The sequence below is a fragment of the Planosporangium flavigriseum genome (genome assembly GCF_011947225.1).
GTDB lineage: Bacteria > Actinomycetota > Actinomycetes > Mycobacteriales > Micromonosporaceae > Planosporangium > Planosporangium flavigriseum.
Window position 1 is genome coordinate 55,604 of the sequence record NZ_JAATVW010000019.1, and the last position, 44,600, is coordinate 100,203.

General features: G+C 70.4%; 40 protein-coding genes and 1 pseudogene (1 of these 41 cut by a window edge). 22 read left to right on the forward strand and 19 right to left on the reverse strand.

Features of this window, described 5'->3' with window-relative positions; genetic code table 11:
• The 5 genes from HC028_RS22170 to ettA form a co-directional block, all read right to left on the reverse strand.
• A protein-coding gene (locus tag HC028_RS22170) for a type III secretion system chaperone family protein (RefSeq protein WP_168079314.1) crosses the window boundary here: on the reverse strand, positions 1-64 show its 5' portion. 458 nt of this gene lie to the left of the window's left edge; the window shows 64 of its 522 coding nt (coding positions 1-64); it begins with the start codon at positions 62-64; its stop codon lies off the left edge, out of view.
• 275 nt (positions 65-339) lie between these two features.
• Positions 340-1,089, reverse strand: coding sequence for a DUF8010 domain-containing protein (locus HC028_RS22175; protein ID WP_476742329.1), 750 nt, complete (start codon positions 1,087-1,089; stop codon positions 340-342).
• The gene (locus HC028_RS22180) at positions 996-1,406 is read right to left on the reverse strand and encodes an acyl-CoA thioesterase (RefSeq protein ID WP_168079316.1); all 411 of its coding nucleotides are present in this window, start codon (positions 1,404-1,406) and stop codon (positions 996-998) included. The genes HC028_RS22175 and HC028_RS22180 overlap by 94 nt, the downstream gene beginning before the upstream one ends.
• Before the next feature lie 103 nt (positions 1,407-1,509).
• Positions 1,510-1,956, reverse strand: a complete 447-nt coding sequence (locus HC028_RS22185; RefSeq protein WP_168079317.1) for an acyl-CoA thioesterase — start codon at positions 1,954-1,956, stop codon at positions 1,510-1,512.
• On the reverse strand, positions 1,949-3,625 hold the full coding sequence (ettA, locus tag HC028_RS22190; RefSeq protein WP_168079318.1) for an energy-dependent translational throttle protein EttA: 1,677 nt from the start codon (positions 3,623-3,625) through the stop codon (positions 1,949-1,951). The genes HC028_RS22185 and ettA overlap by 8 nt, the downstream gene beginning before the upstream one ends.
• Before the next feature lie 299 nt (positions 3,626-3,924).
• Between ettA and HC028_RS22195 the strand changes: the two genes are divergently transcribed.
• Both HC028_RS22195 and otsB read left to right on the forward strand, forming a co-directional pair.
• Positions 3,925-5,331: an alpha,alpha-trehalose-phosphate synthase (UDP-forming) gene (locus tag HC028_RS22195; RefSeq protein WP_203981553.1), complete on the forward strand. Its 1,407-nt coding sequence runs from the start codon at positions 3,925-3,927 to the stop codon at positions 5,329-5,331.
• Positions 5,328-7,964: a trehalose-phosphatase gene (gene otsB, locus HC028_RS22200; RefSeq protein WP_168079319.1), complete on the forward strand. Its 2,637-nt coding sequence runs from the start codon at positions 5,328-5,330 to the stop codon at positions 7,962-7,964. The genes HC028_RS22195 and otsB overlap by 4 nt, the downstream gene beginning before the upstream one ends.
• Positions 7,965-7,989: 25 nt before the next feature.
• Here otsB and cobA read toward each other — a convergent pair whose 3' ends face one another.
• The 3 genes from cobA to cobC all read right to left on the reverse strand — a co-directional run bounded on the left by cobA (position 7,990) and on the right by cobC (position 11,417).
• Complete coding sequence (gene cobA, locus HC028_RS22205) at positions 7,990-9,216, reverse strand: uroporphyrinogen-III C-methyltransferase (RefSeq protein WP_168079320.1); 1,227 nt, start codon at positions 9,214-9,216, stop codon at positions 7,990-7,992.
• Between the two features lie 72 nt (positions 9,217-9,288).
• Positions 9,289-10,338, reverse strand: coding sequence for a nicotinate-nucleotide--dimethylbenzimidazole phosphoribosyltransferase (cobT, locus tag HC028_RS22210; protein ID WP_168079321.1), 1,050 nt, complete (start codon positions 10,336-10,338; stop codon positions 9,289-9,291).
• Positions 10,339-10,352: 14 nt separating this feature from the next.
• Complete coding sequence (gene cobC / locus HC028_RS22215; protein ID WP_168079361.1) at positions 10,353-11,417, reverse strand: Rv2231c family histidinol phosphate aminotransferase CobC; 1,065 nt, start codon at positions 11,415-11,417, stop codon at positions 10,353-10,355.
• A 147-nt stretch (positions 11,418-11,564) separates the two neighbouring features.
• Between cobC and HC028_RS22220 the strand changes: the two genes are divergently transcribed.
• Both HC028_RS22220 and HC028_RS22225 read left to right on the forward strand, forming a co-directional pair.
• A complete protein-coding gene (locus tag HC028_RS22220) occupies positions 11,565-13,799 on the forward strand; it encodes a transglycosylase domain-containing protein (protein ID WP_168079322.1) in 2,235 nt (744 codons plus the stop codon).
• 107 nt (positions 13,800-13,906) lie between these two features.
• A complete protein-coding gene (locus HC028_RS22225; RefSeq protein WP_168079323.1) occupies positions 13,907-14,677 on the forward strand; it encodes an SURF1 family cytochrome oxidase biogenesis protein in 771 nt (256 codons plus the stop codon).
• 22 nt (positions 14,678-14,699) lie between these two features.
• Here the strand turns inward: HC028_RS22225 and HC028_RS22230 are convergent.
• Positions 14,700-15,917: pseudogene (locus tag HC028_RS22230) on the reverse strand (ATP-dependent DNA ligase).
• A 37-nt stretch (positions 15,918-15,954) separates the two neighbouring features.
• Positions 15,955-16,215: a DUF7455 domain-containing protein gene (locus HC028_RS22235; protein WP_308442094.1), complete on the reverse strand. Its 261-nt coding sequence runs from the start codon at positions 16,213-16,215 to the stop codon at positions 15,955-15,957.
• A gap of 883 nt (positions 16,216-17,098) precedes the next feature.
• On the opposite strand from HC028_RS22235, the gene HC028_RS22240 reads away from it, so the two are divergent.
• The gene (locus HC028_RS22240) at positions 17,099-19,009 is read left to right on the forward strand and encodes a sensor histidine kinase (RefSeq protein WP_168079324.1); all 1,911 of its coding nucleotides are present in this window, start codon (positions 17,099-17,101) and stop codon (positions 19,007-19,009) included.
• Positions 19,010-19,154: 145 nt separating this feature from the next.
• Here the strand turns inward: HC028_RS22240 and HC028_RS22245 are convergent, their stop codons facing one another.
• From HC028_RS22245 to HC028_RS22260, 4 genes are all read right to left on the reverse strand, one after another.
• Positions 19,155-20,180 (reverse strand): glycosyltransferase, encoded by a 1,026-nt coding sequence (locus tag HC028_RS22245; protein ID WP_168079325.1) that lies wholly within the window; start codon positions 20,178-20,180, stop codon positions 19,155-19,157.
• Between the two features lie 107 nt (positions 20,181-20,287).
• Positions 20,288-21,010 carry a hydrolase gene (locus HC028_RS22250; protein ID WP_168079326.1) on the reverse strand — a complete coding sequence of 241 codons (723 nt, stop codon included), beginning with the start codon at positions 21,008-21,010 and terminating at the stop codon, positions 20,288-20,290.
• Positions 21,011-21,207: 197 nt separating this feature from the next.
• Positions 21,208-21,912: a response regulator transcription factor gene (locus HC028_RS22255; protein WP_168079327.1), complete on the reverse strand. Its 705-nt coding sequence runs from the start codon at positions 21,910-21,912 to the stop codon at positions 21,208-21,210.
• Between the two features lie 2 nt (positions 21,913-21,914).
• Complete coding sequence (locus HC028_RS22260; protein ID WP_168079328.1) at positions 21,915-23,453, reverse strand: PAS domain-containing sensor histidine kinase; 1,539 nt, start codon at positions 23,451-23,453, stop codon at positions 21,915-21,917.
• Positions 23,454-23,599: 146 nt separating this feature from the next.
• Here HC028_RS22260 and HC028_RS22265 point away from each other — a divergent pair, with 146 nt between their 5' ends.
• The 16 genes from HC028_RS22265 to HC028_RS22340 all read left to right on the forward strand — a co-directional run bounded on the left by HC028_RS22265 (position 23,600) and on the right by HC028_RS22340 (position 40,666).
• Positions 23,600-25,492, forward strand: a complete 1,893-nt coding sequence (locus HC028_RS22265; protein WP_168079329.1) for a PAS domain-containing sensor histidine kinase — start codon at positions 23,600-23,602, stop codon at positions 25,490-25,492.
• A 190-nt stretch (positions 25,493-25,682) separates the two neighbouring features.
• Positions 25,683-26,831 carry a peptidoglycan DD-metalloendopeptidase family protein gene (locus HC028_RS22270; protein ID WP_168079330.1) on the forward strand — a complete coding sequence of 383 codons (1,149 nt, stop codon included), beginning with the start codon at positions 25,683-25,685 and terminating at the stop codon, positions 26,829-26,831.
• A 336-nt stretch (positions 26,832-27,167) separates the two neighbouring features.
• Entirely contained in the window at positions 27,168-27,806 is a 639-nt protein-coding gene (locus tag HC028_RS22275; RefSeq protein ID WP_168079331.1) for a LuxR C-terminal-related transcriptional regulator, read from the forward strand.
• A 288-nt stretch (positions 27,807-28,094) separates the two neighbouring features.
• Positions 28,095-29,765 carry a GspE/PulE family protein gene (locus HC028_RS22280; RefSeq protein ID WP_168079332.1) on the forward strand — a complete coding sequence of 557 codons (1,671 nt, stop codon included), beginning with the start codon at positions 28,095-28,097 and terminating at the stop codon, positions 29,763-29,765.
• A gap of 175 nt (positions 29,766-29,940) precedes the next feature.
• A complete protein-coding gene (locus tag HC028_RS22285) occupies positions 29,941-31,062 on the forward strand; it encodes a type IV pilus twitching motility protein PilT (protein ID WP_275408279.1) in 1,122 nt (373 codons plus the stop codon).
• An 11-nt stretch (positions 31,063-31,073) separates the two neighbouring features.
• Positions 31,074-32,303 (forward strand): type II secretion system F family protein, encoded by a 1,230-nt coding sequence (locus tag HC028_RS22290; protein WP_205861620.1) that lies wholly within the window; start codon positions 31,074-31,076, stop codon positions 32,301-32,303.
• A gap of 132 nt (positions 32,304-32,435) precedes the next feature.
• On the forward strand, positions 32,436-32,888 hold the full coding sequence (locus HC028_RS28570) for a type IV pilin protein (RefSeq protein ID WP_168079334.1): 453 nt from the start codon (positions 32,436-32,438) through the stop codon (positions 32,886-32,888).
• 75 nt (positions 32,889-32,963) lie between these two features.
• Positions 32,964-33,752, forward strand: a complete 789-nt coding sequence (locus HC028_RS22300) for a prepilin peptidase (protein WP_168079335.1) — start codon at positions 32,964-32,966, stop codon at positions 33,750-33,752.
• Between the two features lie 29 nt (positions 33,753-33,781).
• Positions 33,782-34,804, forward strand: a complete 1,023-nt coding sequence (gene pilM / locus HC028_RS22305) for a type IV pilus assembly protein PilM (RefSeq protein WP_168079336.1) — start codon at positions 33,782-33,784, stop codon at positions 34,802-34,804.
• Positions 34,804-35,520 (forward strand): PilN domain-containing protein, encoded by a 717-nt coding sequence (locus HC028_RS22310; RefSeq protein WP_168079337.1) that lies wholly within the window; start codon positions 34,804-34,806, stop codon positions 35,518-35,520. Before pilM ends, HC028_RS22310 begins: the two co-directional genes overlap by 1 nt.
• On the forward strand, positions 35,520-36,122 hold the full coding sequence (locus tag HC028_RS22315) for a type IV pilus inner membrane component PilO (RefSeq protein ID WP_168079338.1): 603 nt from the start codon (positions 35,520-35,522) through the stop codon (positions 36,120-36,122). The genes HC028_RS22310 and HC028_RS22315 overlap by 1 nt, the downstream gene beginning before the upstream one ends.
• A complete protein-coding gene (locus HC028_RS22320) occupies positions 36,122-36,712 on the forward strand; it encodes a prepilin-type N-terminal cleavage/methylation domain-containing protein (protein ID WP_168079339.1) in 591 nt (196 codons plus the stop codon). Before HC028_RS22315 ends, HC028_RS22320 begins: the two co-directional genes overlap by 1 nt.
• Complete coding sequence (locus HC028_RS22325) at positions 36,709-37,308, forward strand: type II secretion system protein (RefSeq protein WP_168079340.1); 600 nt, start codon at positions 36,709-36,711, stop codon at positions 37,306-37,308. The genes HC028_RS22320 and HC028_RS22325 overlap by 4 nt, the downstream gene beginning before the upstream one ends.
• A gap of 1 nt (position 37,309) precedes the next feature.
• A complete protein-coding gene (locus HC028_RS22330) occupies positions 37,310-38,347 on the forward strand; it encodes an RICIN domain-containing protein (RefSeq protein ID WP_168079341.1) in 1,038 nt (345 codons plus the stop codon).
• A gap of 130 nt (positions 38,348-38,477) precedes the next feature.
• A complete protein-coding gene (locus tag HC028_RS22335; RefSeq protein ID WP_168079342.1) occupies positions 38,478-39,467 on the forward strand; it encodes a hypothetical protein in 990 nt (329 codons plus the stop codon).
• A gap of 11 nt (positions 39,468-39,478) precedes the next feature.
• The gene (locus tag HC028_RS22340) at positions 39,479-40,666 is read left to right on the forward strand and encodes an alpha/beta hydrolase (RefSeq protein ID WP_168079343.1); all 1,188 of its coding nucleotides are present in this window, start codon (positions 39,479-39,481) and stop codon (positions 40,664-40,666) included.
• Here the strand turns inward: HC028_RS22340 and csrA are convergent.
• Genes csrA through flgN form a run of 5 tightly spaced genes read right to left on the reverse strand, consistent with a single transcriptional unit; the run spans position 40,605 to position 44,150 of the window.
• On the reverse strand, positions 40,605-40,871 hold the full coding sequence (csrA, locus tag HC028_RS22345) for a carbon storage regulator CsrA (protein ID WP_168079344.1): 267 nt from the start codon (positions 40,869-40,871) through the stop codon (positions 40,605-40,607). The two genes, HC028_RS22340 and csrA, sit on opposite strands and share 62 nt — an antisense overlap.
• 51 nt (positions 40,872-40,922) lie before the next feature.
• Positions 40,923-41,351, reverse strand: coding sequence for a flagellar assembly protein FliW (gene fliW, locus HC028_RS22350; RefSeq protein WP_168079345.1), 429 nt, complete (start codon positions 41,349-41,351; stop codon positions 40,923-40,925).
• 18 nt (positions 41,352-41,369) lie between these two features.
• The gene (flgL, locus tag HC028_RS22355) at positions 41,370-42,263 is read right to left on the reverse strand and encodes a flagellar hook-associated protein FlgL (RefSeq protein ID WP_168079346.1); all 894 of its coding nucleotides are present in this window, start codon (positions 42,261-42,263) and stop codon (positions 41,370-41,372) included.
• 10 nt (positions 42,264-42,273) lie between these two features.
• Positions 42,274-43,668: a flagellar hook-associated protein FlgK gene (flgK, locus tag HC028_RS22360; protein WP_168079347.1), complete on the reverse strand. Its 1,395-nt coding sequence runs from the start codon at positions 43,666-43,668 to the stop codon at positions 42,274-42,276.
• Positions 43,668-44,150, reverse strand: coding sequence for a flagellar export chaperone FlgN (flgN, locus tag HC028_RS22365; protein WP_168079348.1), 483 nt, complete (start codon positions 44,148-44,150; stop codon positions 43,668-43,670). Before flgN ends, flgK begins: the two co-directional genes overlap by 1 nt.
• 266 nt (positions 44,151-44,416) lie before the next feature.
• Here flgN and HC028_RS22370 point away from each other — a divergent pair.
• Positions 44,417-44,600: sigma factor (locus HC028_RS22370; RefSeq protein WP_338091293.1), on the forward strand; the 184-nt coding region annotated here is incomplete at its 3' end.

The window sequence follows — 44,600 nt, forward strand, 5'->3', positions numbered from 1 at the left end:
CGGCGTCAGCCGAATCTTCTGTCCGCGTGTCGGTCTGCCCAGCACGCTTCTGCCACCACGGCATAGATCCGTGCTCCCTGCTCCCCGTGCGCCTCGCTCCGCTCCCCTGCGAACCCACCACGGCTTTTGTCAACACCCTCAACAGTGGTGGACCCGAGCCAACAAGTTACCCGTTCGGACGAGTTTCGGCAGCCCCGAACTGCGCCCGCGCCGATGATCGGACAGACAGACCATCATCCCTTTGGATTTACCAATTTGTTCAACGGGCTACAAGACACTCTTCCGCCGTTTGGGTACCCAGCGCTTATTGAAATCCATCGTCACGCCGGCGCGGCGAATTCAGCCCGTGGGGCGTACCGCGAGCCCTCGCGAAGATCGATGCCAACCCGTGCCAAAAGCGCCCGCCAGACCCACCCAGCCACGGGCCAGCCGCACCTCGACCGCTCCCCCGGCCGGCTCTCCGGGGGCCGGCGCCGCGCCGAGGAACCCCATCCGCACCACGCCCTGTACGAGCCGCTGCGGCACGTCCACCCGCGTACCGTCGTCGGTGATCACCACCACCGGTACGTGATCGAGCAGTGCGTCGCGGAGCACCCGCTCCCCGACCGCCCTGCCCCGTACGCCGCCGGTGACGGCCGCCCGCAGCGTGGCCTCGGCCGCCGCACCCACCCGGTGCAGCTCGGCGACCGGCAACCGCTCGACCACGAGCCCTGCCTCCGGCGGCAGCGGCCACCGCCACTCCGCGTCACGGCGGGGCGGCAGGCGGTCGGCGCCGGCGTCGAGCGCGTCGAGTAGATCAGCCGCGCGTACCGTCGCGTCTTCCGCAAGATCGGCGCACACCCGGCGGGTCACCAGCACCTCGAACGGCAGGCGGGCCCACAACTCCAGCGTGCGGCCACCGGCCGGGCGCATCCGGACCAGAGCCGTCGGGTCCAGCCGCACCAGCCGCGCGAGGAAGGCGCCGGCATCCGCGACGCTCGCCGGATCCAGCCAGCTCATGAGGTGGACTCCAGCCACGGGGTGAGAAACTCGCGCTCGGCGTCCGTGAGTCGCCGCGGGCGACCCGCTGCGAGATCGAACGGTACGCACACCGACCGCGCCCGGCTCGCCACGACGCCGTCGTCGAACAGTTCGTAGCCGACCACGAAGCGGCTGGGCCTGATCTCCTCGAGCCACATGTCGATCCGCACCGGATGCCCATAGTCGACCGGGCGTAGATAGTCGATCTCGTGGCGGGCGATGACGACGCCCTCCTCCAGCGAGGTAATCCCCGCGTCGCGGGCGCCGTCGAACATCATCGCCACCCGCGCCTCCTCGTACAGGGTGAGGAAGCGGGCGTTGTTGACGTGGCCGTACGCGTCCATATCAGACCAGCGAAGAGCGCACTGGTAGGTGAAGCGCGACATCTGCCTTGGACTCCTCCCTCGCGCCGACGACCTAGTGTCGCGCGCCCGCCACGGCCGTGTGAGCGGTCCGTAGCGGGCGCGAAGTTGATCACCTGGCGGCAGGTCAGCCGGCGACGGCGAAGCGCTGCCAGTACGCCCGCTCGTCGTCGTCGAGCGGGCGTGGCTTGCTCTCGGCGTACGAGTACGCCACGAGCACGCACTCGCAGCGCGCGACCGGCCTCTCCCCGTCGCACATGCGCTGCGCGAGGGTCCACGACGACGTGCCGATCGCCGCGACCTCGGTCTCCACCCGGAGCACGAGCCCCGGCCGGAACTCGACCGGGGCCGCGTAGTCGACGGCGACCCGGGCGGCGATGCATCCCCGGTCAGCGGGCGAGCCGGGGACGCCCGTGGGCGCCCCGGCCAGCAACTCCATCCGCGCGTCCTCGAAGTACGACAGGTAGCGGGCGTGGTTGACGTGCCCCAACTGGTCGGGGTCCGACCAGCGCACCTGCGCGAGGTACACCGCCGGTGCGCTGGTCGACTCCGACTGCTCCACCTGCTCAGTCACGGGTGAGCTTGCGGTGGGTGACCGAGTGGGGGCGAGCAGCCTCGGCCCCGAGCCGGTCGATCTTGTTCTTCTCGTACGCCTCGAAGTTGCCCTCGAACCAGAACCACTTGGCCGGGTTCTCGTCGTCGCCCTCCCACGCGAGGATGTGGGTGGCGACCCGGTCGAGGAACATCCGGTCGTGGGAGATGACCACGGCGCAGCCGGGGAAGTCCAGCAGCGCGTTCTCCAGCGACGACAGCGTCTCGACGTCGAGGTCGTTGGTGGGCTCGTCGAGCAGCAGCAGGTTGCCGCCCATCTTCAGGGTCAGCGCCAGGTTGAGCCGGTTGCGCTCACCGCCGGACAGCACGCCGGTCGGCTTCTGCTGGTCCGGCCCCTTGAAGCCGAACGCCGCGACGTAGGCGCGCGAGGGCATCTCGACCTTGCCCACCATCAGGTGGTCCAGGCCGTCGGAGACGACCTCCCAGACCGTCTTCTTGGGGTCCAGGCCGGAGCGGTTCTGGTCGACGTACGAGATGTTCACCGTGTCACCGACGCGCACCTCGCCGTCTGTCGGCTGCTCCAGCCCGACCAGCGTCTTGAACAGCGTCGTCTTTCCGACACCGTTCGGGCCGATGATGCCGACGATGCCGTTACGCGGCAGCGAGAACGACAGTCCGTCGATGAGCAGCCGGTCGCCAAAGCCCTTCTTGAGCTTGTCGGACTCGACCACCAGGTTGCCCAGGCGCGGGCCCGGCGGGATCTGGATCTCCTCGAAGTCCAGCTTGCGGGTCTTCTCGGCCTCGGCGGCCATCTCCTCGTACCGGTCGAGCCGGGCCCGGGACTTGGTCTGGCGGGCCTTGGCGTTGGAACGCACCCACTGGAGCTCGTCCTCGAGGCGCTTCTTCATCTTGGCGTCCTTGCGCCCCTCGACGGCCAGTCGGGCGGCCTTCTTCTCCAGGTACGTGGAGTAGTTGCCCTCGTAGCCGTGCACACGGCCCCGGTCGACCTCGGCGATCCAGTCCGCGACGTGGTCGAGGAAGTACCGGTCGTGCGTGACCGCCAGCACCGCACCCGGGTACTTGGACAGGTGCTGCTCCAGCCACAGCACGCTCTCGGCGTCCAGGTGGTTGGTGGGCTCGTCGAGCAGGAGCAGGTCGGGCTGCTCGAGCAGCAGCTTGCAGAGCGCCACGCGGCGGCGCTCACCACCGGAGAGCACGTTGACGCGCTCGTCCGCCGGCGGGCAGCGCAGCGCGTCCATCGCCAGCGCGAGCTTGGAGTCGATGTCCCACGCGTCGGCGTGGTCGAGCTCCTCCTGCAGCCGACCCATCTCGTCCATCAGCTCGTCGGAGTAGTCGGTCGCCATCTGCTCGGCGATCTGGTTGAAACGGTTGAGCTTGGCCTTGGTCTCGGCGACCGCCATCTCGATGTTCTCGAGCACGGTCTTCGATTCGTCCAGCTTGGGTTCCTGCGCCAGCATGCCCACGGTGAAGCCGGGCATGAGCCGCGCCTCGCCGTTGCTCAGCGTGTCCTCGCCGGCCATGATCCGCAGCAGGCTGGACTTACCGGCGCCGTTCGGGCCGACCACGCCGATCTTCGCGCCGGGCAGGAAGTTGAGCGTCACATTGTCGAGCACGACCTTGTCGCCGTGCGCCTTGCGCGCCTTCTCAAGCACGTAGATGAACTGGGCCACGGTGCGCCCTACCTCCGAAAGATCGTGGGTTTAACGCGGACGTACCGCGCAATGATCGCTTCTTGGCCCGGCCGCCGTCGCGCCCAATCTTTCCAGGCGGGTCGCGCGCCGCCCACATCACCCTGGATCAAGGGCACGGAGCGGGGGACTCACCGGGCTCACGTATTACACAACCCTCTTGGCACCCGCCATATTTCGTGCTAATAGTCCCGCCGGTATGCACCTGCCCCCGTCGACGATCTCCCCTTCAGTAGGCTGTTTGGACGAGGTGGGCTCGTCCGTGGGGAGGGGGATCGGCCGTGGGCCGAAGCTCGTTTGTGGTGGTGGCCAACCGGCTACCGGTCGACCAGGTCAACACTCCGGAGGGGCGCCAGTGGCGGCGAAGCCCCGGCGGCCTGGTCACGGCGCTGCAGCCGGTGCTCGCCTCCCGGCGCGGCACCTGGATCGGCTGGACCGGCGCGGCCTCCGCCCCGGGCGAACCACCGATGGAGCCGTTCGAGATCGACAACATGCGCCTGCGGTCGGTGTCGCTTTCGGCCGAGGAGATCGAACGCTACTACGAGGGCTTTAGCAACTCCAGCCTCTGGCCGCTCTACCACGACGCGGTGGAGACGCCGATGTACCGGCGGCGCTGGTGGGACGCGTACCGGCGGGTGAACGAGCGCTTCGCCGACGCCGCCGCCGAGGAGGCCGCCGAGGGCGGCGTGGTGTGGGTACAGGACTACCAGCTGCAGCTCGTACCCGCGATGCTGCGCGCCCGCCGTCCGGACCTGCGCATCGGCTTCTTCCTGCACATCCCGTTCCCGCCGATCGAGCTGTTCGCCCAGCTGCCCCGCCGCACCGAGGTGCTGCGCGGGCTGCTCGGCGCCGACCTGGTCGGCTTCCAGCAGCCCCTCGCCGCCCAGAACTTCCTCCGGCTGACCCGCCACCTGCTCGGCCTGCGTCCCCGGGGCGAGACCGTCGAGGTGGACGGGCGCACGGTGACCGCCGCCGCGTTCCCGATCTCGATCGACGTCGCCGAGATGGAGGATCTGGTCGCCCGGCCGGAAATCCGACAGCGCGCGGCCGAGATTCGCCACGAACTGGGCGACCCGAAGACGATCCTGCTGGGCGTGGACCGCCTCGACTACACGAAGGGCATCGAGCAGCGCCTCACCGCCTTCCAGGAGCTGCTGGCCGAGGGCCAGCTCAGCGTCCCGGACGCGGTGATGGTCCAGGTGGCCACCCCGAGCCGGGAGCGCGTCGAGCATTACCAGGCCCTGCGGGTCAAGGTCGAGCGCGAGGTGGGCCGGATCAACGGCGACTACGGCAGGGTCGGCGTGCCGGCGGTCCATTACCTGCACCAGTCGTACAGTCGCCGGGAGTTGGCCGCGCTCTACTGCGCCGCCGATGTCATGATGGTGACGCCGCTTCGCGACGGGATGAACCTGGTAGCGAAGGAGTACGTAGCTGCAAGAGCGGATCTCGGCGGTGCGTTGGTACTGTCCGAGTTCGCCGGCGCGTCCGCCGAGCTGCGTCAGGCGTTCCTGGTCAACCCACACGACCTCGACGGGCTCAAGGATGCGCTCGTACGCGCCATCAACGTCGATCCAATTGACGCCAACAGGCGGATGCGGGCGATGCGGCGCCACCTGAGGACCCACGATGTACGAGCGTGGGCCCGATCGTTCCTGACATCTCTCGGCGTACTGGACACGGTGACATGAACGTTCAATCCGACGGCGACGGAACCGCGCCCGCCGGTCACCTATCAACCGCACCGGCGGACCTCGCTGGCCCCGCCGAGGCCCTGGAGGCCGGGCTACGCGCCGCAAGCGCGCGGATCGCCCGGGTGCCCAGCCTCCTCGTTGCCTGTGACTACGACGGCACCCTGGCACCGATCGTGGAAGATCCGACCCGCGCCGCTCCGCTGCCGGAGGCCGTGGCGGCGCTGCGCGCGCTCGCCAGCCTGCCCCAGACCACCGTGGCGGTGATCTCCGGACGGGCCCTGCGCGACCTGGCAGCGCTCTCCCGCCTACCCAGCGAGGTTCACCTCGTCGGCAGCCACGGCTCCGAGTTCGACGTCGGCTTCGTCGACGCGCTGGCCCCTGATCTCCAGCAGTTACGGGGCGAGCTGGTCGAGACGCTGTCCGGCCTGGTACGCCGCCGCCCAGGGGTACGGCTGGAGCTCAAACCGGCCAGCGTCGCGGTGCACTTCCGGGCGGCCGAGCCCGAGGTCGCGCACCTGGTGCTGGAGTCGATCCTGACCGGCCCGGCGACCTGGCCGGGCGTGACCGTGACGCAGGGCAAGCAGGTCGTCGAACTGTCGGTGATCACCACCAACAAGGGTCTCGCCATCGACGCGCTGCGCACCCAACTGTCGGCCAGCGCGGTGGTGTTCCTCGGCGACGACGTCACCGACGAGAACGCGTTCGCCCACCTGCACGGCCCCGACCTGGGCGTCAAGATCGGCCCCGGCGACACCCGGGCGCACTTCCGCGTCTCCGGGCCGGTCGACGCGGTACGCCTGCTGGGTCTGCTCCTGCACTACCGGCGGCAGTGGCTGTTCGGGGAGCGGGCGGTGCCGATCGAGCGCCATTCGATGCTGTCCAACGGGCGCACGGTCGCGCTGGTGACCCCGGACGCGCGGGTCAGTTGGCTGTGCCACCCGCGACCGGACTCGTCGGCGCTCTTCGCCGACCTGCTCGGCGGGCCGTCGGCCGGGCACTTCACGGTCAAACCCGAACGCGGCGGGCTGCCCCTGGGCCAGCGTTACCTGCCGGGCACGATGACCGTCGAGACCCGGTGGTCGGGACTGACGATCACGGACTGGCTCGACACCCACCCGACCAACGGGGCGGGGCTCGCACTCTCCGACAACCAGGGCACCGCGCTCATCCGCGTGTTATCCGGCACCGCCCGCGCGAAGATCGTGTTCGCGCCACGGCCGGAGTTCGGCCAGCTGCCGATCCGGCTGCAGCCGCTCGGCGACGGCCTGCTCGTCCTCGGCTCCAACGAGCCGATCGCGCTGTACTCCCCGGGCGTGGACTGGGACATCGTCACCGACAGCGGCAACGAGGTCGGCCGGGCGTTCGTGGACCTCTCCGCGATGGGCGGCTCGGCAGTGCTGGAGCTCCGGCTCGGGACCGCCGACGTGGAGGCGCACCCGGTCGACGCCGACAAGCGCCGAACGCTCGCCGAAGAGCAGTCGCGGGACTGGGCGATGTCGCTGCGGTTACCGGTCCGGGCGCGCGACGCGGTCCTCCGCAGCGCCCTGACGCTGCGCGGGCTGTGCCACGAGCCCACCGGCGCGATCCTCGCCGCGGCGACCGCGTCGCTGCCGGAGGAGATCGGCGGCGTCCGCAACTGGGACTACCGGTACTGCTGGCTGCGCGACGCGGCGATGAGCGCCCGGGTGCTCGTCGACCTCGGCTCGACCGAAGAGGCCGACCGGCTGCTGAACTGGACCATGCGGGTGGTCGAGTCGACCGGCGGCCACCCGGAGCGGCTGCACCCGCTGTACGCGGTGGACGGCAACGAACTGGGTGCCGAGGCGGTCATCGACACGCTGCCCGGGTACGCCGGGTCCCGACCGGTACGCGTCGGCAACGCCGCCAACCGCCAGGTCCAGCTGGACGTGTTCGGGCCGGTGGCCGACCTGATCGCGGCCGTCGCCGACCACCGCGGGTTGCACCCCGAGGACGTGGCGCTCATGGGCGCGATGGTGGAGGCCGTCGAGCGGCGCTGGCACGAACCCGACCACGGCCTGTGGGAGGCCCGGCTGCCACCCCGCCACCACGTGTACTCCAAGGTCATGTGCTGGCTGACCGTCGACCGGGCGATCCAGCTGGGCTCCAAGCACGGCATGCCGATCAAGCCGGAGTGGCGCAAGCTACGCGACACCATCGCCGAGAACGTGCTGGCCCACGGCTGGCACGAGAAGGCCGGCGCGTACACCGTGGCGTACGGCGACCGCGACCTCGACGCCTCCTCGCTGTGGATCGGCCTGTCCGGGCTGCTCGCCGACGACGACCCCCGGTTCCTGTCGACCGTCCTCGCGATCGAGGCCGAGCTGCGCAGCGGCGCGACGGTCTACCGCTACCTGTGGGACGACGGCCTGCCGGGCCACGAGGGCGGCTTCCACATCTGCACGGCGTGGCTCATCGAGGCGTACCTGCGCACCGGGCGCCGCACCGAGGCCGAGGAGCTGTTCGACCAGATGCTCGACACCGCCGGGCCGACCGGCCTGCTGCCCGAGCAGTACGACCCGGAGGCCGAGCGGGGCCTGGGCAACCACCCCCAGGCGTACAGCCACCTGGGTCTGATCCGGTGCGCCATGCTGCTGGACGCCGCGCGCTAGCGCGGATCTTGGACACTTAGGCCGCCTAAAAGCGGTCTAAGTGTCCAAGATCGCCCAGAACACCCACGACGTCGCCGAGCACCACGATCGCCGGTGGCCGTAGCTGCGCCTCGGCGACCTGCTCGGCGATCGTGTCCAGGCGACCCCGGACGACCCGCTGGGCTCCGGTCGTACCCTCCTGCACCACGGCCGCCGGGGTCGACGCGGGCTTTCCGTGCGCCAGCAGGGTCGCCGTGATGGCCGGGAGGTTCTTCAGGCCCATCAGGACACACATGGTGCCGCGCAGGCGGGCCAGCGCCGGCCAGTCGACCAGGGACTGGGGGTGATCCGGCGCCACGTGCCCGGAGACGACGACCAGCTCGTGGGCCACGCCTCGGTGCGTCACCGGGATGCCGGCCGCCGCCGGTACGGCCAGGGCGCTCGTCACGCCGGGCACCACGGTCACCGGGATACCCGCCTCCACGCAGGCGATCAGCTCCTCGCCGCCGCGGCCGAACAGGTACGGGTCGCCGCCCTTGAGCCGGACGACGAACTTCCCCTCCTTGGCACGCTCGACCAGGATCCGGTTGATCTCGGACTGGGTACGCGACGGCCCGTACGGGATCTTCGACGCGTCCACGAGTTCGACCTCCGGGCGCAGCTCGTCGAGGAGCAGGCCCGGTACGAGCCGGTCGGCGACCACGACCTCGGCTGCCGCGAGGAGCCGGCGGCCGCGGACCGTGATCAGCTCGGGGTCGCCGGGGCCACTGCCCACCAGCGCGACTGCGCCGCCGGTGCTCGGCGCCGGCGGCGCGTTCAGGGTGCCGTCTGTCAGACCGGCCCGGATCCCGTCCCGGATCGCCATCGCGCGACGGGGGTCACCGCCGCCGAGTACCGCCACGGTCACCTGACCGTGCCGGGCGACCGCGGGCGTCCACGCCGTCGCGGCATGCCGGTCGTCGGCGCGTACGCAGAACACGCGCCGCTCCCGCGCCGCGTCGCTGACCGCCGCCGCGGCGACCGGGTCGTCGACGGCGACCTGTACGAGCCAGGCGCCGTCCACATCGCCGGGCTCGAACGTGCGGTCCAGCCACCGCACCCGGCCGGCGGCCGCGAGGTCGTGCAGGGCCGGGGTGAGCGACGGTGCCACGAGCACCACGTCGGCACCGGCTGCCAGCAGCGCCGGGACCCGCCGGGTAGCGACGGCCCCGCCGCCCACGACGAGGACGCGCAGCCCTTCCAGGCGCAGCCCGATCGGGTACAGCTCGCTCACTTGCCCCTCTTTCACGTAGATCTTGGACACCTGGACCGGCTGTGGGCGGTCCAGGTGTCCAAGATCGCGGAACTATTTCTCCGAGACCCCGGCCGAGTCGAACGTCGCCACCTCGTGGAGCACCCGGACGGCGCTGGTCACGATCGGCAGCGCCAGCAGCGCACCGGTGCCCTCCCCCAGGCGTAGCCCCAGGTCGACCAGCGGGTTCAGGCCGAGGTGGGCCAGGGCCACCGTAGCGCCCGGCTCCGCCGACCGGTGCCCGGCCACCATGGCGGCGACCGCGTCGGGCGCGAGCGCCGCCGCCACGAGCGCCGCCGACGCGGCGATCACCCCGTCCAACACCACGGGTACGCGACGAGCCGCCGCGCCCAGCAGGTACCCGGCGATGGCGGCGTGCTCCAGCCCGCCTACGGCCGCGAGCGCCCCGATCGGGTCGTCAGGCGACGGCGTATGCCGCTCGAGCCCGGCACGGACCACGCTGACCTTGAGCGAATGGGTGGGATCGTCGACGCCGGTGCCCCGGCCGGTCACCTCCGCCGGGTCGGCGCCGGTGAACACAGCGATCAGCGCGGCGGCCGGCGTGGTGTTGGCGATACCCATGTCCCCGGTCAGCAGGATCTTCGCGCCGTCGTCGACGAGCTTCCCGGCGACCTCGATCCCGACGGTCAGCGCGGCGACCGCCTCCTCGCGGGTCAGCGCCGGCTCCACGGCCAGATCCCGGGTACCGGCCCGGACCTTGCGGATCAGCAGCCCGTCGGCCGGCTCGAGCGCCACCGCGACCCCGACATCCACGACGGTGACGCCCACGCCGGCCTGGCGCGCGAACGCGTTGACCACCGCCCCGCCGGCCAGGAAGTTCGCCACCATCTGCGCGGTGACCTCCTGCGGCCACGGGGTGACGCCCTGGGCGTGCACGCCGTGGTCGCCGGCGAACACGGCGACGGCGCCCGGGGTGGGCAGCGGCGGCGGGCAGGCCCCGGCAAGGCCGGCCAGCCGGATCGACAGCTCCTCCAGCTCACCGAGGGAGCCGGCCGGTTTGGTCAGGCGGGCGTGCAGCTCACGGGCGGCACGCATAGCAGCCGAATCCGCCGGCTGGATCGCCGCGATCGTGCGGTCGAGCAAATCGGGTTCCCTCCTCAAGACAGCACGCCGGCCAGGACGGCGACGAAGGCATCGGTGGTGGCGGTGTCGCGGACGGCCAGTCGCAGCCAGTCCGGACCCAGGCCGGGGAAGGTGTCGCCGCGGCGCACCGCGTACCCGCGCTCGCGCAGCCGGTCGCGTACGGCCAGGCCGTCGGGCACCTCGATGAGAACGAACGAACTGGTGGGCTCGCCGGTGACCCGTACGCCGGGGAGCGCGGCGAGGCGCCGCACCAGGTGGGCCCGGTCGTCGGCGAGCCGGCGCGCGATGGCCTGCTCGGCGGCGACCGCGGCCGGGGAGGCGCACGCCTGCGCGGCCGCGAGAGCGGGGGTGGACACCGGCCACAGCGGCGCGACGGCGGCCAGCCGGTCGACCAACGCGGCGTCGGCCAGCAGGTAGCCGACGCGCAGGCCGGCGAGGCCCCACGTCTTGGTGAAGCTGCGGATCACGACCAGGCCGGGCAGGTCCCGCCGGCTCGACAGCGACTCCGGCTCTCCCGGCACGGTGTCGGCGAACGCCTCGTCGACGACCAGTACCCGCCCGGGGCGGGCGAGCGCGGCGATCGCCGAAGCCGGGTGGAGCACGGACGTCGGGTTGGTCGGGTTGCCGAGGACGACCAGGTCGGCGTCGTCGGGTACGCGGTCAGGGGTGAGGGTGAAGTCCGGGGCCTGCAGGATCACCCGGCCGACGGGGTGGCCGGCGGCCCGCAGCGCGGCCTCCGGCTCGGTGAACTGCGGGTGCACCACCACCGCGCGGGCCGGCCGGAGGGCGTGGGCGAGCAGGCTGAACGCCTGCGCGGCGCCGGCGGTCAGCAGCACCTCGGCGGGCGGGCGGCCGTGCCGGGCGGCGACGGCCGCGCGGGCCGGGCCGGGGTCGGGGTACCGGGCGAGGTCCGTGAGTGCTTCACGGAGAGGCTGCGACAGCCAGTCCGGCATCGGGTCGGTCCGTACGTTCACCGCGAGGTCGACGAGCCCGGCGGCCAGCTCACTGTCGCCGTGAAAACGCAGGTCCGCGTCGGCGGACGCGGGCACGGGCGGACGCGACGTGAGCATGGTGAGCATCTTGCCTGGCCGGCGACGCCGGGGCGAAACCGGGTGAGCGCGGGCCCAGGGATTGAGCGAGCGCGCTCCCCGGAATCGGGCGAGAGCGAACACGCGGCCGGGCGAGCGCGCCAAATCGCCAGGATATTTACGTATTTCATCTATCTTATGGGCGTGAAGGGCGACGGCAGGGATATCGGGCGATTGGTCGGGCGAGTGATTATTCTCGTCCGCACCGGCCTGATCATGGGCGTCGTGGTGGCCGCCCTCGCCCTGCCCCTCGCTGCGGTCGTGGGATACGGCGTCAAGGCCAGCGTCGACCAGATCAACAGCCAGGCGCAGAGCCTTCCCGACGTGCCGCCGGCACAGACCAGCCGGGTGTACGCGGCCGACGGCACCACGCTGATCAGCCAGTTCTACGAAGAGAACCGCACACCCACCCCGCTCGCCCAGGTGTCGCCGTTCGTCGCCCAGGCGATCGTCGCGGCCGAGGACTCCCGCTTCTACGACCACCACGGCGTCGACGTCAAGGGCATCGCCCGCGCCTTCGTCACCAACAGCCGGTCGGGCCAGGTCGCCCAGGGCGCCTCGACCCTGACCATGCAGTACGTCCGCAATGTGCTGCGGCAGGCGGCGCGCACCCCGCAGGAACTGCAGGCCGCCACCGAGCAGACCCCCGCCCGCAAGCTCCGCGAGATGCAGTTGGCCGTCGCCGTCGAGCAGCGGCTGAGCAAAACCGAGATCCTGGAGCGCTACCTCAACATCGTGTACTTCGGCCACCAGGCGTACGGGATCGCCGCCGCGTCCGGAGTGTACTTCTCCAAACGCCCCGCGGAGCTCACCCTGCCCGAGGCCGCCATGCTGGCCGGCCTGGTCCAGGCGCCGTCGGCGTACGACCCGGCCGGCGACCAGCGCGCGGCCACCACGCGGCGCGATTACATCATCGACCGGATGGCCAGCACCGGCCAGCTCACCCGGGCGGTGGCCGACCAGGCCAAGGGGCAGCCGATCGCGCTGCGCCTGTCCGAGCCGCCCAGCGACTGCGGATCCACGGCGGAGAACAGCTGGGGATTCTTCTGCGACCTGGTCAAGTCGTGGTGGATGGAGCAGCCGGCGTTCGGGTCTACCCCGCAGGAGCGGCTGAGCCGGCTGCGCCGGGGTGGCTACCGGATCGTCACGTCCCTCGACGTCAACCTGCAGGGCAGCGCTCAGCGGAACCTGACCGCCAAGGAAGCGACCAACAGCGCCTTCGCCCACGGACTCGTGGCGATCGAGCCCGGCACCGGCCGGGTCCGGGCGATGGCCGTCAACCGCGTCTACGCGGTCGACCAGTCCCACAACGGGCCGAAGGTGGATCAGCAGGGCCGCCCCACCAACACCACCGGCACCTACCCCAACACCGTCAACCCGCTGCTGGGCGGCGGCGATCTGCCGGGCTTCCAGGCCGGGTCCACGTTCAAGCTGTTCACCATGCTCGCCGCGCTGGAGGCGGGCAAGCCGCTCGCGACCTCGATCAACTCCCCGCGCAAGTACCGGTCGAACTACCCCGCCGCCGCCGGCGAACCGGCCTCGTGCGGCAACCGCTGGTGCCCATCCAACGCCAGCGCCGCGATGACCGGGCAGCAGACGATGTGGTCGGGCTTCGGCAAGTCGGTCAACACGTACTTCGTCCAGTTGGAGCAGCAGGTCGGGGCCGACAAGGCGGTCGCCATGGCCGAGCGGCTGGGGCTTCGCTGGCGTACCGCGACCGACAAGCTCCAGGCGTCGGCGGACAACGCCGCCGGCTGGGGCGCGTTCACGCTCGGCGTGGCCGACACCACGCCGCTGGAGATGGCCAACGCGTACGCGACGATCGCCGCCGACGGCTCGTACTGCGAACCGCTGCCGGTACTGAACATCACCGATCCGGACGGCGCACCCGTGATGTCGGGAGAGAAGCCGGTCGACGTCGCCGCGCCCCGCTGCCGCCAGGTCTTCAACCCGGAGGTGGCCCGGGCCGCGGTCGACGCCGCCCGCTGCGTCACCGGGTACGGGGCGGCGACCAGTGGCGTCTGCGGTGGCTGGTCCACCGCGCCGACGGTGTACCCGACGGTGAAGCGCCCGGTCGCGGGCAAGACGGGCACCACCGACAACAACCAGGCGGCGTGGTTCGTCGGGTTCTCCCCCACGCTGTCGGTGGCGAGCTTCATCGCCGACCCGGACAACCCGCTGCACCCCGTCGGCACGGCCAACCTGAACAAGCCGATCCGGTCGGCGGCCGAGACGCTGCGCGACGCGCTCGCCGGCGCTCCGGCCCGGGACTTCGCCGCGCCGGCCGCAACGACGGCGTACGGCCCGGGTGGCAAGAAGCCCGGGCAGGGCCGTTCAGCCTCGCCCAAGCCGACCCCCAGCAAGAGCCGCTAGCGCAAGGTCGGCTCCGGAGCCGCAATTCATCGATCGCGGCGGCCGCCTGCGGACGCTACCCGGTCCGCGCCAGCCGGCAGGCTGGAAACAGCCGGTAGCGTTGTGGCGTGTATCGGTTCCTCGCCACCCCTCGCTGGTTGGGACTGGCCGCGCTGGCGCTGCTCCTCGCCGCGGTGATGGTCGGCCTCGGCAACTGGCAACTGCACCGCTATCAGCAGAAGGCCGCGATCAATACGCGCATCGACGCGGGCGGCAGCGGGCCAGCGGTGCCGATCACGCGGGTGCTGCCCGCGCTGGGCGGCACCGGCGGGCACGTCGGTCCCCCGCCGTCGGCCGCCGTCGAGTGGACGCGGGTGACGGTGACCGGACGGTACGACTCCAGCCACGAGATCCTGGCCCGCGGCCGCACGGTCGACGGCTCCGTGGGGTTCGAGGTGCTCACTCCCCTGCTGCTGAACGACGGTGGGGCGGTGCTGGTCGACCGTGGGTGGCTGGCACCCCCGCCCGGCGGCGCGCTGATCAAGCCCGTGGTGCCGGCGGCCCCCAGCGGCGAGGTCACGGTGATCGGCCCGCTGCGCAAGCCGGAGAGCGGCGCGGACAGGCCGGTGGACCACACCGTCCGCCGCATCTCCCCCGCCTCGTTGAACCTGCCGTACCCCGTCTACGGGGGGTACGTGATGCTCGACGAGCAGACGCCGGCGGCGGACAACAGATTCACGCCCGTGCCGGCCGGCCATGTGAACGCCTGGCAGAGCGGCGGGTACGCGGTGCAGTGGTGGGCCTTCGCGGCGCTGACGATCGTCGGGTACGGGTACCTGGCCCGCCGCGAAGCGCGCGGTGTCCCGACCGGGGACCGCACCGAAGCAGTCCCGGTATGAGCGAGCCGGCCGGGGAGGTCGCCTAGCCGCCCGCTACGCGGCCGGTGTGGATCGCTCGGACGTCGTTGATCGTGTCCGCCTCGGCGGCGGTCTTGTCCTCGCGGTAGCGCAGCACCCGGGCGAACCGCAACGCCACCCCGCCCGGGTAGCGCGGTGAGGTCTGCACCCCGTCGAAGGCGATCTCCACCACCAGTTCCGGGCGTACCGCGACGACCCAGTCGTCTTGTTCGACGGCGAGCGCCCGCAGCCGCTCGGTCTGCCACCGCAGCATCTCGTCGGTGAGCCCCTTGAAGGTCTTGCCGAGCATGACGAACTCGCCGGTCTCCGGGTCGCGGGCGCCCAGGTGGAGATTGGACAGCCAGCCCCGGCGCCGCCCGTGACCCCACTCGGCGGCGAGGACGACCAGGTCAAGGGTGTGCCGCGGCTTGACCTTCACCCAGGCGGCCCCTCTCCGGCCCACGTCGTACGGCGCGTCGAGGGACTTGATCACGAGCCCTTCCTGACCGGCATCGACAGCGGCGGCGAACGCCCGCTCCGCGGCGGCGACGCCGCTGATCTCGGTACGGGTCACCAGCAGGTCGGCCGGGAGCGCCGCGGTGAGCGCTGCCCACCGCTCGCGGGCGGGGGCATCGATCAGATCGGCGCCGTCAAGGTGCAGCAGGTCGAAGAAGAACGGCCGAAGCTCGGCAGGCTGCGCTTCTGATGAGCTCCGTCTCCGCGCCGCCCGGCTCGACGTCTTCTGGAACGCCCACGGCCGGCCGGCTTCGTCGAGCCCCATCGCCTCGCCGTCGAGGACGACGGTGTGGGCGGGCAAGCAGCCCGGCCTGCGCTCCCTGGCGCAGTTCGCCGGTCAGCAGGCCAACGAGTACCCGCTGCTCGTCCGCGGTGGCCGCGGCGAACAGCGCATGGACGAGGCGACGCCGCTCGGCCTGTGAACCGGGCCCGCGACCTCCGACAGCCGCTGCAGCGCGGCATCCACGCGAGCGACGGTGAGGGTCGGGACCGGTGCGGGGGCCGGCAGTTCCCGCAGGCTCGCCCCACCGACCCCGGTCTGGCGTTGGCGCAGCTCGCCGGCGAGATAGGCAGCGCCGGCCGCGATTCGGGCCTCGGCCTCCGGGTCGCTGGCCGAGGCTCCGGCAGCGAGCCGGCGCAGCGCGTCCGCGAGCAGTTCGATCTTCGCCCGGCGGCCGGACGTTTCCGCTACCGCTGCCGAGGTTGCCGCGAGTTCAACAAAGCGCACCTATTCATAGTTCCCATTGAACGCGGAAGTTACGCCATCAAGCAGCCGCGCGGTGGGTTCCGACGTACACCGGCTCGACCGCAGCGCCGATCCAGTCGAATCCCATCTCAAGAAACACACTCTCGGCGGCCGCGAGAATTGTTTCGGCGTAGCTGTTGGCGTGGTGGCCGCAGAAAGCGAGCTGGCCGCCGGTGGGAAGAACGAGGCCGAGCTTGGCGGAGGCGCCACAGCGATCACACAGCTCGGTCGGCCCGGCCATCACGTGCATCGCCGCGGACACCATCAGGGACTGGGCCATCTCTATGACTCCTCGCTCGTATCGCGACAGCGAAAGCGACCGGCATTCGCTAGGTACGAATACGACGGTACGATGTCTGATTTGTAACGGAAGTTCTCAACGGTTGACATTGGGTGGCAGACCGGTTGCCGACTTTCAGGCATTGTCGCTAATCGATATATAGCGTAGTCGCCGTACTCACCATCAATCACTACCCGTAATCAGCCGCCTACCAACCACGTGTCCGGCAACCGATCTGCAACCGACCTAAACCATCCCCGCACCGGACGTGGCGCAGGGTTAGGACAACCCGATCGGGACGCGTTTTCCGGCCGGCGAGAGCCCTGTCCGTCAGCCCTCAGGGGGACCCGCTTCATGCGCCGCTCACAGATGCGATCGGGTGCCTTAGTCGCACCCTCGGTGGTCACGGACCCGGTCACCGACATCACCGGTCGCCTCTCCCGCCGCACGGGAAGCCCAGCGCGCATTCGGACCAACTCAGCGTCGAGCCCTCGGACCGGATCACAGTCGATCCTGCGGACCGGATCGCAGTCGATCCTTCGGGCCGCCTAGACCGCGTCGCCGGGTAGGTGAACCCGAGTCCCTGCCCGGCGGCGCTCTTCAACCAAACGCCCCGCATCCCTAAGCCGGCCGGGGCGTTATCCCCTGCGGCCACCAGCCACAGCCTCCGCGCAACACCACCGACTTCGCATACGGCGAGCCGTCGTGGGTGCGACAAATATGGGGAAAACCGGACTATCTTGTAGCTAAGCCGCAATGGTGGGCACGGACAGGGAGGGCACATGACAGCGATCTCGATCGCAGACAGCGGTCCAGACAGTCGCGATCCGGTCGCCGTCAAGCCTGAGCAGGCCGGTTACGAACTGCGCGCCGTCGACACGTTATGAGTAAAGCAACCTCAGTCGCGCGCCGCCTGTACCGCGCCTTCGCCGTCGTCATCCTGGTCCTGCTGGTCACCGGCGCGGCCGCGTCCGTAGCGGCGTGGCAGCAGTACCGGTCGGTCGACGCCCTGACCCGCCAGGTGCTGCCCGAGCGCCTCGCGAACTCCCGCGTGCACCTTGTGCTCATGGAGTCGCAGCGCGGCATCTGCAACTATCTGCTCAACAACGACCCGAACTTCGAGGACGTGTACCGCGACTCACGGCGCGAGTACGAGTTCGCCGCGAAGGAACTGCGCCGGACGACCGTACCGGCGGACCTGGCCGCGGTGAACCTGCAACTCGACCGGGCCAGCGCCTGGTTCGACATCGCGGGCCGGCAGCGCGAGGTGCAGCCAGGCAGCGACGAGGACGTGTGCTTCGCCCACCAGGGCGGGCCCGTGTTCGACGAGTTCCTGGCGAACAACGCCCACCTGGACCGCACCCTGACGCACCGCGGCGAGACGCTGCAGGACCAAACCCGTACCGTCGAACTTCTCGCGGCCGGCACCCTGATCGCCACGTCCGGGCTGGGTATCCTCGTCGCGATCGTCGTCGCCGTCCGGACCGCCCGTCGCATCAAGCGCATGTTCAAGGACGAGAAGAAGCAGGCCCGGGCCCAGGCTCGCGAGCACGCTCGGGAGCAGGCACGAGCACAGACCCGGATGCGCGAAGCCGGTATGCGGATCCGCGAGAACGTGTCGGTGGACGCGGCGCTCGACGCGGCCGCGCGCGTACTCGGACCGGCGTTCCGCGCCGACCTGGCCGTGGTCCGCCTCGCCGGGGCCGATCACCAGGACCAGCGCACCGCCTGGTGGAGCGCGAAGGAGCAGAACATCGGGGCGCGTCCGCTGAGCGCCCAGCCGGTGGCCTGGCTCGCCGACCGGCACGCCCGCGGCGACGTGTGGCGCAGCGGCGACGTGCGTACCGAACCCAACGGCGCACCCGACCGCGAGCGCGCCGAACTGCTGGCTGCCGGTGCGGTGAGCGCGCTGACCGTACCGTTCGGCACCGGATCCGATCCCGACGGCGCGATCACGCTGGTGCGGTGCGCGGACGACGAGCCGTGGCTCCCTGCCGAGGTCGAGGCCGCCGCGCAGGTCGCCAGCGACGTGGCCCGCTGGGTGCAGCAGAGCCACCTGTACGAGCGCGAGCAGCGCTTGGAGGCCCAGCTGCGGGACCTGGACCGCTCGAAGGACGTCTTCCTGTCGACCGTCTCGCACGAGCTGCGCACCCCGCTCACCAGCATCAGCGGCTTCGTGGAGCTGCTGGCCGACACGGCGTCCGGTCCGCTGACCGACGATCAGCGGCGAATGCTGGAGATCGTCGAGCGGAACACCAACCGGCTGCGCGGCATGATCGAGGACCTACTCACGCTGTCGCGGATCGAGACCGGCACGTTCAAGACGGTACGCGAGCACACCGACGTGACGGACCTGGTCAGCCGGGCCGTACGGGCCGTCGGCTCGCCGGCCAACGTCACCGTGTACGCGCACTGCCCGGCACAGGAGCTGGTCGCGGAGATCGACCCGCACCAGATCGAGCGCGTACTGACCAACCTGCTGTCCAACGCCGTGAAGTTCATGCCGGCCGGCGGCGAGGTCGTGGTGTCTGTCCGCGAGGACGGCGACGACGTGGTGCTGTCGGTCTCCGACACCGGAATGGGTATCCCCCGCGACGAGCAGAGTGACCTGTTCACCCGGTTCTTCCGGGCGTCGAACGCGGTGGAGGCGTCGATTCCGGGTACGGGGCTCGGCCTCACGATCGTGCGCAACATCGTCGCCAACCACGACGGCGAGGTGAAGCTGCAGTCCGAGCCCGGTGAGGGCACCACCGTGACGGTACGCCTGCCGCGGGAGCGTGTGCTGGTCAACTGACCGCCCGATGAGGAAGGGCCCCCGGACCACCGGGGGCCCTTCCTTTTTGCGTTACGTCTTTGAGCACTTCAATGACTCACGGCTGCGGATCTCAACTGGACGGTGACCGCTGGGCGACCACCGGCGTCGACCGCCGCTGGTTGCCTCAGCCGCGGAGCGCGGGCCGAGCCGCCCGCAACTGCCCCACGAGCTTCATCAGCTCGCGCAGGGCGGCCGGGTCGTAGCGCCGGCCAGCCGTGTCGATCACCTCGGACACGCCCTCCAGCAGCCGCCATGCCCGGTCGGCCTCGCCCAACTGAGCCAGCGCCTGCGCGGCCAGCCAGTCACAGTACGACGCCCGGGCACCGGCCTCCCGCAACTGCTCGCTGAGGATCAGGCAGGCCGCATCGAAGCCAGCGGCGAGCACGGTCCGCGCAAGGAAGTCGGTGGCCTCCAGCCACTCCGGCGTCGCGGGAAACAGCCCCCGCAACGTCTCGAAGGTGTCGACGGCGGCCTGGTGCCGGCCCGCTCCGACGAGGCTGCGGCCAAGGTCGAGCAGAGTTCGCGCGATCGCCCGAGGGTCCGCGGCCTCCCCCTGCGCGGCGAGCACGTCGAGCGCCGCCTGCGCCATGTCGGCGTTGCGCATGGACTTGGCCACCCGGACCGTCGCGTCGGAGTACCCCAGATGGTTCAGCGTGACCACCGTACGTGGCGCGCTGACCACCGTGGCCGGCCTCCCCCGGCCGACCGGCTGCTCGTGCACCCGTCCGGACCACACCGTGATCTCCGGCCGGTAGAACCGATTGGCCTGGTGGGTGTACGCGACCTCGTCATGCGCGTTGTCGATCTCCACCTGTAACACATCGGCGTCGGTGCGCGACAGCAACGCCCGCAAGGCGTTCTGATCCACGACCAGCCGCTCGTCCGCATCGATCGCGAGGACCCACTCAGCGGTCCACCCCGCCTGCGCGGCGTTGCGGGCGGCGGCGAAGTCACCGGTCCACGTCCAGCGTTCGACCGTGGCGCCGAGATCGGCCGCGAGCTCCGCCGAGCCGTCCACCGAACCGGTATCGAGAACGTGAATCTCATCGACGATGCCGTTGAGGGACGCGAAGCAGGCGGGCAGATTTTCCGCCTCGTCGCGCACGATAAGGGCGGCGGCGAGAAAAGGCCGAGGCGACGTGCTGGTCACATCAACGGGATCGGCCGGCGGAACCGTTTTGTGAGGCTTACTTGCCCTTCTCCGCAAGCTTTCCCGTGTTCTTCACGTCGCGCTTGCTCGTCACGTCGCCCAGGGATTCAGCTGCCGATCGGGGCCAGATCGCCGCTCACCTGCGCAACGTAGCGCCACTGGCCCACCTCGCTCGCCTGGCGCGCGTCACTCGCGGCGGTCAGGCGTACTCCTTCGGCGGCGAACAAGGCGGCGAGCCGGGCCGACGGCGCTCGGTGCCGCTCACTGACCTCGACCTGGGTGTTGGTGGCGCGGCACATCGTGGCCAGGGCACGGATCGCAGCCTCGTCGAGGTCGGAGTCGGCGAAGCCGGCGCGCTGGAGGAACGCGAGCGGACGGGCCAGGCGCGTCGGCGCATACCGGTTGACGCGCTCGATCGCGCGACCGGTCACGGTTACGAACATCTCGACCACGTCGGCGGGGGCGAGGGCGCCGGATTCGACCAGGGTGCGGACGGCCTCCGGCCCGGCGAGCCCGGCCGGCATGGGCAGCGCGCCCACGGCCACCGACACGACCTCGAGGCCGCCGAGGTCATCCGGGAAGGCCAGCCACCCGTCAGAGCCGATTGCCTCGACCTCGATGCCGGCGCGCAGCACCACGTCCGTGCGCTGCTGGGCACGCTGGATCGAGGCCAGGTACGACGGCAGCCACCTGGTCTCCGGCCCGGCCTCGTCACAGAAGACCATCTCGGTCAGACCGACCCGCTCGGCAGCAGCTACGAGGACGCTGACACTGTCGCGCCCCGCGGCGAACGCGGTGTGTACATGGCTGTCCACGGTGAGGTCGAGCATGTCGCTGCCTTCGGGTCGTTGCCGACGCGAGCCGTGTGGGCCGCGCCAGCGAGCGCGTATCTGATCAAAGCGGACGCGAAGACCCAAAAAGCACCGGACCACGCGCCGTCTCCCCATGGTGCTCCCGGGGAGACGGCGTGGCCGTTACTACTCGGTTGTAATGCCGTTGCGGTGGAGATCAGCCGATTGAGGCTGCGCTACTCGGCAGCGCGGTCCATCGCGGGCCGGCGGTACCGGTACCCGAAGCCGCGTACCGACTCGATCGGGGACGCGTCCGGGTCGGTCCAGCCGAGCTTGCGCCGCAGCCGCAGGACCGCGAACTTCACCCGCTCCGGCCCGATACCCGTGGGGTCGTCCCAGGCCTGGGCCAGCAGCTGGTTGGGCGACAGGACCGCCCCGACGTGCCGGACAAGCACGTTGAGCAGGCGGAACTCGGTCGGCGTCAGCCGTACCTCTTCACCGTCGACATAGGTCCGGCGCGCGGCCGGGTCGATCCGCAGCACCCCGTCGTCGTAGACCTCGTCCGCCCACGACGCCGCGCCGGCGGCGCGCCGCAGCAGCGCCTCCACCCGGGCGACCAGCTCCGCGTTGGTGAACGGCTTGGTCAGGTAGTCGTCGGCGCCGCCACGCAGTCCCCGCACCTTGTCCGACTCCTGACCGTGCGCGGTCAGGAGCAGCACCGGCACGTCACTGACGTCGCGCAGTCGCTCCAGCACCTGCCAACCGTCCATACCGGGCAGCCCGATATCGAGAATGACGAGTTCCGGGCGTTCGGTGTACGCGTCGCGCAGGCCGGCCCTCCCGTCCTTGGCGTGGGCCACCTGGTGTCCGGCCCGGGTCAGCAGCAGGCGCAGCGCCAGTGCGATGTCCGGGTCGTCCTCAACCACGAGAAGACGGCTCACCGTCAACCTCCGTTTGTCATACGAGGACGCGCCGGCAGCGACACTGTCACTGTCGTACCGACGCCTTCCGTGCTGGCGACGTCGATGACGCCGCCGTGTAGTTCCACGATGGCCTGGCTGATCACCAGGCCAAGTCCAGCTCCCGACGTGCCCGCCCAGGCCGCCGCCCCGACGTTCGAGGCGCGGAAGAACGGGGTGAACAGGCGCGCCTGCTCCGCCGCGGGAATCCCGATGCCGGTGTCGCTCACCACCAGCCGCCAGCCGCCCGCGACCGGACGGGCGCCGACGGTGATCTGACCGCCGGACGTGGTGAACGCGAGCGCGTTGGCGAGTAGATTGCCGAGCACCTGCTGCACCCGGGTCTCGTCACACACCAGCTCGGGACCGTCGACGGCGTCGAGCACGAGCGCGATCTCAGCGGCCCCCGCCGCGAGCCGGCGCTCGGCCACCACCGCTTCAAGCAGCGCGGGTACGCGTACCGCGGCCATCTTCAGCGGCAGGGTGCCCGCCTGTAGCCGGGACAGCGTCAGCAACTCCTCGATGAGGCGCAGCAGGCGGTTGGCGTTGCGGTCGATCACGTCGAGGTAGGTGCGCTGCTCCTCGGTGAGGTTGCCGCTACCGGGGTCGCCGAGCAGGTGCGCGAACGCGACCACCGCGGACAGCGGCCCGCGCAGTTCATGTGCGACGGTCGGCACGAACGCCGACCCGGGCGCTGCGCCGGTGTGGGAGGGAGCCTCCGGCGCTCCGCTTGCGCCGGGCGAAACCGTCGGCGCGGCAACCGGCGTGCCCGCCCGCAGCCGGGCCAGCTCCTCCCGCAGTGCCCGCTCGGTCGCGCGCTGGCCGGTGACGTCGACCCCGAGGTATGCCACGGCGCCGACCTGCGGGTCGTCCAGGAGGCTACGGACGGTCATCTCGAACGTGCGCCACTGGCCGGTAGCCGTGCGCAGCCGCAGGTCGAAGGGGCCGCCGAACGGGCGTCCGGCGTACGCGTCGAGGAGCGACGCGACCGCGACTGCCTGGTCGTCGGGGTGCACCAGCTCAAGTGGTGAGATGGGCGGCGGCGACTGCCGGTTGTACCCGAGCACCCGGCCGAACTCGTCGGACAGCGCGACCCAGCCGGCCGGCGGGTCGATCAGCACCACGACGGCCCGGTCGGCGGCGAGCAGTGATCGCCCGAGCGGGTCGGCCGGCATCGCCCGGTCGGCGGGCAGCGCGGGACAGGGCTGCCGCAGGCAGCGCTCGGCCGCCGCCGCAATCGCCTGGGCGGCGGGCAGCGCCTGCCGGTAGGCGAACTCGTCGACGGCGCAGATCCGCAGCGCGAGCCGCCACCGCGCCGGCCCTACCGGGATGCCGGCGGCGTGCGCCCCGGTGGTGGTTTCCAGGACCGCGTCGCGCACTCCGGGCAGCAGCGCGCGCACGTCATTGACCAACTGCTGGACCTCGCCCAGGCTGGTCACGCGCGCCGCCCGGGCAGCCAGGGCACGCACGGCGGGCGGGGTGAGCTCCGCCCCTACCACGCGATCGCCCGTATAGCCACGCACGGTTCTCCTAACCGGTTTGCCGGCCGTCGCAGACGCAAACGGGCCGGCACCTTACTCCGAGTATCGGTATTGTCAACGCATTGTCAACACTTGTACGCTATGTTTGAGATTAGTACGAGATGTCAGAATTTCGGGGGAGGCTGGACTTGGTTGCGCGCGCGTCGGGCAACGACGGCTTCCCGACGGGGGACGCGGACCCCGGGTCCGCCGCTGACAGAGCACCCACGCCGACCACCGACGCATACGTCGTCATCGACGACTCCGGCGTCGTCATCGGGTTCGACGGGACGGCCGAATCGCTCCTGGGGTACCCGCGGAACGAGGCGCTGGGCCGGCCGGTGAGCGAGGTGCTCATCCCCCGGCGACTGCGGGCGGCGCACAACGCCGGCCTGCGCCGCTACCGGGAGACCGGTGCGGGGCCACTGCTGGGCACCTGGTTCGAGCTACCCGCCCTGTGCCGGGACGGCAGCGAGATCATGATCGACCTCCTCGTCACCCGGACCGAGCACGCGGGGCGGCCGACTTTCACCGGGCGCTTCCACCCGCTGCGCCAGCCCAACTCCGTGCCCGGCGAACTGCGCCTGCACGCCGACTTCCACCGCACGCTCGTCGAACAGTCCCCGATCGCGGTCGCAGTCCTGGACGAGAACGGAGTGCCCACCTGGCGCTCGTCCGAGGGTGTCGTGGCGCTCGACGGCGACCGCAGCTTGAAGGACCAACTCGTCGACCTCGTCCACCCGGCCGATCTGGACAAGGCCCGTGCGGCGCTGCGCCAGGCTGCGACCGTCGGCCTGGAGAACCCGGTCGAGTTGCGGCTCAAGGCCGACGACGGCACGCTGCGGGCCGTCTCCTTCCTGGCCCGTAACCTGCTCGCGTACCCGGCCGTACACGGGACCGCGCTGTACGCCACCGACGTCACCCGCGCCCGTGCGGCCGAACGGCAGACGCGGATCGAGACCACCCGGCTGATGACGCTCATCGAGTCACTCAACGTCGGGGTCCTGCTGCAGGACGAGCACCGCCGCGTCGTCCTCGCCAACGCGGCGTTCGTCGAGATGTTCTCCCTCGGCGTCACCCCGGACCGGCTACGCGGCGCCGCCGGTGGTTCACCGCTCGCCCGGCTGTACGCCGACGCCGAGGACGTGGAGCGGCGTACCGAGGAGGCGATCCGCCACGGGCGACCCCTGCGCGGCGAGGAGATCACGCTGATCGACGGGCGCGTCCTGGAGCGCGACTTCGTCCCGATCATGCTGGACGGTTCGGCGCTCGGGTTCCTGTGGGTCTTCCGGGACGTGACCACACAGGCCGAGATCCGCCGCAGCCTGGAGGAGCGCGCCAGGATGCTGGCCGAACTGTCGGCACTGAAGACCGAGTTCATCGGGGTCGTCTCACACGAACTGCGCACGCCGCTGGCATCGATCACCACGTTCGCCGCGCTCATGGAGGACGACGCGGCCCTGTTGAACGAGGACCGGAAAGCCGCGACGGTCGCCATCCGGCGCAACGCGGAGCGGATGGCGAGCCTGGTGGCCGACCTGATCCTGCTGGCCAAGCTGGAGTCGAGGGAACTGCCCATCGACGACGCCCCGGTCGACGTGCCGGCCCTCGTTCGCGACGCCGCGGCGAAGCTCGTGCACCCCGATGACCAGCACGTCACGCTGCGGCTCGAGCTCCGTGACGGCCCCGGGCTGCTCGGTGACGCGGCGCTGTTGTCCCAACTCGTCGACACGGCCGTCGGCGTACTCGTGGTCGGTAGCACCCCCGGCGCCGAGGTCGTCGTCCGCGCCGCGACCAGCGACGGCTGGTGGCGGGTCGTGATCAGCACTTCCGCGGCCGACAGCGCCAGCGCGGAGCGGCTGCTGGCGACCCGGCTTCCCCACCCGGACGCCGTCCACAATGGCCGCACCGCCGCGCTGGCCGTGATGCTCGCCCGGGGCATCGCCACCCGGCACGGGGGTGAGCTGTCGATCGCGGTGGACGAGGCCGGTGCGACGGTAACGATCGACCTGCCCATCCGCCGTCGACCCAGCCGCCGTTGAGCCTGCGGCGCTGACGCTGAGGCGTCCCCCGGCCGAGTCTTGGCCGGCTCGTCCCGAGCCCACCCGACACCGGATTACATCGCAACCGCCCCGCATCCTCGCCGCACCGTGCCGGCTCCCCTCGCCCAACAGCCTCGAAAGGCGTGCGGTCGATCGGGCCGTGCTGCTGCTGCGAAACGGGAGGTAGATCATGGCTCGATCCCTCAGGCGGGGCCTGGCCACTGTGGCACTCGCCGCGTCGGCGGGGGCAGCGGTCCTGTTCTGCGGCAACGCACCGGCGGCCGCCGCGGACGCCAGCGCGGTGGTCGACAGTGGGAACACCGCGCTGAAGGTCCGCTCCGGCGCCAGTACCTCGACGGCAGTGGTCGGCCTGCTGCGCAGCGGCGGCCGGGTGACCCTCGTGTGCCAGGTCGCCGGCGAGACCATCCGCGGCCGGGTACGCACCACGAACCTCTGGGACAAAACCGCGGACGGCCGCTACGTCTCGGACGCCTACATCCGCCGCGGCGCGCTCAGCGCCTGCCCGAGCGCCCCCACTCCGCCCCCGGCCGCGCCGCCCACGGTCCCGGTCAGCGCACCGACCACCACTACCGTGGGCACGGTCGACAGCGGCAGCACCCCGCTCAACATCCGGTCGGCCGCCACCACGTCGGCGCCCGTGGTCGGCTCCCTGCGTACCGGCAACCAGGTCACCCTCGTCTGCCAGGTCGCCGGCCAGACCATCAGCGGCCGGGTACGCACCACGAACCTCTGGGACAAAACCGCGGACGGCCGCTACGTCTCGGACGCCTACATCCGCCGCGGCGCGCTCAGCGCCTGCCCCAGCACCCCCACCCCGCAGTTGCCGCCGCAGACCAACCCCGGGGTCAACACCGGCTGGGTGATTCCGGTGCCCGGCGCACCCCTCCAGGTCTTCCGGCCGGTCACCAACCCCACCCACGACGGGGTGGACATCATGCTGCCCCGCGACACCCCGATCGCCGCGGCCAGCGCCGGCGTAGTGATCACCGTCGAGTGCAACACCTCCGGACCGAGCTGCGACGTCGACGGCGGCCCGAGCGTGCGCGGCTGCGGCTGGTACGTCGAGGTCGAGCACGCCAACCAGGTCATCACCCGGTACTGCCACCTGGTCCGCCGCCCGCCGGTCGCCGTCGGCCAGCAGGTCACCTCGGGTCAGGTCATCGGGCACGTGGGTACGTCCGGCAACTCGAGCGGCCCGCACCTGCACTACGAGGTGCACATCGGCCCCGGGGGTGCCACCCGCGCCAACGCCGTGGACCCGATCGCGTTCATGCAGCGGGTGAACGCCCCGCTGGGCGTGCTGGTGGCGAACCGCTAGCGCTTTCGAGGAGGGCGCCCCTCGTCCGGTCTATGCCGTGACAGGGGCGCCCTCCCCACGTACGGGGGCGAGTTACCGGGAAGCCCGGCGCCGGGCGCAGGCTCTGCTCGGTTATCCCGAACCGCTTCCAGACCGCGCCGGCGTAGGCCCCTGCCGGTATCCGCGTCCGGCTGCGCCGGCCGGTTCACGTGGCACGGGACGGAATGGATCACGCGGTGCAGCCCGGGTGCAAAAGAGAAAGCAAAAGGTCACACCCATTGATGCATGGCTAAGAACTGCCGATCTGGACTTAGCCCGGTGTGCGCGGGCGTGGAGAGCACCGCCCCGGGAGGACCCATGAACATTCGGCTGGTTGCCGTCGACGAACACGTGCTGCTGCGCCTTGGCCTGGCGAGCGTCCTGGCCGCGACGCCGGACATCGTGCTTGTCGGCGAGGCCGCGAGCGCTGCCGAGGCCGAGCGCGTGGTCGAGCAGACCAACCCGGCCGTCGTCACCCTGGAACTGTCCCTGCCCGACGGCGACGGCATCTCCACGGCTGGCAGGCTGCGGATTGCCCGCCCCGACCTGGGCATCGTGCTACTCACCGCGTCCAACGACGACGCGCTGCTCTACCGTGCGCTGGACGCCGGCCTCTCCGCGTTCGTCACGAAGTCAGCGCCGGTATCGACCGTGCTGGCCGCGGTCCGCCACGCCGCGACGGCCCCCCACTCGTTCACCGCGCCCGGACTGCAGACGGCGCTGACCCGCCGGAGCTCGCACGGCGGCCTGCTCAGCCCGCGCGAGCGGCAGGTACTCCTGCTCATGCGCGACGGTACGAGCCTGCCCGCGATCGCCACGCGTCTGCAGGTCTCCGAGGCGACCGTCAAGACGTACGTCTCTCGGCTCTACAGCAAGCTGCGGGTCAACAACCGGGCACAGGCGCTGATGGTGGCAGTCAACCAGGGCCTGCTGCCCACCGCCGACGTCGCGGCGTAAAGCCGGTCGCCTTACCACCGCGGCCAGTAAGCAATAGCCCCATGTACATCAATACGTATCGCATTTCGCATATTTGCGGAAGACGGTTATACGTGTAACGCTGACCGTTATCGACCGAGCGACAAGGCTCCGCGCCCGCCCGGTCGGTCAGGGACGGGTGCGGCGGTCGGCAACCCACTGAGGCCCGGCCGCCGCGCCCCCAGCAAGCCGGCGCCCCCAGCAAGCCGACGCTCCCAGCCCCGGCGACGAAACCACTCAGGTAGCTCGCCACGTTTCCGATAGCGTGGCATGTACCAGACATTCCGCCCACTGCTTGAGGCGCTGGAGCGTCTGGGCGTGGACCCGCAGGCGCTCAACCGAGCGACTGAAGAGGCGGAACGCACCGGACGGTCCATCCGCGCCGTGCTCATCAACGATCACGTCGTCACCGAGGACCAACTTACCGAGGCGTCCGCCGACGCGTACGGGATCAAGTTCGTCGACCTCGTCGGGTACCAGATCGACCCGGCCGCGATGGCGAAGATCCCGCTCTCGCTCGTGCTGCGCCACCGCGTCCTGGGCCTGTCCGTCGACGAGCACGAGATCACCGTCGGGATCACCGACCCGGGCGACGTCGTGGCTCTCGACGACGTACGCGCCGCGACCGGACTCACCGTACGCCCCGTCGTCGTCGCCCGGACCGAGCTACGAAAGATCATCGAACGGCTGCGGCGGGAGGAGAACAACCTCGGCGACGTCGCGGAGGCGCTGCGCGCCGAGCAGGCCGCCGCCACCCCCGACCTGACCACCGCCGGCGACGACGCGCCGATCGTGAAGTACGTGAACTCCCTGATCGAGCAGGCCATCGTCAACCGCGCGTCAGACCTGCACCTGGAACCGACCGAGACCGACATGCGCGTGCGCTACCGCATCGACGGCGTGCTGCACGAGATCGACACCGTGCCCAGACACGTGCAGTCAGCGCTCATCTCGCGCCTGAAGATCATGTCGAACGTCGACATCACCGAGCGTCGGGTGCCCCAGAACGGCCGGATCACGGTGCAGGTCAACCAGCGCTCGGTCGACCTGCGCACCGCGACGCTGCCGACCGTGTGGGGCGAGAAGGTGGTGCTGCGGGTCCTGGACACCAGCGGCATCAACCTCACGCTCGACGCGCTGGGGTTCACCGCCGCCAACTACGAGCGCTTCGCGTCGGCGTTCCGCAAGCCGCACGGCATGCTGCTGGTGACCGGGCCGACCGGCTCGGGCAAGTCCACGACGCTGTACGCGACCCTCGCGCAGATCAGCAAGCCGACGATCAACATCATCACGGTCGAGGACCCGGTCGAGTACCGGCTGCCCGGCGTGAACCAGATGCAGGTCGACCACAAGGCCGGCCTCACCTTCGCCGCCGTGTTGCCCGCGATCCTGCGGTCCGACCCGGACGTGGTGCTGATCGGCGAGATCCGCGACCGGGTGACCGCCCAACTCGCCGTCGAAGCGGCGCTCACCGGCCACCTGGTCCTGTCGACGCTGCACACCAACGACGCGCCCAGCACGGTGACCCGTCTGATCGAGATGGGCATCGAGCCGTTCCTCGTCGGCTCGTCCGTCGACTGTGTCCTGGCGCAGCGGCTGGCCAGGCGGCTGTGCGACTGGTGCAAGCAGGAGTACTACCCGACCGCCGCCGAGCTCGCGGCCGCGCGCTGGCCCGTCGACCACCTTCCCACCCCGGAGCTGCTCTGGAAGCCCATAGGGTGCCGCTCCTGCGCGGGCACCGGCTACCGGGGGCGGATCGCGCTGCACGAGGTCATGCCGATGACCAACGAGCTCGAAGAGCTGACGAGCCAGCGCGCGTCAGCTCACGACCTGCAACGGGTGGCCACCTCGCAGGGCATGCACGACCTGCGTACGGACGGATTGGCCAAGGCCGCCGACGGCCAGACGTCGCTGCAGGAGGTCCTCCGGGTGGCGGCCTGAGCAGCCTCGGTGGCTGCCTGAGGTGACCTGAGCGGCCACCGGGCGGTCCGCCCGCCACGATCGTGCATTCTACGCATTTTCCCGTCACACCTTCCTCAACCGCTGCCGTTCCCTGCCGACATATCGACAAAGGCAAGGTCCGTACCGGGAAGCAGGAGATTCACTGGAGGCAGCGGTGCAGGCATCACAGACGCTCGACCCCGTGGTCGAGCCGGCTGACATCGCCCGCGCCCGCGCGTCCCTTGACGACATGCTCAAGGCGCTGGTCGACGTGCACGGATCGGATCTGCATCTGACCGTGGGCGCTCCGCCGACGGTACGGGTCGACGGCCGGCTGTACGCGCTGCCGGACTACGACCGCCTCACCCGGCTGGAGAGCGCGATGCTCGTCCGGGCGGCCGCGGACGACGAGCAGTGGCGCCAGTTCGAGCGCACCCACGAACTCGACGTGGCCTACAGCATCGAAAGGGTGTCCCGGTTCCGGGGCAACCTGTACATGCAACGAGGCTCGTACGGCGCGGTCTTCCGCGCGATCCCGCACGAGGTCAAACCACTGGCCGAGCTCGGCGTTCCGGAGTCGGTGTCCAGGTTCGCCCACCTGCCGCGCGGGCTGGTGCTGGTGACCGGGCCGACCGGCTCGGGCAAGACCACCACGTTGGCGTCCCTGCTCGACCTGGCCAACCGCACGCGCTCGGGGCACATCATCACGATCGAGGACCCCATCGAGTTCCTGCACCCGCACAAGAGCTGCATCGTCAACCAGCGGGAAGTCGGGGCGGACACCACGTCGTTCTCGAGCGCGCTCAAGCACGCGCTGCGTCAGGACCCGGACGTCATCCTCGTCGGCGAACTACGTGACCTGGAGACCACCGCGACCGCCCTGGCTGCGGCGGAGACCGGTCACCTCGTCCTCGCGACGATGCACACCCAGAGCGCCGCGCAGACGATCGACCGGATCATCGACATCTTCCCCCCGCACCAGCAGCCGCAGATCCGCGCGCAACTGTCGACTGCGCTGCAGGGCGTGGTGACGCAGGCGCTCTGCCCGCGGGCCGACGGCGCAGGCCGGGCCGTCATCACCGAGATCATGTTCGTCACTCCGGCGATCCGGAACCTGATCCGGGAGGGCAAGAACCACCAGATCCCGTCGTTCATGCAGTCCGGCAGCAGCGACGGCATGCTCTCCTTCGACCAGCACCTGGCCGAGCGGGTCCGCGCCGGGATCATCACCTTCGAACACGCGCTCGAACTCTGCCACTCGGCCGAGGATCTCAAGCGCCTTGCCAGGCGGATGTGATCGCCGTGCCGATGACCAGAACGTTCGACTACACGATCGTCGACACCAACGGAAGGCACAGCAAGGGCACGATCGACGCCGCCGGCGAGGCGGCCGCCGTACAGCTTCTGCGCCAACAGGGCCTGGTTCCGGTGTCGGTCACCGAGTCGGGCTCGCTGCTGCGCAAGGAGCTGTCGATCCCGGGCCTGGGCGGCCGCACGACACTGCGAGACCTGGCGGTCTTCGCCCGACAGTTCGCCACGATGAACGCGTCCGGGATGTCGCTGTTGCGCTCACTCGCCGTCTTGGAGGAGCAGGCGACGAAGGCCTCCCTGAAGCAGGCGATCGGCGACACCCGGGCCGACATCGAGAGCGGCGTCTCCCTGTCGGCGGCGATGTCCCGGCACGACAAGGTCTTCCCCGCCCTGATGGTGGCGATGATCCGGGCCGGTGAGACCGGCGGTTTCCTCGACAGCGCGCTCGAACGGATCGCGGTCACCTTCGAGAAGGACGCCGCCCTTCGCAGCAAGATCAAGAGCGCCCTGACCTACCCGGCGATCGTCCTGCTGTTCACCGCGCTGCTGGTCACCGGCGTTCTGCTCTTCATCGTGCCGATCTTCGAGGGGATGTTCACGCAACTCGGCGGGCATCTCCCCCTGCCGACCCAGGTCCTCGTCACCGCGAGCCACAGCCTGGTCTGGTCCGGCCCCCTCCTGCTGGCGATCGTCGTGGCGGGCACCGTGCTGCTACGCCAGGGACTACGCCGGCGACCCGCGCTGCGACTCGCGTACGACCGGGTCAAGCTGCGGCTACCGGTCTTCGGCTCGCTGTTCACCAAGATTGCGATCAGCCGGTTCGCCCGTAACCTCGGCACGCTGCTCGGCGCCGGTGTCCCGGTGCTGCAGGCGCTCGACGTGGTCGGCGCCACGACCGGCAACGCCGTCATCGCCGAGGCGATGAAGGACCTACAGACCTCCGTACGCGACGGCCAGCCGATGTCGGCCCCGTTGAGCACCCACACGGTGTTCCCCCGGATGGTCACGCAGATGATCGAGGTCGGCGAGGAGAGCGGCCAGCTCAGCCAGATGCTCGACAAGATCGCCGACTTCTACGACCGCGAGGTCGACAGCGCGGCCGAGGCCCTGACCTCGTCCATCGAGCCGATCATGGTCATCGTCATGGGCGCCATCGTCGGGTCGATGGTGCTGTGCCTGTACCTGCCGATGTTCACGATCTACCAGAACATCCAGGGGGCGCAGTGACCGCACCGTCGAAGCCACGGACCACCCGCCGTCGGCCCCTCATCAACGTCGTGACCGGCACCTCGCCGAATCACGCGCCCGGGCAGCCAGCCCGGCTCCCGTTACCCCCTTCCGAGCTGTAGGAGGCTCACCATGCAGGAAACGCTCCGCCGGATGCGGGAGAAGCGCGCGACCGGCGACCGCGGCTTCACCCTGATCGAACTGCTCGTCGTCGTCGTGATCATCGGCGTCCTGGTCGCGATCGCGATCCCGCTGTACCTGAACTACACCAAGGGTGCGGCGAACAAGTCCGCGCAGTCGGACGTGCGCGGCGCGATCTCGGCCCTCGAGCAGTACTACACCGAGAACAACTCGTACCCGGCGAACGGGGCGAGCAACGGCGGCGTCGTCGACCTCGGCAACGGCCAGAAGGCGACCGTGTCCACCGGCAACACCGTCAAGTTCGCCAGCAGCGGTGGCACCTACATCGTCTGCGGCCAGAACCAGGACGGCCAGACGATCTACGTCTACAACAGCGCCCAGGGCGGATCGGTCAAGAAGTCCACCCAGACCTCGATCGAGGCCTGCGTGTCCAACGGTAACTGAGTAAGCGAGTGTGGCGGCGCGTCAGCTGACGCGCCGCCACACCGTAACCCACCCACGCATCCGGAAGGAGGAATGATGACGACACCCGTACTCGTGGTCGCCGGCGTGCTCGGCCTGGCCGTGGGCTCGTTCCTCAACGTGGTCATCCACCGCCTTCCCCGGGGCGAGTCCCTGCTGCGACCGGGCTCGCGCTGCGCGCACTGCCAAGCACCGATCAAGCCGTGGCACAACGTCCCGCTCGTCGGCTGGCTGGTGCTCCGTGGCCACTGCGCCGCCTGCCAGCAGTGCATCAGCCCGCGCTACCCGCTGGTCGAGGCCGGCACCGCGGCGCTGTTCGTCGCGATCACCGCGCGGTTCGGCCTCACCCTGGAACTGCCGGCGTACCTGTACCTGGCGGCGATCGCGGTGGCGCTGGCGATGATCGACCTCGACGTGCGACGCCTACCCGACGCGATCGTCCTGCCCTCCTATCTTGTCGGCACGCTGCTGCTGATCCCCGCGGTCGCGGCGCACCGGGACTGGCCGGCCGCCGTCCGTGGACTCGCCGCGATGGCCGCCCTGTGGGCGCTCTACTTCGCGATCGCGTTCGTGTACCCGGGCGGGATGGGCTTCGGCGACGTGAAACTCGCCGGCCTGCTCGGCCTGTACCTCGGCTGGCTCGGGTGGAGCTCGGTACTGGTCGGCGCCTTAGCCGGGTTCCTGCTCGGCGGGCTCGTCGGCGCGGCGCTGCTCCTCACCGGCCGGGCCGGTCGCCGGACGGCCATTCCGTTCGGCCCGGCCATGCTCGCCGGCGCGCTGCTCGCCGTGTTCGCCGCGGGCCCCTTCACCACCTGGTACGCGTCCCTGCTCGTCCCCGCCGCCTGACCGGCCTGAACACCCCCAAGGAGCATCTGATGGCCGCCGTGAGCCACATTGGACTCGACATCGGGTCGACGTCCATCCGCGCGGTGGAGGCTGCCCGCGGCAAGGACGGCCCCGTCGTCACGAACTTCGGCCAGGCGGCACTGCCGCCCGGCGCGGTGAAGGGCGGAGTGGTCGGCGACGACCGGGCCCTCACCCTCGCGCTGAAGCAACTGTGGTCGGCCAGCAGATTCCGCAGCCGCAAGGTCGTCCTCGGCGTGACCAACCCGCAGATCGTCGTACGGGAGACGACGCTGGCGAACCTTCCGGAGCGGGAGATGCGCAAAGCACTGCCGTTCCAGGTCCGCGACTCGCTGCCGCTGCCGGTGGAGCGCTCGCTGCTGGACTTCCATCCGCTGGAGGCGCCGAACCGCGGCGAGACCGTACGCGGGCTGCTGATCGCCGCCCCGAAAGAGGCCGTACTGACCATGGTGCGCGCGACCGAGCGCGCCGGCCTGCACGTGACCCGGGTCGACCTGCCGTCCTTCGCGCTGTTACGGGCCGCGTCGCGCACCGACGGTCGGGTCGAGGCGCTGGTCGACATCGGCGCGCACACGACGACCGTGGTGGTGCACCTCGACGGCGAGCCGTTGATCGTCCGGACCATCCCGCGCGGCGGTGCGGAGGTCACCGATGTGCTCGCCGGTCGGCTCGGTGTGGCGGCGCCCGAAGCCGAGGCTCTCAAGTGCCAGGTGGGGCTGCGCGCCGATGCCGACGCCAGGATCGCCGGCATGATCCGAGAGGCCGCCGGCCCGGTCTTCGACGAGATCCGCAACTCGTTCGCCTACCTGAACGCGGGCGGGCGGCAGGCCCAGGTGGCCCGGCTCGCCCTGTCCGGCGGCGGCTGCCTGCTGCCCGGCCTGGCCGAGGCGCTCGGCGCGCATCTGGGCGTCGAGACCGTCATCGCGGATCCGACCGTCCGACTGAGCGGCTGGCGGCGGTCCAGGACCGAGGCCCCCGATTCGTCCCGTCCAGCGACCGCGGTCTCGGTCGGCCTCGCGTTGGGAGCAGCCTGATGACCACGACCCTGATGCCACCCGAGCCGGTCTCGTCCACCGAACCAGCCGCCCGGATGCTCACGATCTCGGCGAACCTGCTGCCGCCCGAGATCATGGAGTCCCGCCATGCCCGCCGGACCCGGCGAATCGTGCTGTCCGCCGTCGCGGCGGTCGCGATCCTGCTCGGTGGCTGGTACGGCCTGGCGAGCCACCAGACGTCCCTGGCGCGCGGCGACCTCGGCAACGCCCAGAGCGACGTCGAACGCCTGGTCCAGCAGCAGAAGCCCTACGCGGAACTGATCCGCACGCAGAACGAGTCTCGGGCGATCGACGCCCGGCTGGCCGCGCTGCTCGCCAACGACCTCCGGTGGGCGCAACTGCTGTCGTCCCTACGCGGTGCGGCGCCGCAGGGGGTGCAGCTCATCGGGGTGACGGGCGGAGTCGCCCCGGCTAAGGCCGGTACGGCCGCCACCCCGCAGGCCGGCACACCGCGGCTCCCGGACACGTCCGGCCAGAAGGTGGTCGGCACGCTGACGCTCAACGGTACGGCCCCCAGCAAGGAGACGGTGGCCGAGTACATCGACGCCCTGGCGAAGGTCCAGGGTCTGGGCAATCCGATGCTGGAGCGGGTGAGCGAAGAGGGCAAGGCGGCCAGCTTCACGCTGCGCGTGGACATCACGGGCCTCGCCCTCGGTGGCCGCTACACCACCGGCACCGCGTCGAAGGGGCGATGATGGGTACCCGATCTGTCAACCGGCTGTGGGTGCTCGGCGGAGTACTGGGCGCCGTCGCCCTGCTCGCCGTCAGCTGGTTCTTTCTCATCCGCCCGCAGTACGACCGGGCGGACGGCCTGCGCAACGAGACCGCTACCGCACAGACCCGCACGATTGTTCTCCAGCGGCGGCTGAGCGAACTGCGACAGCAGAACGGCAACCTGCCGCAGTACCGGGCCCAGCTGGAAGCCAACCGCAAGGCGCTGCCCGCCGAGTCCGACCTGCCGGACTTCCTGCGTGACGTGCAGAGCGCCGGCGACCGCACAGGAGTGTCCGTGAAGGTGCTCACTGTCGGTGCCGCCACACAGGTCACCGCGGGCGGCGCGAAGGTGTACTCGCTGCCGGTCTCGGTCACGGCGACGGGGACCGTGGACAACGTGGGCCGGTTCCTGGCCCAGTTCCAGGAGCGTCAGCCCCGGGCCGTCCTGATCGAGAACACGGGCCTCACCACGTCGTCCGCCGGCGCGGTGGACCTCACGCTCAGCCTTCAGATCTTCGTCGCCCCGCCGGCCGGCACCACGCCCTCCCCCGCGGCCCCGGCCTCGTCCGCTGCGAGCAGCTGATGCCGCGCTCCCGCCCCCTGCTGGCCCCGCGCCCCGCTCGGGACGGGGGCTTCACGCTGGCCGAGGTGGTGGTGTCGATCGCGGTGGTCACCGTGGTGATGGCGGCACTGACCACGTACTTCGTCCGGACCATGACGGTCACCAACCAGCAGCGCGCCATGCAGGTCGCGGTCCAGCTCGCTGCCGACGGCAGTGAGCTGGTACGCGCGATCAAGGGTGACCAGCTCGCCAACGGCCGCGACGAGTGCAGTGCCGGCAAGGCGTGCGGTGCTCCGGTCGCGGGCCTGGACCTGCGCAGCCCGTGGCGGCGATGGGACTACGTCGCCGCCGGCGCGCAGCCCACGCTGAAGTTCCAGGACACCCCGCAGGTCAACGGCGTCACGTACAACCGGTACTGGTACCTGGTGAAGTGCTGGCAGGCCGCCAACAGCGGCACCTGCGGCAGCTCGACCAGTGACGTGGAGTTCTTCCGGGTCATCATCGCCGTGACCTGGCGTGACAGCCACTGCCAGGGCCGTACCTGCGCATACACCACGGCGACGCTGGTCAGCACCGCGTCCGGCGAGCCGCTGTACCCGGAGTCACCGTGACCGGCCGGCGCGTTCACCAGGCTCGTGGTGCCGGCGACAGCGGTATCACGCTGATCGAGACCGTCGTCTCGATGTCGATCATGTCGTTCTTCATGGCGATCTTCACCGTAGGAATCGTGCAGATGTACCGCACGGCGAACCACACCGAGTCGCTGTCCGCGGCCAGCTCGCAGCTCAACACCGTCTTCCTACGCCTGGACAACGGCATCCGGTACGCGACCGCCATCAGCAAGCCGAGTCAGGGTGGTTCCGACTACTACGTCGAGTACCTGACGACGCAACCGGGCGGCCGGGTCTGTACCCAACTGCGCCTGAACACGTCGGCTCAACAGCTCCAACAACGCACCTGGCCGCAGGGATCGCTGGCCCAGGCCACCGCGTGGCGTGCGATCGCGTCGGGGATCAGCGCGGACGCCAACCAGCCGCCGTTCGCGCTGGACCCCATCTCCGGATCCCCGTACGACCGTCTGCGGCTACGCCTCGTGGCCGGCTCCGGATCGCAGACCACCGGAAAGACGCGGTCCGACATCACGTTCACCGCGGTGAACACCGTGACCGCCCCGCATGACGACGTATGCGGTGAAGGGAGGCCGTGACATGAAGCTGTTCGCCCGGCTCCGGCGGCGCGATGACTCGGGTTCGATCCCCATGGCCCTGCTGCTGACGCTGGTCGGGGCGTCGCTGGCCGCTCTGCTGCTGCCGATGGTGGTCAGCCAGGTCAGCGCCACGCGGCTCGACACCCGGCGGGTCAACGCCCTCAACGCCGCCCACGCCGGCCTGCAGGCCGCGCTCGGGCAGATCCGCGACGTCCCCGACCGCACCGCCTGCAAGCCCGTCATCAATCTCCTCGGCGTCGTCACCGTCGGCGGTTGCAGCCTCATCGGCGTCGGCCTGCTCGGCATCGGCATCAACCTCGTCGTCTTCACCAAGTCGAACGGGCTGCCCTGCTCCCCCATCTCGGGCAGCGTGGGCACCGGGAGCAGCGCCACCTACACCGTGACGATGAAGTACCTTCCCGACGACCCGCGACGACACGACGACAACTGGATCCAGCAGAACGACTGGTGCCAGACCAAGAGCAACAACGTCTCCGTCGGCTACGCGCTGGTCCGCTCGCAGGGGACCGACCAGGGCCGCACCCGGACCCTGGAGGCCACGTACATGTTCGAGACCCCCCACCGGAACAGCACCTCCGGCGGACTGATCGACATCAACGTCCTCAACAGCGCCCGGTGCATAGCCGCCCCGTCCAATCCACCCAAAGCCGGCGACGCCCTGCGGGTCGTGACCTGCTCCGCGGGCAACGCCGCGCAGACGTTCCAGTACAACGAGGACCTCACCATCAGGCTGGACGGCTCGCCCGGCATGTGCCTGACGTCCAGCGGGCAGCAGGGCGGCAACGTCACGTTCCAGCCGTGCACCTCACCGCCGAGCCCGTCGCAGCAGTGGTTCCTCAACGACAACGGCGCCTTCCAGGGCGTCACGAGCGGGCTGGCCCCCGCCGTCGGGCTCTGCCTCAACGTGCTGCCCGGCGCCAGCCTCATCACGCTCGACGTCCTCGCTTGTGACGGCACGACCCTCAACTGGCACGCACCGCCCGACGGTCGCCCGTTCCGGGACATCCGCGAGCGCTGAGCCACCGCCACGACCTGCGACCGTTCGGCTGATAGAAGCGATCCGATCGACGCACACCGGGGCGATGATCTCCAAGGAATTCGCCGTACGCTGTGCCCGCGGGTGACGGCGGCGGAAGGAGATAGCGCACGTGTCGCTGACCGGGCTGCCGTTGCTGATCACCGGCGTCGTGGTGACGCTCGTGCTCGCGGTCGCGACCGGGCTGTACTGGCGGTGGACGGCTCGCGCCACGCAGCGCGTGGTCCTGGTCCGCACCGTGCTGCGCCCGCTCGCGCTCCTGCTCACCGAGGCGGTCGCCGTCGCCACCGCCGCGATCGGAGCCAACCGGGCCCTCGAGATCTACCCCTCCTGGTCGGTGCTCTTCGGCGGGGCCCGGACCGTCGACGGCGCCCGGACCGCCGACAAGGCCACCACCGCGCCGAGCGCCGGCCTTGAGGAATGGCTGCACGGCCAGGCGAAGCACGGCCGCGGCAGCGGGCTGGCGTTCGCGTGGAAGCCGGCCGAGGCACTCGCCTGGCGCCTGCCGTCCCCACCGGTCGTCGCCGTACCCGACATCTACTTCCAGGACAGGGTGGCCCGGTTCCCGGTCATCGTGGTGGTCGCACCCAGCCGCGCCCGAGCTGCGGCCGCCGGCTGGGACGACGACCGGCAGGCCCTGCAGATCGCCCACTCCGGCCGGCCCGCTGTCGTCGTGTTCGTCCGGCTCGACGACCCAGCCGCCGCGCTGCCCGTACTCGCCACGGCCCTGCCCGATCAGCTCGGCCGCGACCTGCGGGTCCAGCCCGTCGGCTGGGCAGTGGCCGGGGTCGGGCCGGACCAGCGGTCAGCCCTCGACCTGCTACAACAGAACGGCGACCGGTACCGAGCGGCCGCACTGGTCGACGACGGCACGCACGGGCCCGACGCGCACCTGGTCGACCGGGCCAGGCATGCGGCACCCGGTCTGAGCCTGCGCCTCGTCGCGGCGACACCGGCCGCCGCCGGCCTCGACTCCGACGTCGTTCACCAGCCCACCGCACGGCTCACCGCCGCGCTGCGCTGGCTCGGGCACCAGACGCCGCCGCCACTGGCCAGCCCGCTGGTCGACCCGGCCGTGCCGGCCAGCGGAGGTACGCGGTGAGCCCGTCGAGCATGTCAGCACAGATCCTCACGGTGGTTCTCGCCGTGACCACGGCCGTCGCCACCGGTTGGGCGTGGAATCGGGTACGAGCCTGGTGGCGCTGGCCGACCCGGATGCTCGCGCTCGTCTGCTGCCTGGTGACGGCGTTCGCCGTGGCCGGCGTCGCGGTCAACCGCAAGCTGCACATGTACACCTCGTGGGAACAGTTCACGGGCGACAACCAGGCGGCGCCACCGCCCGAGCCCGCGCCACGGACGTCCGACGCCGGCCCGAAGGCCGGCCGGCTGGTGACCGTGACGATCGACGGCAAGCGCAGTGGCATCCAGCTGCCGGCATACGTCTACCTGCCGCCCTCCTACGACTCCTCGACCGGGCGGCTGCCGGTGATCGAGGCGTTCGCAGGCTTCCCGGGCACGCCACAGACGTGGTTTGACGTAGCGGATCCACGGGAGGTCGCCGAACGGGAGATCAACGCCGGCCGGATGCCGCAGACCATCATGGTCTTCCCGGTCCAGCACCCCAGCCCTACCCGGGACAGCGAGTGCGTGGACGCGGTCGGCGGCGCACAGTTCGACACGTACCTGAGCCTGGATCTCCAGGACTACATCGGCACACACTTCCGGGCCCGCACCGACCGCGCCGGCTGGGGTGTCTTCGGCTTCTCGACGGGCGGGTTCTGCGCGGTCAACCTGGCCATGCGCCACCCCGACCGGTACGCGGCGGCGGTCAGCTTCTCCGGCTACTTCACCGCCATCACCGACCGGACCACCGGCGACCTGTACCGGGGCAACAACCGGGTACGGGATGAGAACAGCCCCCTCTGGAGGCTCAAGAACCTGCCGGCGCCGACGCTCTCGTTATACCTCGCCAGCGCTCAGGACGACCCCAAGGGCGTCGCCCAGATCCAGGACATGATGGCCGCGTCACGGTCACCGCTTCGGTTGACGACCGCGCTGGTCCCCCAGGGCGGGCACACCGGTTACGCGTGGCGCGCGCTCGCACCCGCCGCGCTCGACTGGATGTCGGCCCAACTGGGCGGCCCGATCGAGGGTGTGCCGGGCGGCCGGCCTGACGCAACGGCCACCGCAGTCAGCGGGTTGGCCCCGGCGCCCGGCAACGGCCGGCCCTCCGATGGCCCTAAGAATCGTCACCCGAAGCCTGTGGCTTCTCCCCCTCGGCGGGGCGCAGCAAACGACTGAGCGCCTCGACAGCGACGTCGCTGGGCGACGCCGCCTCCTGGTTCACCTTCTGCAGCTCCAGGTACACCTCTTCGCGGTGCACCTGGACGCTGCGCGGCGCCTTGATGCCGAGCCGCACAACGTCGCCCCGCACGTCGAGGACGGTGATGACGACGTCGTCGCCCACCATGACACTTTCACCGGGACGACGGGTCAGAACGAGCACGCGCTCCTCCTTCACATGACCGGTTAGCCCGGTGAGTGCACGATACCCGATTTATCCAAGAAAGAGGGGCGCACGCACAGGGAGTCCCGTACGACCCAGAACCAACTGGACGGCTCGGCGGGTGCGCCGCGCGAGGATGATCGGCGCCATGAGGTTGGCGCTGGCCTCCCCGGGCCGCTCGCCCGCGTTGATCATAAGGAGCACGAGCAGCTCGTCCGCGTCCACCGCGTCGAGCTCCTCGAGCGTCTCGTCATCGACGTCGACGGAGTAGTCCGGGAAGAACGGGGCCGGCGGCGCCACGAGGAACCGCAGCTCCGGACGGTCCACCGACCTCAGCGAGTACAGCAGTCCGGCCTCGTCCATGCTGACCAGTACGAAGCGACGCTCCCCCGGGAAGCCGGGAATCGGCGCCACGAAATCGAGCACGGGCAGTTCAGCGGTCTCGACTAGCGCGATGGCGTCGAGTACTAGAGCGGTCATCAATCTCCTCCGGTCGCGTTAGCGCAGGAAGTCAACGAGGGACGGCTGCACGACCTTCGCGGCCGCCCCGAGGGCGGCCTGGTAAGCGGCCTGCTGCAGCGACATGTCGCTGATGGTCTTGGGTAGGTCGATGTCCTCGACGTCGGACAGCTGAGCCGTCAACGCGTCGACCCGGTCGTTGGCGGCCTGCTGCATCTGCTCCACCTGGTTGTATCGGGCACCGACCGTGGACTGGGCCGTCTGCAGCGTCCTGAACGCCGCATCGAGCCGGTTGAGGTCGCCGCTGAGAGCGGCGGGGTTGGAATTGAGGTTGGCGGAGAGGTCCGCGAGCACGGTGAAGAGCTGATTGGCGCCCGTACCGAAGAAGGTCGACCCCGACTCGGCCACGGTCACCTTGACGTTGTCGCCCACCGTGCGCATCACCGTGCCGGTGTCACCCACGTAGTTGCCGCTCGTCGCGTCGAGCGCCTGGGCGCCGGCGGTGGTGCCGCCGAAGACGGGGCGGTCGAGGTACTTGGTGTTGGCGATGCCCATCGTGGACGAGCGAAGCTGGTCCACCTCCGCGGCCAGCGCCGCGCGGGCGTCCGCCGATCCGCCGACGCCGTTGGACATGCCCGTCAGCACCAGTTGGCGCACCCGCTGGACTTGGCTGATCATGCTGCTCACCGCGGTGTCGACCGTGCCGAGCCAGCCCAGCGCGTCCTCGGCGTTGCGCGAGTGCTGCTGAGCCGTGGCCAGCTCGCCGCGGTACTGCATGATCGCGACTGCGGCGGTCGGCGAGTCCGACGGCTGCGCTACCTGCTTGCCACTGGACAGCCGCTCCTGGATGTTGCCCAGGCGGCTCAGGTTGCCCTGCAACCCCATGAGCACGTTGGTGGCGATGGAGCGTTCCGTTACGCGGTACCCGGCCATGGTTTGTACCTCAGATCCGGTTGATGAGTGTGTCGAGAGTGGAGTCGATGGTGCTGATGACCCGCGACGCGGCCTGGTAGGCCCGCTGGTAAGCGATCAGGTTGGTCATTTCCTCGTCCAGGTTGACGCCCGACTGCGCCTGGCGTGACGAGTCCACGTCCTTGGTGAGGATGTCCTGCATGCTCGCCAGCCGTTCCGCACGCTGGGCGTCAACGCCGAGGTTCGCGACGAGCCCCCGGTACTTCCAGTCCGGGCCGTTGATCGTGACACCGATACCGGCGATCGCGTCGGCGTTGCTGCCGTCGAGGTTTCCACCGGTGGCCGAAACCCCCGACGCCGCGACCTTGGCCGGGTCGGTGACCAGCACGGCGATGTTTCCGGCTGTGACCGGTACCCCGCCGGGGGTACCGAAGAACGACGCTCCCGTGTTGCCGCTCAGGTCGTAGCCGGCCACGTGCTTGGCGTTGACGGCGTTGGCGAGCGTTTTCGCGACGTCGTCGAGCTGCTGCGAGTACTGCGGGATGATGTCGTTCATGGCTTTCATCGACGACCCGAGCTGCCCGCTCGGCACGATCACCTGGGCGTTGTTGTCAGTCCACTTGAGCCCGACCGTGCTGGACGGGGTCATGGTGTCGAGGCTCCCGGCCCCGTAGACCGCGACCTGCCGGGCCACATCCCCACTGACCAGGCTCGAGCCGCCCAGGACCACATCCAAGGAGCCGTTGGCGCGGGGCACGGCGCTTGCACCGGTGAGTTCAGCCAGGTGCATGACCAACGCGTCGCGCTGGTCGGCGAGCTCGTTGACCGGAAGACCGGCCAGGGTGCCCCGGATGACGGCCTGGTTCAGCTGCGCCGCCTGCGCCGCGGTGTTGTTGACGTCCGTGGCGTATGCGGTGAACTGCTCCCGAGTGGTCTCGAACAGCGACGAGAGCGCGTTGTGGGTGGCGTGCAGGGTGTCCGTGACGGTCTGCGAGCGAGCGATCACCTGGTTGCGAGCCGCCCCGTCACCGGGGTGGTTGGCGAGGTCGTGCCAGGATCCCCAGAGCTCGTTCAACTGCGTCTGCAGTCCGACCTGGCTCAGCGCGCCGAACGCCTGCTGCACATTGGTGAAAACCCGGTTCTGGTCGGCCAGGTAGGTGTTCTGCGCGTGCTCGACGCGGCCACGTGCCTCGAGGAACGCGTCCTGGATCCGCGGCACGCCGGAGATGGTGACTCCCCCGCTGGTGCCGTCGGAGACCGAGTACATGGCGGGTACGGGCGATCCGCCCATCGCCTGCATCTCGGCGCGCTGGCGCGAGTACCCCTCGGTGTTGGCGTTCGCGATGTTCTGCCCGGTGACGTCCATACCGCGCCGCTGGGAGTACAGCGCGCTGAGAGCGCCGGACAGGCCGGAAAAGGTACTCATTACATTGCCTCGTCAATCAGTCGGGCTCGGGGCGCGGCCGCGACGGTCTCGCCGTGGCGGCTGTAGGTCTCGAACGAGCCGGTAACCGCCAGCATCGCCTCACGTACGGCGCGCTGACCGGTGCTGAGCAGGTCTCGGTTCGCCTCGGCCAGGGCGCTGATCTCAGCAGTGAGCGCGAGGAAGGTCTTGCGGTGGTCGCGGAGCAGGTCCGACCAGGGCGAGCCGACAGCGTCGGCCAACTGGGACAGGCTCGGGTTGGAGCCCAGGCCCAACTCGGCGGCGACGGCCTCGACCTCCGCAGCGCGCAGGACTTCGGTCTGCCTGATCTGGTCGAGAACCATCTCGACCTCCCGGGTCGCATGGGCAAGCCAACGGGTGCGACCGGCAGCGAGCACCAACTGCTCCTCTTCAAGCTTGAAGAGAAGTAGTTCGAGCATCTCGCGCTCCCGCCACAGGATGCTCGACAGGTCCGCCAGCCCCATCTCGTCGCCCTTCTCGTCGGCTCGCTCTTGCCCGCGCGCCAGGTACCGGATACGTCGGCAGCTTCACGGCGGCCCTGAGGACTTCCGGCCACAAGACGGCATCTTCTCCACTTGAGAACAACCGTTCGTGGCGGTTATCACGGCAACCGCATTGCAACTCTTCGTGACCTCTTCATACACCCGACGCATTCGACCGTTATTTCGCCCGGCCGGATCGCCAAGTGGCGGGGCGCCACGGAACTGACAGCGCCCACGAAGAGGTCAATGTGTCTGCCAACACCGCCACTCAGTCGTCGAGCTCGGTCGAGAATCTGGTTCGTAGCCATCTTCCGCTGGTCGGCCACCTCGTGCGCGAGATGCTCGGCCGCCTGCCCGCTCACGTCAGCCGCGAAGACCTCGTCTCCGCCGGCATGGCGGCACTGGCCACCGCGGCCAAGGCCTACGACCCCG

Excerpts from the sequence above, each read along its gene's own strand:
- HC028_RS22180 (WP_168079316.1), bottom strand. The coding sequence starts at position 1,406 with ATGTCGCGCTTCACCTACCAGTGCGCTCTTCGCTGGTCTGATATGGAC.
- otsB (WP_168079319.1), top strand. The coding sequence starts at position 5,328 with ATGAACGTTCAATCCGACGGCGACGGAACCGCGCCCGCCGGTCACCTA.
- cobC (WP_168079361.1), bottom strand. The coding sequence starts at position 11,417 with ATGCTCACCATGCTCACGTCGCGTCCGCCCGTGCCCGCGTCCGCCGAC.
- HC028_RS22220 (WP_168079322.1), top strand. The coding sequence starts at position 11,565 with ATGGGCGTGAAGGGCGACGGCAGGGATATCGGGCGATTGGTCGGGCGA.
- HC028_RS22235 (WP_308442094.1), bottom strand. The coding sequence starts at position 16,215 with ATGGCCCAGTCCCTGATGGTGTCCGCGGCGATGCACGTGATGGCCGGG.
- HC028_RS22240 (WP_168079324.1), top strand. The coding sequence starts at position 17,099 with ATGAGTAAAGCAACCTCAGTCGCGCGCCGCCTGTACCGCGCCTTCGCC.
- HC028_RS22250 (WP_168079326.1), bottom strand. The coding sequence starts at position 21,010 with ATGCTCGACCTCACCGTGGACAGCCATGTACACACCGCGTTCGCCGCG.
- HC028_RS22270 (WP_168079330.1), top strand. The coding sequence starts at position 25,683 with ATGGCTCGATCCCTCAGGCGGGGCCTGGCCACTGTGGCACTCGCCGCG.
- HC028_RS22275 (WP_168079331.1), top strand. The coding sequence starts at position 27,168 with ATGAACATTCGGCTGGTTGCCGTCGACGAACACGTGCTGCTGCGCCTT.
- HC028_RS22280 (WP_168079332.1), top strand. The coding sequence starts at position 28,095 with ATGTACCAGACATTCCGCCCACTGCTTGAGGCGCTGGAGCGTCTGGGC.
- HC028_RS22290 (WP_205861620.1), top strand. The coding sequence starts at position 31,074 with ATGACCAGAACGTTCGACTACACGATCGTCGACACCAACGGAAGGCAC.
- HC028_RS28570 (WP_168079334.1), top strand. The coding sequence starts at position 32,436 with ATGCAGGAAACGCTCCGCCGGATGCGGGAGAAGCGCGCGACCGGCGAC.
- HC028_RS22300 (WP_168079335.1), top strand. The coding sequence starts at position 32,964 with ATGACGACACCCGTACTCGTGGTCGCCGGCGTGCTCGGCCTGGCCGTG.
- pilM (WP_168079336.1), top strand. The coding sequence starts at position 33,782 with ATGGCCGCCGTGAGCCACATTGGACTCGACATCGGGTCGACGTCCATC.
- HC028_RS22310 (WP_168079337.1), top strand. The coding sequence starts at position 34,804 with ATGACCACGACCCTGATGCCACCCGAGCCGGTCTCGTCCACCGAACCA.
- HC028_RS22315 (WP_168079338.1), top strand. The coding sequence starts at position 35,520 with ATGGGTACCCGATCTGTCAACCGGCTGTGGGTGCTCGGCGGAGTACTG.
- HC028_RS22320 (WP_168079339.1), top strand. The coding sequence starts at position 36,122 with ATGCCGCGCTCCCGCCCCCTGCTGGCCCCGCGCCCCGCTCGGGACGGG.
- HC028_RS22330 (WP_168079341.1), top strand. The coding sequence starts at position 37,310 with ATGAAGCTGTTCGCCCGGCTCCGGCGGCGCGATGACTCGGGTTCGATC.
- HC028_RS22340 (WP_168079343.1), top strand. The coding sequence starts at position 39,479 with ATGTCAGCACAGATCCTCACGGTGGTTCTCGCCGTGACCACGGCCGTC.
- fliW (WP_168079345.1), bottom strand. The coding sequence starts at position 41,351 with ATGACCGCTCTAGTACTCGACGCCATCGCGCTAGTCGAGACCGCTGAA.
- flgL (WP_168079346.1), bottom strand. The coding sequence starts at position 42,263 with ATGGCCGGGTACCGCGTAACGGAACGCTCCATCGCCACCAACGTGCTC.
- flgK (WP_168079347.1), bottom strand. The coding sequence starts at position 43,668 with ATGAGTACCTTTTCCGGCCTGTCCGGCGCTCTCAGCGCGCTGTACTCC.
- flgN (WP_168079348.1), bottom strand. The coding sequence starts at position 44,150 with ATGGGGCTGGCGGACCTGTCGAGCATCCTGTGGCGGGAGCGCGAGATG.